General features: G+C 42.5%; 47 protein-coding genes (2 of these 47 cut by a window edge). 24 read left to right on the forward strand and 23 right to left on the reverse strand.

Annotated elements, in window-relative coordinates:
- The 3 genes in view from HQM11_04660 to queC are tightly spaced (each overlapping or abutting the next) and all read right to left on the reverse strand, a layout consistent with a single transcriptional unit that may run on beyond the window.
- Positions 1-970, reverse strand: the 5' portion of a protein-coding gene (locus tag HQM11_04660) for a 6-carboxytetrahydropterin synthase (protein ID MBF0350296.1). It extends 41 nt beyond the left edge of the window; only the first 970 of its 1,011 coding nucleotides appear in the window; it begins with the start codon at positions 968-970; the stop codon falls past the left edge of the window.
- Positions 967-1,209, reverse strand: a complete 243-nt coding sequence (locus HQM11_04665; GenBank protein MBF0350297.1) for a hypothetical protein — start codon at positions 1,207-1,209, stop codon at positions 967-969. The genes HQM11_04660 and HQM11_04665 overlap by 4 nt, the downstream gene beginning before the upstream one ends.
- Positions 1,210-1,893: a 7-cyano-7-deazaguanine synthase QueC gene (gene queC, locus HQM11_04670; GenBank protein ID MBF0350298.1), complete on the reverse strand. Its 684-nt coding sequence runs from the start codon at positions 1,891-1,893 to the stop codon at positions 1,210-1,212.
- Positions 1,894-2,100: 207 nt separating this feature from the next.
- Between queC and HQM11_04675 the strand changes: the two genes are divergently transcribed.
- The gene (locus HQM11_04675; protein MBF0350299.1) at positions 2,101-2,451 is read left to right on the forward strand and encodes a hypothetical protein; all 351 of its coding nucleotides are present in this window, start codon (positions 2,101-2,103) and stop codon (positions 2,449-2,451) included.
- A gap of 55 nt (positions 2,452-2,506) precedes the next feature.
- Here HQM11_04675 and HQM11_04680 read toward each other — a convergent pair whose 3' ends face one another.
- A complete protein-coding gene (locus HQM11_04680) occupies positions 2,507-4,042 on the reverse strand; it encodes a hypothetical protein (protein MBF0350300.1) in 1,536 nt (511 codons plus the stop codon).
- 338 nt (positions 4,043-4,380) lie between these two features.
- Here HQM11_04680 and HQM11_04685 point away from each other — a divergent pair, with 338 nt between their 5' ends.
- The 11 genes from HQM11_04685 (at position 4,381) to HQM11_04735 (ending at position 20,558) form a co-directional block, all read left to right on the forward strand.
- Positions 4,381-7,260 (forward strand): Hpt domain-containing protein, encoded by a 2,880-nt coding sequence (locus tag HQM11_04685; protein MBF0350301.1) that lies wholly within the window; start codon positions 4,381-4,383, stop codon positions 7,258-7,260.
- Complete coding sequence (locus HQM11_04690; GenBank protein MBF0350302.1) at positions 7,257-8,573, forward strand: HAMP domain-containing histidine kinase; 1,317 nt, start codon at positions 7,257-7,259, stop codon at positions 8,571-8,573. The genes HQM11_04685 and HQM11_04690 overlap by 4 nt, the downstream gene beginning before the upstream one ends.
- A 190-nt stretch (positions 8,574-8,763) precedes the next feature.
- Entirely contained in the window at positions 8,764-9,915 is a 1,152-nt protein-coding gene (locus HQM11_04695) for a PAS domain S-box protein (GenBank protein MBF0350303.1), read from the forward strand.
- Between the two features lie 169 nt (positions 9,916-10,084).
- On the forward strand, positions 10,085-11,191 hold the full coding sequence (locus HQM11_04700; protein MBF0350304.1) for a hypothetical protein: 1,107 nt from the start codon (positions 10,085-10,087) through the stop codon (positions 11,189-11,191).
- Between the two features lie 22 nt (positions 11,192-11,213).
- The gene (locus HQM11_04705) at positions 11,214-12,977 is read left to right on the forward strand and encodes a hypothetical protein (GenBank protein ID MBF0350305.1); all 1,764 of its coding nucleotides are present in this window, start codon (positions 11,214-11,216) and stop codon (positions 12,975-12,977) included.
- 25 nt (positions 12,978-13,002) lie between these two features.
- Positions 13,003-14,340, forward strand: coding sequence for a hypothetical protein (locus tag HQM11_04710; protein ID MBF0350306.1), 1,338 nt, complete (start codon positions 13,003-13,005; stop codon positions 14,338-14,340).
- A gap of 9 nt (positions 14,341-14,349) precedes the next feature.
- Positions 14,350-15,645 carry a hypothetical protein gene (locus HQM11_04715; protein MBF0350307.1) on the forward strand — a complete coding sequence of 432 codons (1,296 nt, stop codon included), beginning with the start codon at positions 14,350-14,352 and terminating at the stop codon, positions 15,643-15,645.
- Between the two features lie 60 nt (positions 15,646-15,705).
- The gene (locus tag HQM11_04720; GenBank protein MBF0350308.1) at positions 15,706-17,451 is read left to right on the forward strand and encodes an acyl-CoA dehydrogenase family protein; all 1,746 of its coding nucleotides are present in this window, start codon (positions 15,706-15,708) and stop codon (positions 17,449-17,451) included.
- Positions 17,452-17,745: 294 nt separating this feature from the next.
- Complete coding sequence (locus tag HQM11_04725) at positions 17,746-18,660, forward strand: hypothetical protein (GenBank protein MBF0350309.1); 915 nt, start codon at positions 17,746-17,748, stop codon at positions 18,658-18,660.
- Between the two features lie 49 nt (positions 18,661-18,709).
- Positions 18,710-19,618 carry a patatin-like phospholipase family protein gene (locus HQM11_04730; protein ID MBF0350310.1) on the forward strand — a complete coding sequence of 303 codons (909 nt, stop codon included), beginning with the start codon at positions 18,710-18,712 and terminating at the stop codon, positions 19,616-19,618.
- A gap of 16 nt (positions 19,619-19,634) precedes the next feature.
- Entirely contained in the window at positions 19,635-20,558 is a 924-nt protein-coding gene (locus HQM11_04735) for a tyrosine-type recombinase/integrase (GenBank protein MBF0350311.1), read from the forward strand.
- A gap of 74 nt (positions 20,559-20,632) precedes the next feature.
- Here HQM11_04735 and HQM11_04740 read toward each other — a convergent pair whose 3' ends face one another.
- From HQM11_04740 to HQM11_04760, 5 genes are all read right to left on the reverse strand, one after another.
- Complete coding sequence (locus HQM11_04740) at positions 20,633-21,106, reverse strand: helix-turn-helix domain-containing protein (GenBank protein ID MBF0350312.1); 474 nt, start codon at positions 21,104-21,106, stop codon at positions 20,633-20,635.
- 142 nt (positions 21,107-21,248) lie between these two features.
- Entirely contained in the window at positions 21,249-21,872 is a 624-nt protein-coding gene (locus HQM11_04745) for a YggT family protein (protein MBF0350313.1), read from the reverse strand.
- Positions 21,856-22,242, reverse strand: a complete 387-nt coding sequence (locus HQM11_04750) for an iron-sulfur cluster assembly accessory protein (GenBank protein MBF0350314.1) — start codon at positions 22,240-22,242, stop codon at positions 21,856-21,858. Before HQM11_04750 ends, HQM11_04745 begins: the two co-directional genes overlap by 17 nt.
- Before the next feature lie 41 nt (positions 22,243-22,283).
- Entirely contained in the window at positions 22,284-22,943 is a 660-nt protein-coding gene (gene grxD, locus HQM11_04755; protein MBF0350315.1) for a Grx4 family monothiol glutaredoxin, read from the reverse strand.
- A gap of 84 nt (positions 22,944-23,027) precedes the next feature.
- Positions 23,028-23,264, reverse strand: a complete 237-nt coding sequence (locus HQM11_04760; protein ID MBF0350316.1) for a ferredoxin — start codon at positions 23,262-23,264, stop codon at positions 23,028-23,030.
- 279 nt (positions 23,265-23,543) lie between these two features.
- Here HQM11_04760 and HQM11_04765 point away from each other — a divergent pair, with 279 nt between their 5' ends.
- From HQM11_04765 to HQM11_04775, 3 genes are all read left to right on the forward strand, one after another.
- Positions 23,544-24,620, forward strand: a complete 1,077-nt coding sequence (locus HQM11_04765; protein MBF0350317.1) for a MaoC family dehydratase — start codon at positions 23,544-23,546, stop codon at positions 24,618-24,620.
- 71 nt (positions 24,621-24,691) lie between these two features.
- Positions 24,692-25,799 (forward strand): peptide chain release factor 2 gene (gene prfB / locus HQM11_04770; GenBank protein MBF0350318.1). Its coding sequence is split into 2 segments (ribosomal slippage): positions 24,692-24,751 and positions 24,753-25,799, totalling 1,107 coding nucleotides; the frame shifts between segments, so codons are not numbered across the junction.
- A gap of 22 nt (positions 25,800-25,821) precedes the next feature.
- On the forward strand, positions 25,822-26,313 hold the full coding sequence (locus HQM11_04775) for a YajQ family cyclic di-GMP-binding protein (GenBank protein MBF0350319.1): 492 nt from the start codon (positions 25,822-25,824) through the stop codon (positions 26,311-26,313).
- A 2-nt stretch (positions 26,314-26,315) separates the two neighbouring features.
- Here HQM11_04775 and HQM11_04780 read toward each other — a convergent pair whose 3' ends face one another.
- Positions 26,316-28,121 (reverse strand): response regulator, encoded by a 1,806-nt coding sequence (locus tag HQM11_04780; GenBank protein MBF0350320.1) that lies wholly within the window; start codon positions 28,119-28,121, stop codon positions 26,316-26,318.
- A 248-nt stretch (positions 28,122-28,369) separates the two neighbouring features.
- Here HQM11_04780 and HQM11_04785 point away from each other — a divergent pair, with 248 nt between their 5' ends.
- Positions 28,370-28,807: a hypothetical protein gene (locus HQM11_04785; protein MBF0350321.1), complete on the forward strand. Its 438-nt coding sequence runs from the start codon at positions 28,370-28,372 to the stop codon at positions 28,805-28,807.
- On the opposite strand, the gene HQM11_04790 is transcribed toward HQM11_04785, so the two are convergent.
- Positions 28,793-29,788 carry an ATP-binding cassette domain-containing protein gene (locus HQM11_04790; GenBank protein MBF0350322.1) on the reverse strand — a complete coding sequence of 332 codons (996 nt, stop codon included), beginning with the start codon at positions 29,786-29,788 and terminating at the stop codon, positions 28,793-28,795. The two genes, HQM11_04785 and HQM11_04790, sit on opposite strands and share 15 nt — an antisense overlap.
- Before the next feature lie 134 nt (positions 29,789-29,922).
- On the opposite strand from HQM11_04790, the gene HQM11_04795 reads away from it, so the two are divergent.
- A complete protein-coding gene (locus tag HQM11_04795) occupies positions 29,923-30,333 on the forward strand; it encodes a DUF1499 domain-containing protein (protein ID MBF0350323.1) in 411 nt (136 codons plus the stop codon).
- Here HQM11_04795 and HQM11_04800 read toward each other — a convergent pair.
- The 7 genes from HQM11_04800 to kdsB form a co-directional block, all read right to left on the reverse strand.
- Positions 30,327-32,681, reverse strand: coding sequence for a hypothetical protein (locus HQM11_04800; protein ID MBF0350324.1), 2,355 nt, complete (start codon positions 32,679-32,681; stop codon positions 30,327-30,329). The genes HQM11_04795 and HQM11_04800 overlap by 7 nt on opposite strands.
- Before the next feature lie 118 nt (positions 32,682-32,799).
- Positions 32,800-33,807: an anthranilate phosphoribosyltransferase gene (gene trpD / locus HQM11_04805; protein ID MBF0350325.1), complete on the reverse strand. Its 1,008-nt coding sequence runs from the start codon at positions 33,805-33,807 to the stop codon at positions 32,800-32,802.
- A 38-nt stretch (positions 33,808-33,845) separates the two neighbouring features.
- Positions 33,846-35,120 carry a PilZ domain-containing protein gene (locus tag HQM11_04810; GenBank protein MBF0350326.1) on the reverse strand — a complete coding sequence of 425 codons (1,275 nt, stop codon included), beginning with the start codon at positions 35,118-35,120 and terminating at the stop codon, positions 33,846-33,848.
- 21 nt (positions 35,121-35,141) lie between these two features.
- Entirely contained in the window at positions 35,142-35,702 is a 561-nt protein-coding gene (locus HQM11_04815; GenBank protein ID MBF0350327.1) for a hypothetical protein, read from the reverse strand.
- Positions 35,703-35,757: 55 nt separating this feature from the next.
- Positions 35,758-36,120 carry a hypothetical protein gene (locus tag HQM11_04820; protein MBF0350328.1) on the reverse strand — a complete coding sequence of 121 codons (363 nt, stop codon included), beginning with the start codon at positions 36,118-36,120 and terminating at the stop codon, positions 35,758-35,760.
- Positions 36,121-36,214: 94 nt separating this feature from the next.
- Positions 36,215-36,562 carry a hypothetical protein gene (locus HQM11_04825; protein MBF0350329.1) on the reverse strand — a complete coding sequence of 116 codons (348 nt, stop codon included), beginning with the start codon at positions 36,560-36,562 and terminating at the stop codon, positions 36,215-36,217.
- Positions 36,559-37,314: a 3-deoxy-manno-octulosonate cytidylyltransferase gene (gene kdsB / locus HQM11_04830; GenBank protein MBF0350330.1), complete on the reverse strand. Its 756-nt coding sequence runs from the start codon at positions 37,312-37,314 to the stop codon at positions 36,559-36,561. The genes HQM11_04825 and kdsB overlap by 4 nt, the downstream gene beginning before the upstream one ends.
- A 491-nt stretch (positions 37,315-37,805) precedes the next feature.
- Between kdsB and HQM11_04835 the strand changes: the two genes are divergently transcribed.
- Positions 37,806-38,837: a hypothetical protein gene (locus HQM11_04835; GenBank protein MBF0350331.1), complete on the forward strand. Its 1,032-nt coding sequence runs from the start codon at positions 37,806-37,808 to the stop codon at positions 38,835-38,837.
- 147 nt (positions 38,838-38,984) lie between these two features.
- On the opposite strand, the gene HQM11_04840 is transcribed toward HQM11_04835, so the two are convergent.
- Both HQM11_04840 and HQM11_04845 read right to left on the reverse strand, forming a co-directional pair.
- Complete coding sequence (locus tag HQM11_04840; GenBank protein ID MBF0350332.1) at positions 38,985-40,259, reverse strand: aminotransferase class I/II-fold pyridoxal phosphate-dependent enzyme; 1,275 nt, start codon at positions 40,257-40,259, stop codon at positions 38,985-38,987.
- 33 nt (positions 40,260-40,292) lie between these two features.
- A complete protein-coding gene (locus HQM11_04845; GenBank protein ID MBF0350333.1) occupies positions 40,293-41,351 on the reverse strand; it encodes a homoserine O-succinyltransferase in 1,059 nt (352 codons plus the stop codon).
- A 456-nt stretch (positions 41,352-41,807) separates the two neighbouring features.
- Between HQM11_04845 and HQM11_04850 the strand changes: the two genes are divergently transcribed.
- The 6 genes from HQM11_04850 to HQM11_04875 all read left to right on the forward strand — a co-directional run bounded on the left by HQM11_04850 (position 41,808) and on the right by HQM11_04875 (position 52,585).
- Entirely contained in the window at positions 41,808-42,635 is an 828-nt protein-coding gene (locus HQM11_04850; protein ID MBF0350334.1) for a universal stress protein, read from the forward strand.
- A gap of 40 nt (positions 42,636-42,675) precedes the next feature.
- On the forward strand, positions 42,676-44,769 hold the full coding sequence (locus HQM11_04855) for a glycogen debranching enzyme (protein ID MBF0350335.1): 2,094 nt from the start codon (positions 42,676-42,678) through the stop codon (positions 44,767-44,769).
- A gap of 59 nt (positions 44,770-44,828) precedes the next feature.
- A complete protein-coding gene (gene glgC / locus HQM11_04860) occupies positions 44,829-46,052 on the forward strand; it encodes a glucose-1-phosphate adenylyltransferase (protein MBF0350336.1) in 1,224 nt (407 codons plus the stop codon).
- Positions 46,045-47,523 carry a glycogen synthase gene (locus tag HQM11_04865; protein ID MBF0350337.1) on the forward strand — a complete coding sequence of 493 codons (1,479 nt, stop codon included), beginning with the start codon at positions 46,045-46,047 and terminating at the stop codon, positions 47,521-47,523. Before glgC ends, HQM11_04865 begins: the two co-directional genes overlap by 8 nt.
- 187 nt (positions 47,524-47,710) lie before the next feature.
- Entirely contained in the window at positions 47,711-49,927 is a 2,217-nt protein-coding gene (gene glgB / locus HQM11_04870) for a 1,4-alpha-glucan branching protein GlgB (GenBank protein MBF0350338.1), read from the forward strand.
- A gap of 153 nt (positions 49,928-50,080) precedes the next feature.
- Positions 50,081-52,585: a glycogen/starch/alpha-glucan phosphorylase gene (locus tag HQM11_04875; GenBank protein MBF0350339.1), complete on the forward strand. Its 2,505-nt coding sequence runs from the start codon at positions 50,081-50,083 to the stop codon at positions 52,583-52,585.
- A gap of 118 nt (positions 52,586-52,703) precedes the next feature.
- Here HQM11_04875 and HQM11_04880 read toward each other — a convergent pair whose 3' ends face one another.
- The 3 genes in view from HQM11_04880 to HQM11_04890 are tightly spaced (at most 20 nt apart) and all read right to left on the reverse strand, a layout consistent with a single transcriptional unit that may run on beyond the window.
- On the reverse strand, positions 52,704-53,570 hold the full coding sequence (locus tag HQM11_04880) for a phosphoesterase (protein MBF0350340.1): 867 nt from the start codon (positions 53,568-53,570) through the stop codon (positions 52,704-52,706).
- Positions 53,571-53,590: 20 nt separating this feature from the next.
- Entirely contained in the window at positions 53,591-56,185 is a 2,595-nt protein-coding gene (locus HQM11_04885) for a hypothetical protein (GenBank protein ID MBF0350341.1), read from the reverse strand.
- Positions 56,185-57,671, reverse strand: the 3' portion of a protein-coding gene (locus HQM11_04890; GenBank protein ID MBF0350342.1) for a tetratricopeptide repeat protein. 238 nt of this gene lie beyond the right edge of the window; the window shows 1,487 of its 1,725 coding nt (coding positions 239-1,725); its start codon lies beyond the right edge, outside the window — the gene reads right to left on this strand; its stop codon occupies positions 56,185-56,187. The genes HQM11_04885 and HQM11_04890 overlap by 1 nt, the downstream gene beginning before the upstream one ends.

Here is a 57,671-nt window from a genome sequence, read left to right on the forward strand (position 1 = left end):
CGGTGGATTCCGTATTCCAGAGATCCACGCCACTGATTTCCGGTAAATCATGTCTCAGTTTTTCAACCAGCCAGGTCCCGATATCCGCAAGATCTGACGACACCAGTCCATCAACACCATCAAGGGCACGATGGTCCAACAGAAAAAACACAGGGGCGAACACATCCTTGATTTCACCAAAGTCGCGAATCCACCCCAAGGCAGGGTTCAGTGTGCCACTAACCCTCAGTGTGATTTCATAGGTAAATCCCTGATAACTACTATTCCAGGGAACCGCACTGTCCATGCTGAAGGACTTGAAACATTCCCAGACACCATTCCCTGAATAAGTACTGCCGGCAGTCTGTGTCTCAAACACTGTCACTTCTTCCAGACACGGGATAAGCGGATGCAAGGTGTTCCAAAGCCAGAAGGACAGATTTTCGGAGGTTGGATTTTCCAGCCCGGGAATCTGATTCAGCAGGGTTTGATTCAATTTTTCCAAGACGGGTTCTGACACGATCTGGATTTCAGCCACGGAAGTGTTTCCATGCCATTGAAGTTTCACACCAAAATTATGTCCATGCAGTCTTCCGCATTTATGTCCCGGCGGTACATTCGGTAAAAAATGGGATGAATGCAGGATGGTTTCAACACATCCATGCATGCCCTGCGCATCCAGAATATATTCAGTTTTGGGAGTGCCAATCAACCTGACCTGGGTGCAGGGAGTCGCCAGATTGTCACGGATCCAGTGGACCAACGATGAATCGGTGGGATTGTCCAATCCGGTGGATTCATTCAGCAGAGAGTAGTCCAGAATCGATTGCAACGGATGTAATGTTTCACCGAGTGCTTTCCAGTGTAACGTTTCAGAGGCTTCTGTTTTCTGTTGAGCCAGTGTCATCCGGAACGAATGACCATGGGTGTGTGAAAACTGTTTCAACTTACGAGCCGCTTCAAATCCCAGACGGTAATAATACTGAATCATACAGACCTTTTGTTTCGAAAATATCCCCAAATGCTGGCAAGCATCCACAACAATTCCATAGGCACCAGAGCCCATTCCTCTTTAATAATCACATACAACAGTAAACAACCGGCTCCAAACGCATTGAACACACAATACATCAGACTGGCTGTACTCCAACGATTGAGCTGATTCATCACAAACGCGAGCACCAGCACCACCATTCCACCATAAGATAGCAGATTGAGCGTCCAGTTCATTCAGGTTCTCGACAATAACGGATCCGGTATTCCGGCAGTCTCAAAGCCTTTTGCCCGGAGTTGACAGGCAGGACACTCGCCGCATGGGGGAAACTGTCCGTTATAACAGGTATGACTCCATGCCAGTGCGGGTAACGCGCCCAGATCACGCGCCAGATAGACCGTTTCAGCCTTGGTGAGCCACATCAGGGGAGTATGGATCGTCATTTGGGTGTCCATGCCCAGATTGATTGCCAGTTGCATCGCGGTGATAGTGTTTTGTCGACAATCCGGATAACCGCTGTAATCCGTCTGACAGACACCTGTCACCAGATCCGCAATGCCATTCTGCCAGGCATAGGCGGCGGCGAAGGTGAGGAAAATCAGATTTCTGCCTGGAACAAAGGTATTGGGAAGGCTATTGGCCGGCACATTTTTTTCTACAGGTTCAGCCGATGTCAGAGCGTTACCGCCAAGACGCTGAAACGTATTGATTGGTAAAACCTCATTGGGTACATCCGCGAGTTTTGCTATCTTGCGTGCGCAATCAATTTCAATTCGATGCCGCTGACCATAATCGAAGGTAACCGTTTTTATGGAATCAAACCTGGATTTTGCCCAATACAAACAAACGGTTGAATCCTGACCACCTGACAGCACTACCAAAGCTTCACGCATAAGTATTCCTGATTTTTTGTTCCTCATGAATCCATTATTCCACCACAAATTTAACAGACCTAATATAGAACTGATTCGTGAAAGGCAAGGGTTATTGATGACTGAATTTTATCAGGAAAGGACTTCCTTGTCCTGGAATTCCGTGGTATTAGCACTAAGAAATAGTGAACCCATTTAATGGAAATGAGTTCTGTGAAACTGGAGCATAATTTAAACAATTAACAGGAGAGCACTATGATGAAACAGGTTGCACTGATCATTGCCATCGGTTTCTTATTAAATGGCTGTGCGGTAGAAAGCGATGCCAAAGCCATTATTGATGTTTCACCAGGAACAGTTGTTGTTGTTGGAACAATAGTGACGTTTGATGCGGAACAATCAGATTATGAAAAAATAGAATGGTTCAGGGATGGTGTGACTTTGGGCGAATGCAAAAACAAAAGCAAATGCCCTGTTCTGGCAAGAGAAGTTGGGCAATTTATTATCAAGGCTTCCGTTAAGGTTGAAGCTCATCAGATGATGGGGACGAGTGTGGAAAAATCTGAAGATGAAGCGGAAATCACCATCACCGTGCTCAGTGAATAAGGAATGTTAAAAAACAAGAGGCCTCTCACATTTGCCCGCAAAAAATGAAAGGGGCCTAAAAAACATCTTCAAATCCTGAATTCATATCGTCGGTCTGTTGCGATTGTGAACGGGCCGTTTTCTTTTTTTCAACCTTGATCCATCCCTTTTCCTGCCGAAGCCAATCTTCCTGCTTTTCCAGAGTTGTTTGTTCGAGTTCGCGCAGATGATCCTGCGCTTCCCTGATTTTGTCCTGTTGGCTCAATAAATTATTCAACAGGCTTTTTGTCCATTCTTTTTCCTGAAGCAGTTGAGTCCGTTCTTTTTCAAGAGAATCCAGAATTGATTTCTGGGATGCGATCAATTCTTTCTGCTCGGCCATCCACTCATTGGTTGAGGTTTGCTGTTCCTGCAACCGGGTTTGCCGGGAAACGTCATTACAGACATTGAGCTGATTCAGCGTGCTGTCCACAAAATGCTGGAGCGTTGTTTCCAGTTTCATGCATTGCTGAACCTTGTCCTCCAGTTCCTGCTGAATCCGGGATATCTGATGGAAATGTTGTTCTTTTTGATCCAGTTGTTCCTCCTTGAGTTTCAGGAGAGAGGCCGTTTCTTCCAGATGAAGTTTTTCCAAATCCAGGGAGTTCTTCAACAGAGTCAATTCTTGTTCCTGATGTTTAAGCTCAGATTCACGGCGTTCAATCAAAGATCCCCTGGACTCGAGTTCCTGCTGGCGTGTGTTCAGTGTTTGAGTCTGTAAATCCTGTGCTGATTGCAGGGCCTTCAGTTCCTGTTCACGGAGGTGCAGTCGTTGCTCGTTGTTTTGGAGTGACGTTTCCTGTTCAAGAATTGCCTGACTTCTGAATTCAAGTTCGAGTTGTCGGCGAACCATGATTTTCTGATCCCTGTAGGCTTCCTGAAATTGTCGCTCCAATTCTGTTTCACGATGGTTCTGATGCCGTTGCTGTTCCTGCAACCGAGCTTCCAGAGCTGTCAATTCCAACAATTTGCGTGACCATTGCTCTTGCTGAGGCATTGGTTCCAGTCGATTATTCTGTTCTTGAATTTGCCTTGGAATTTCAGCCTCAGTCATAAATTGAGGAAGCGTCGACCTATTTGAGGGCTTCAAATTTTCAGAGGCTGGATGTTCCTCAGCACTATACGGAGTGGGGCCTGATGAATCGAAACCTGGCGGAGATCCAATTCCTTGAACATAGCTTTGAAGTTCATACAATCTGGAGCATATCTGTGTCAGTCCTTCATACTCATCTTCATCCAGACTTCCCAAAACATATTCTCCTTCCCGGATGGGGCGAATCCATTTTTGGTCCAGGGCTTCAAAAACCGAATTGTAATACAGAACCGGGGGTGATTCATAATCTGAATAATCTCTCAAAAATTTAGGAATGTTCCGTTTGATGTTTTCCAGCGTTTTTTCATGTTTTTCAACGGTTTCAAGCCATGACGTTGAATCGTCTCGCAGTTGAACCGATGAATAAAATCGTTCTCTAACTCTGGCAAACTGAATTTCCATTTCCCGAAGTCTGTTTTCCAGAAATGATTTTGCCCGAACAGCATCCACCACCAAGTCATTTTGCACACTGAATTCCATGAAACCCCTCTTGTTTTGTAAGCGTTCAGCTTTCAGTATTCAGCTTTCAGTGTTTATGCGCCTCAGAAGCCTTATGACTCAATAGCAGAAAATATCGTTTGGCTTCCAGGCCTTGAAAATTCCTGAAAACTGATAGCTGACGGCTGAACGCTTACCTTGTTTTTTAGTTATCGGTCAATCTGACACCGTTTTACCTGATACTGGTTATTCATGGCTTATACCAATCAGGTTGCATTGAGCTATTTTTAGAAAATTGCGGGGGATAAATATGACTATTGTTAAAAGCCTCCGTATGTTTTAAGAATGTTTAAACAGATACCTTATCCAGGGGAGGGGAAATGAAATATTTTTATGGCATAGTGTTGGTTGGTTGTCTCCTGTTCTCAGAAATTGTCTGGGGACATTCGACTGAACCGATGCAACCATTCGCTCAAAAAGGCATCCTTGATTTAACCGGGATCGACCTTGAAACGCATGAGGTGCTTCACCTGGGTGGAGAGTGGGGATTTTATTGGAACCAACTGTGGTCTCCTGAAGATTTCAAGCAGGGACTTGTTTCGTCAGCCCCGGATTTTTTTGTAATGCATGATGTCTGGAATCATTACGCCATCCATCAACAAACTTTGGGTGCTGAAGGTTATGCGACCTTTCGACTCAAAGTAAAACTCCGAAAAGGCGGACAGATGCTGGGTTTCAAGTTTTTGTCCATGGGTACCGCTTACCGTTTCTGGATCAATGGCCAAATGGTTTCCAGCATGGGACAAGTGGGAACTTCCGCTGAAATGTCTATCCCTGAATATACACCCCAGGTTCGCTTCATCCAGGTGAACGATCCCGTGTTTGATATTACCCTTCAGGTTTCCAACTTTCATCATCGTCTGGGTGGCCCCTGGTATCCTGTGGAAATGGGCTTGGCGTCTACAATCCATGCTCATCAGGCAAGGCATCAGACCCATGAAATGATGCTTTTTGGTAGCATCATGATCATGGCACTGTATCATTTTGGTCTATTTTATTTACGGCGTAATGATAAATCACCGCTATTTTTCGGGTTGTTGGCGCTTACAATCTCGATAAGAATCATGGTTTCAGGCGAACGATATCTTCATTCCATGTTTTCATTCCCGTGGGAAGTATTCATGAGAATTGAGTATATCGCTTTTTTCTGGATTGCGCCCATATCGATGTTGTTTATCCACACGCTGTTTCCTGAGGAAATGTCACTTAAAATCACAAAAAGTGTGGTTGGAATTTCTGTGCTGTCAACGATGTGTCTGGTTTTACCACCGAGATGGTTCAGTCATATAACGCCCATCTATCAGTATTACCTGATGTTCATCATCGTCTATGTAATATATATCCTTGTTCAAACCGTAAGGCATCACAGAGAATCATCACGATGGATGCTTGGCGGCTTCTCTGTTCTTTGCCTGGCTTCCTTAAATGATATTTTGTATCAGGGGATGATCCTTCAGACAGGAAATTGGCTTCCTGCCGGGTTGCTGGTGTTCATTTTTATTCAGTCTTTTATTCTTTCTATCCGTTTTTCCAGAGCCTTTTTTACTTCTGAAACCTTGCTGGTAGAAAATCGTAGACTTGTGTCAGACCTGAAAAAAATCAATGAAAACCTTGAAACAATTGTTTCAAGCCGAACAGAGCAACTACGGCAAAAAAACAGCGACATGCAAAGTATGCTTCAAAATCTGCCTGAAGGCATTCTGATGATCACCAACAACAATCGGATTCATCATGAATATTCAGCCTGGCTTGAAACAATTCTGGAAACAGCGGATCTGGCTGACAGACACTGGATTCCCCTTATTTTCGAAGACAGCAATCTCACACCAGATGTGGTTTACAGCATTGAAACCGCAGTCATTGCCTGTCTTGAAGAAGATGCCAGTAACTTCATGCTCAATCATCATATTCTGGTCAATGAACTTGAAAAGAATTTCCCCGGCAACAGGAAGAAAAATCTGGAACTCACCTGGGCTCCGATTTGTAATGAAAATGAAGAAATCGAAAAAATCATGCTGAGCATTCGAGATGTCACCAAACTCAAACTGTTGCAGAAAGAAGCCTCTGAACGTAAACGGGATTTGATCATTATCGGGGAAATTCTATCGGTCGTGCCTCATGAGTTTCAAATATTTATGAAGAATAGTCTGAAAACACTGACTAATCTTGAGAAAATTCTGACTCAGAAAACACAGATGGACAAGGAACTGTTGGAATCCCTGTTTCGTGAAATGCATACCCTTAAGGGCAATGCCAGAACGATGGGCTTTTTGTATATCACACAAATGGCTCACGAAGCTGAACAGCACTATGATGAAATTCGGAAGTCCAACAGCTATTCCACTTCTACGTTGGAAACAGTCCTCCCCCAATTGAAGCGACTTCAAGCGCTGCTTCAGGAATACCAAACAATTCATGATGAAAAACTATCCCGTCCATCTGGAATGAACATTGATCCTGAACAGTATTTTCTCATTCAACGGGACCAGATTGAGCTGATGAAATCACGGATTGAACACACTGATTTGCGCCAATTCAATGAGTTGGAATCAGTTCTTGCTGAAATCAGAGATTTTTTTGACCGTCTTGGCACAATCAGCATTCAAGAAATGCTTGCTGGCCAGATTCAGGGACTTGAGGCCATTGCCAGAGATCTGAAGAAAGGCGTGCCGCAAGTAAAGATCCATCCCGCGGATTTGCGTGTTGATCAGAATTTCAGTCATGTTCTGCAAAATGTATTTGTTCATCTTTTTCGAAATTCAATGGACCATGGCCTGGAAACAGAAAACGAAAGAATCCAACATGCCAAATCCGCTATCGGCTTGATTCAGATTGAGTTTGAATGGCTGGAGTCCCTCGTCAGAATACATTATCAGGACGATGGCAGAGGACTGGATCTTGAAAAAATTATGGATAAAGCCCGTGGATCTGGACTGATTGTTCAGGAAAAGGCACCTGTTCCTGAGAAAATTGCGGAGTTGATTTTTGAGTCTGGTCTGTCCACTGCCATGGAAGTTACTGATATTTCAGGCCGAGGCGTCGGTATGGATGCGGTGAAAAAATTCATTGAACAGCAGGGAGGAACAGTTCATATTGAATTTATCCACCCAATCCAGCAAAATCCCAGACCGTTTAAGATTCTGATCACCTTGCCCTCTGTGCATTTCAAAAAATCAAAAAACAAAAACAGGAAGCCATGACCACTCAGCAGGCGGAAGAATTATTATTAAAAGTCAGAGGCATAGTCCGGGAATGGCTGTTTAATGATGGTACCTTCAATGAGCCGCAAATCGAAAAACGTCTCCTTAGTGTGATTATAGGTTTGTTTATTATTTTAACAGGCTGGAATGCTGTTGTTTCGCATATACCCGCCAATGAACGTATGATACTTGGCGGATTTCATCTCACACTCTATGGCCTGCTGGCATTGAGTTTCAGCCGTTTTCAACTGTTTGCCGGACTTTCTACAGTTGCCATTGTTGTCGTGTTACCTATGGCCCAGATCCTTGCGGGATTTCCGGTCAGTACCTTCAAATGGTTGAGTGTTTCAATTCTGGTAGCTGGTCTTTGTTTACCTATAAAGGTTTTGCTCATCACTTATGCGATGAATGTGGTCTTTATTCTTGGTTGTCAGTTCATTTCCACGATTTCCCCCCGGGATGGTGTGGACCAAATTATCTTCTTATCCATGATTTTCAGCGTAACCTTAGCGTCCAGAGTGCTAAGGACACTGGCCTATAACAAGGTACAAAAACAGAAGGAACACCTGGCTCAAACCAATGAAAATTTAAAAAGCAAACAGGCACAATTGGTTCACTCAGCCAAACTCGCGTCGTTGGGTGAAGTGATGTCAGGTATCGCTCATGAACTCAACAATCCTCTGGCAATCATCAATATGAGTGCTGAGTTGGCACTGGACGAAGCACTCAAGGATGAACATGGTCTCTATATCAAATATAACCAACAGATCATGAATCAGGTTGACAGGATGATCAAAATCATCAATCACATGAGAGATGTCAGTCATACGGATTCAACCAGAAAAAGAATTGAGAATGTGGCTCATCTCATTGAGCGATCGTTTATTCTGCTGACTGAACAGTTCAGATTGCATGGAATTGAGGTCATCAGGCAGATTGATCCAGACGTCTCCATCTATTGTAATGCGGGTCAACTGGAACAGGTTTTTGTCAATCTTTTGCTGAATGCCAGAGATGCCCTGGATGACTGGAAGGGTGAGAAAAAATTAACGATCGATGTTTATCAGAAAAACGAGGAAATTTTCGTTAATTTTACAGACACTGGCATGGGGATCCCCCAGGAAATTCAATCAAAAATATTTGATCCATTTTTTTCCACAAAAGATGTTGGCAAGGGTACCGGACTTGGCCTTTCAATTGTGCATTACTTAATTCAGGAAAATGAGGGAACTCTCCTGTTTAGCAGTTCCACAGGACAAGGCACTACGTTCTCCATAAAATTTCATGTAACCGACTCCCAAAAAATATCTTAAAACATGAGATCCGAAGAATTTTAAAAGAGTTACTTGCTATTTGAAATCAAAAATGAAACGAACTTAAAAACCTGTTAAAAAATCCTCATCTTTATTCCATAATTGGTTTATGAAAACATCAGCGCCTTCCGCCACAACAGATAAGACTAAGAGTTCCTTGAAGGCTCAGTGGGATGCATTGGTCAGAAATATGGCCGAACCAGTCATTATTATTGATCCCGAAGGGTTGATTGAATATATGCATGTCCCACAGGGCGCGAATTTTAACCCTGTCAATGCCATTGGTCGGAATATCTATGATTTTATTTTTAAAAAATATCGGGAAACATTCCAACGTTGTGTGCAGTCCGTACTGGATCATCGGGAACTGGAATATTTTGAGACTCAGGTCGCAGGAAGTCAGGGCGAGACACTCTATTATAAATGTTGCCTTGGACCTGTCATTGATCAAGAAAATATCACAGGTCTGATTCTACTCATCAAGGATATTACTGACTACAAACAGGCTGAACAGGAAATCGCACAATACCGAACATCTCTGGAAACCATGATTCATGACAGAACTGTGGAGTTGAGAATTTCCAATAAAGAATTAAAAAACGCTCAAATGCAACTCATTCAGTCAGCAAAACTCTCCTCTCTTGGTGAAATGGCAAACGGAGTAGCCCATGAACTGAACAATCCCTTGGGAATCATCAGCCTTGCCACAGAAGTTTGCCTGGAAATGCTGGAAGAAGGTGATTATCAGGCTGTGAAAATTCAATTGAACAATATTTTGAAACAGGTTCAGCGTGGTGCGCAAATCATCACGCACCTCAGACGGTTCAGTAAAGATTCGATGAAAGTCAACTGGGAGTACATCGATTTGAACAGTATCATTGAAAATTCCTTCACCCTGATCAGTGAACAATTCAAGTTACGCGGGATTAAAGTGGTTAAAGACTTTGCCGAAAATCTGCCAAAGTGTTACTGTAATCCATTGAAACTTGAACAGGTTTTTGTAAACCTCCTTTCAAATGCCAGAGATGCCCTGGAAATGACAGACGCACCGAAAATAGTTGTTAAATCAGGCCTTGAAGAACAATGGCTCGTTATTGAAGTCGCAGACAATGGCTTCGGGATTGGGAAAAAAAATATCGACAAAATCTTTGATCCTTTTTACACGACCAAGGAAGTTGGGAAAGGCACAGGATTGGGTTTGTCCATCAGTTACGGTATTGTGCAGGAACATAAGGGGAAACTTGAGGTTCAAAGTGAAATTGGAACAGGTTCTGTCTTCAAGGTATTTGTGCCTGTGGTAAAACCCTATGTAGGAATATCACAAATGCCCTTGACCAGTTGATGAGGTGTAACACACTATTCCTTCAAATTCCGGGTTATCAACTACGTTGTATGATAATCAGGTGAAGTTTGAAACAGGATTCATTAAGTTGACATTTGGAATAAATCTTCTTAAGTTTTTATTAAACTGAATAATTGATAACATTTGATCGTGAAATAAGATGAGGACAGTGACAAACTCTTTTAATGTATCTGTACTAATCAGTATTTTTCTCTGGTCAGCCATAAGTGCTGTAGCCGGTGAGCCTGAATTCCTTCGGCAGAGTATTCGGGCTAGAGGAATGGGAAACGCCTTCACGGCGGTCGCCAATGACGAAATGCTGTTGTATTATAACCCTGCCGGACTGAGAAGTCTGACGCACAATCTGTATGAGTTATATTCAGCCAATGGGACTTCGAATGAAGACACCATAAACCTTGCGACTGAAGACGACCAGGTTGCAGGTTTGGCGGATATTGCTGGAAGAAAAATTTTTCTTGAGACGACCTTGCTTTCAATGAGCCATCACAATACACGCTGGGGTGTGGCTTTGTTCAGTAATGCCATTATTGATTTATCAATCCATAATCCAATTGTCCCATATCTCTCTGTTCGTGCCTTTGGCCAGGCTGGTGTATTGGGTGGAATGGCATTCAGTTTTATGGATCAACGGTTGGATATTGGCGTGGGATTGAAAGCTGTCAACCGTACCGGAATTATTGACACGCTCCATATTACGGATGAAGCGATTATAGCTTTTGTGGATCGTGATGAAACAGATCTCCTTGAAGACAAATACGCGTCAACAACTCAGGTTGGAACAGATGTGGGAATGATTTATCATGTTGAAGATATGTATAATCTGTTCCCTAAACTCGCTGTTGTGATCAGGAATATTGGCGATATGGATTTTGACCAGGCTGGTCTTGTCCCAATGACAGTTGATCTCGGGCTGGCCACTGAATCAGAAGTGCAGGGCGTTGACATTACTTTTGCCATGGATTATCAGGATTTGCTAAACGCCAACGATCTCGCATCGGGTATTTTTACGATTCAAAATCTGAAAATCGGAGTAGAAGTTGGCTTGGAGAAAATGTATAATGGCCATCACTTCTTTTCATTCAGAGCCGGAAGGAATGGCCCCTATAATACTTTTGGTGCCACGCTTAATCCCGCATGGACACTTTTGTATATTGTTCCTAAAATTGATTTTGCGTTGTGGTCTCAGGAAATTGGTCAATTTGGTGGTGACGTTGAAGATCAACGAACAAGCCTTCAAATATCCTGGATGTTCTAACTTGTTCTCATAAATGTATGACATGAAAAAAATATTGACGCTTTTAATCAGTCTATCTTTGATTTGGATCAGTGGTTGTGCAACGCAGGGATTGGTGACTTATCGTACCTTTGAACAGAGTGACGATTATGAATCCCTTAATAAATCAATGGATGCTCTGAAAACAACGGGGCGAGATGGATCTGGACAGCAGCAGTTCAGTGCATTGAAAAATCTGCGCTATATTTCTAAATATATGCCAGACACAGGCAAACGAGAAATGGCAATACAGGCATTGGCCTTTCTTGCATGGGAAAGTAAGGATGGTGATGTCAGAGCTTCCAGTCGGGATCGAATTGAGAACATTTTGGAAGATGATAGCTGGGAAATAACTTATAAAGTTGCCACCGTTGACGCTCTGGGTAAGCTATTAGCCGGAAAAACCGGATATGTTCTGGAACTGAATGGAACTCCGATGATGATTCCAATGGAAGTTGGCGAACGAGAAGATATCCTGGATTTTCTGCTGGATGAATTTTCTTATCTGCCATTGTACTCGCAATATTTTGCCATTGATACATTCCGCAATATTTTATTGACGCCTGCAACGCTGGATAATTGTCCTTTATCCATTTGTGAGAAAGATGACCGCCAAAATGTTGAGCTATGGGAAACGTCCATGCAATCCAAATGGAGCGAAGAATTACAGGATTTAAAATTCCGTATTTGGGAGAAATTGCCAGATCTCTTTGAAAAAGATTATGAATTCATTATCAAAGCCAAAATAGCTTTGCTGGTCGCTGAAATTGAAAATTATTATCTCTATCCTGAGATGGAAGAAAAATTTGTGACATTGGCTCGAGAATGGAACGAAAACCAGGATATTCCTGAATCTGTTCGGTCGTTAATCATTGCGACCCGTGAACGAAAACAGAATTATGGCGTTCCTGCATCTAAAGAACCAGTGATTGAGCCATCGGCTTATAAGGATCTGCTTACCAATACTTCAGAATTTCTTGAAACGCATCTGGATTCAATTTTGTTCCAACAGATTCTTGTGCAGGAACGTAAAATGGCAGAAAGTAGTTTAGAAACACCTGAATCTGATATCCCTTATACAAAAATTGAAGATGGATCTGTGAGTGGTGGTTCTGACACATCATCCGAAAATAAAACACAAAACAGACGTATTCCAGCATTGGATGTTTCCGCATTATTGTTCAATCCCTTGTTATCAGAAGATCTTCTCAAAAGAGAAATTGTACTGTTAACTATCGCAGGTGCGTTGAGACAGGGATTGATCCTGGAAAACCAGGATCTGGAAGTTATGGCACAACAAAAACTGGAAGAAGATGGAAGTCTTATTTCTATTTATCACACAACAGAGTTTGCTAAAGAATTATTTCCTTCATTGAAGCATAATGAACTGGACCCTATTCCATTGATAGATACCCTCATAGGAAAGTCACAACAGACAGATTCTGTTCTGATCAGGAGAATGTATCTGAATGCTGTGGCAAATGGAGTTTCAGTGTATCCTACTCTGGTACGAGGGAAGATTGATGCATTGCCAATGGAACTCGACGTTGGAACACGATATCAGATCAATGAGATCTTGGCTCGCTTTGACAAAACTCAGTCCGTAGAGATCAATCCAGAGGACTTGATAGATAAACCTGAAAAGATACAGGAAGAAGCACCTGCTGAGGTAATTGAAGTGGTTATCCCAGATGCAAATGAAGAAATTATTCCAGATGAAGGCTCTGTTCCAGTGGAACAAACCTTGCCTGAGACAAACCAGAATTAGAAAATATCCCATGACTATGATGACTATGAAAATTGCACAATTTTTTCTGATATTATTCAGTTTCACGTTTTTGTTAGGCAGTTGTTCTGAAGATGCTGACAAAAATTGTCAAAACCTTCTGGATGAACAGCGTTATTCTGAAGTCGCCAATGCTTCTGCGTGTGATAGCTATGAACGGGCTAGTGCTTATTTGGGCTTAGCTGGCTTTGGATTCGCTTCTTTCCTGACAGAAGATGCTACTGACAATTTGAGTAAAACGTTGGGGCTTGATCAATATACAGAGAAAAAAGGTAATCTGGAGGATTGGAAAGATAATGACAAAGGTGTATTGCAATATTATGAAAAGGCACTTTGCCTGGTAGGACCTGACAGTTTTGTACAGGTGCTGATTGATGAGGGCAAATGTGAAAGCGGAAATCGAAATATTAATGAAAATCGTGCACGACGTGATTTGGAAATCTCATTTTTTGGCATATTGGGAGAATTGATTGTTCGGATGTATGGGGAATTGGACATTGATCGGGATGGTACTATTTCAGAAGATGAACTAAACCAATTCAGTGGAGTTGATTCCAGTGTGACTGTTAGTAACAGCGAAGCATCGAGTCTGACTCCTGATAATGATACCATGCAGTTGGTTATGAAAACTGGCACAGTCTATCTGATGGATATCAATAATGGGAAATGCCTGTTCATGAATAGAAATTTTACTGGTGTTGTTCCGTCAAATTTCAGCACATCAGCCAGCATTTTCAGTTGTCCATTCTCAACGGCTTCCAGCATTGATAGCCTTGTGCCATTAATCAAAGTGGATGGTCTAACAAATATTTTTTCTTCGGGTGTTGATTTTACTGTTCCCTTAACATTTCTAAATGTTTATGTTCAGCGGGCTGTGGCTCTGGATGAAGATTTAAGCGACATTGGATTTGCTGAAGACAGTGAATTTCGTAAAGCAATGAATGAATCTGTAGAAAAATTGGATAACGGTGGAACCTGTGATAATACAGCCTCAAGAATTTTCGGATTGATTGAAAGTATTGCGCGAAATGCGGCGACCAGTTCAACAAATCTTTCACAAAAAAATCTATTAAGTATCAGTGAAATCAGAAAATTAAACTCAACGGTGGCGATCCCAAGTGTTAATTGTGGAACATTCATTCCCGGTTGTAAAGCTCAAGTCACTGATGGGCGCTTGATCTATAAGAAATCTGCTGGAGTATATACCGATAATTATCTCGATTCAGATAAAGCAACCATTGAAAGCGCCCTCAGTACAATTTTGGAGTTAACAACAGAATCCAATGTAACTTCAGGTACTCGCGAAATCACATTTCAAGAACTTTTGTGTTTGAGTGAAGAGTAAGAACGAAAGATGTTACTGCAAAAAGGCTTGATCGGGCATATTTTGCTTTTGTTGCTGACAGTTACATGTCCAGGCAATATATACGCTGAGTCAGATCCTTTTTACATTATTGCCGCTGGTGATTTAAGAGGTGAAATACAACCCTGCGGATGTAGCGAAGATGGCGATCTGGGTGGATTATTGAGAAGAGATTCTTATTTGGCTCAGTCCAGATCCCAAACACCTGGTCTCATCTACCTCGATCTTGGAAATAATTTTCCGCCCCCCTCTGAGCAAGGCTCTCTTAAAGTTGATCTGATTCAAAAATCCTTCAAATCGCTCAAACCACAAGTAATTCTGGTTGGTCCCAATGAATGGCTGTATGGACTAAAAACCATGGATACTTCCTTGCCATACCTTCTTAGCAACACATCAAAATCTGAATTTTTTCATGACGTTTTTATCTTGAATAAAGGAAAGGCCGGAGTTTGGGGGTTTGTTTCACCTTCTCAGCTTTATCAGAATAAAAATGATGAAAATACGATATATCCAGCATCCAGGGATTTAGTTGAACAATGGAACAAAAATAAAGCTGAGGTAAAAAAGAAAATTCTATTATTCCGGGGTAACTCCGAAGAATTGGCAATCTTTGAAAAAACTGGATGGTTTGATCTGATCATTACAGGAAACAACTTTGATGATGAATTGAACCAGATTCTGGAAATGAAAACGGCTTCAAATAGATACCCCTCGGTACCAACCAAGGGACAAGGTGTTGTTGTACTCTCACTCAAAGGCACTCATTGGAAAAACCAGGTAGAATGGTTGAATAATAAAATTCCAGATTCGTCAAATCTGATCAAACACTTCGAAGAGTACAATGAACAAGTGAAAGAGTTATTTTTTAAAAACCTTGAAAATATCGATACACACAAATTGGAAACCCCCTACACAGGCAACGAGGTCTGTAAAGCCTGCCATTTGGTCGAGTTTCAGATCTGGAGTCAATCCAGACACGCGCATGCGTTTGATACCCTGAAAAAAGTAAACAAACATTATGACCCGGAATGCGTCCAGTGCCATGTGGTTGGTTTGAACAAAAAAGGATTTGCCAGCATTGAACTAACCCCGGAATTAGCCAACGTCCAATGCGAAAATTGTCACGGTCCAGGAAAACTGCATACTCAAATGCCACAAAATAATCCTACGGCGCAACCTGCCGCCGCGGTTTGCACATCCTGCCACCATGGTGGTCATTCACCTCATTTTTCGTTTGAGATTTACTGGCCTAAAATTCAGCATCAAAAACAACCAGCCATAAAGTAGATTTGTTAACCGATATTTCGGAAAAATCGGAAAAATTATTTTTTAATGAAAGGTATGATCATGAAACAATTCCAGGTAACTCAACAACTATTTTCTACCCGTCAAAACCAGCAAAAAGGCAGAAACCATATGAAAGAATGGCAGACTGCATTGAAGAAAAATATTTATTCCAGAAATACGGAATTTAAACATAGCATTGAATTCTATTTTGGTGAAAATGCTAAAATCATACAGCAGAGAATGGAAGCGTTTGGAAAAATTGTGGTCGATGAACTGGAACCACTGGTCGATGAAAATGACTTCAGATTAAATCTGCCCAGATTGGAAGCGTTCAATGGAATAGGTGAATATATCAATCAAGTTATACACCATCCAACCTATGTTGCTGCAGGAGATATTATTTATGGAACAGAAATGATGCGTAAGGCCGCAGATCCTTCTACGTTTATGGAAAGTCTGTGTCTGTTTTTTTTAAGTTCCCATGCAGGCGAAGCCGGTCATAACTGCCCGGTTGCATGTACTGCAGGTATTATTCGGGTTTTAGGGAAATCAGAAAGAAATGCTGAGGCTGAATTTTACTTACAAAAATTGATGGAGCCTTCTTTTAAAAATAATTTTACGGGCGCCCAATTTGTGACTGAAGTACAGGGTGGCTCTGATGTCGCATTGAATGACTGCCGTGCTGTTCAAGACAGCGATGGAACGTGGCGAATTTATGGTGAAAAATGGTTTTGCTCCAACGCAAACGCTGATTTGATATTAATCACCGCCCGTTATGATGAATCAAATGAAGGAACAAAGGGGCTAGGCCTGTTCCTGATTCCAGCCTTGCTGAATGATGGTGAAAAAAATCAATATCGTATCCGTCGACTGAAGGAAAAACTGGGGACCAGAACCATGGCGTCTGGAGAAATAGATTTTGATGGTGCAATTGCGCGCCCTGTTGGTGAGGTCACTCAGGGATTCAAGATGTTGATGCAAAATGTCCTTCATCTTTCAAGAATTTATAACAGTATGGCCGCATTGGGAGCTGCACGGCGAGCTATTCAGATTGCCTATGATTATGCTGAACATCGTCGTGCGTTTGGACATGCCATTCTTAATTATCCTCTTGTACAAGAAAATCTGGTCAAATTACATGTAGAAAATATTGCGGCAATGTCATCAACTTTGGCAACAATTGATTTACAGGCAAAATATGATGCCGGTCAGATTTGTGGGGACTCGGTCTCTTTACTGCTGAGATTGCTGGCAAATTTGAATAAATATATCACAGCATTGTGGGGTGTGGAACACATCCATCATTCAATTGATGTCCTTGCGGGTAATGGTGCTATCGAAAGTTTTTCCAGTCTGCCCAGATTGCTGAGAGACAGTATTGTGATTGAAAATTGGGAAGGAACACACAATACACTGAAAATGCAGATTCTGAGAGATCTTCACAAATATCGGATTGATGAGATTTTTATGCGGCATGTAGAAAATGAATTATCAGAGATTCATTCAGACCCACCTGCTAAAACAGAAATATTGAATCAGTTGAATAAAACGCGTGAAATGATACAGAATATGAAACAATCCACTGAGATTCTGCAAACATTACAGATTCATCAGGTGACAGAACAGATGATTCTTATATTCTGTGCGTTGAGTTTGCTCAAAGAGGGAATGCACCAGCAACAACAGCAAATATCCAGCAAACTCAATGCGCTGGAATATCTGATACTTATTCATTTTGGAAACAGAAAGCCTGACTTGAATCAGGCCTATCTGGATTTGATTCAAAAAATTATCAGAAATTTCTGATAATTTTTAGACATCATAATTATCAACATGATCGTTATAACTCAGTCGTCCCAAGACTAGTCCTGAAACAGCAATGAGTGTTGTGAACAGGCTTTTGTTAGAAAACACAAAGGCGATGAGTACAAATCCACAAAGAATCGTATATCGAACAATTCGATTGGATTTAAATTGATGTAAAAATTCATCCATATCAGTGAACCTTGATAAAGGTTAATAAAACAGAATTCATATCAAACCTAGAAAAATTGGCAGAAATTAGCAATACTTTCTCAAGCAACTTTTGAATTCAGGAATATGTTTTCTTATTTGGTGTGCGTCAAGTTGGATAATAACCATGAAAATCTTGTTGATTTTCTTGAAAAACGCTGGAAAGTCAGAATCATAAGCCAATTGGAGGACTGCCTCAATTTTGAGATGTACCAGAAAGTGATTTTGATTACCGATGCAATTAATCATACCCTGATATCAAAGGTACAGCAGTTTCATTCTTTCCTTGAGTTGATTTTACTGAGTGAGCAAACAATCGATGCGCTACTCCCATGGTTTGAATCAGGAATATGTAAACATTTGGTTGCGTTAAGAAATGATCAGCAAATCATGCGCTGGGAATTAAACACCGTGATTCATAATTTGTTGCATGATCCGCCATTAATCCATCATTTTGATTTGCCGGTTGAAAATCCTGTTAATGCGAATATTTGTTATTCAGATGATCGTTTTCAGATAATTGATGAAATTACAGATATTGTGCCTAAAGAACAAATTCGTTATCCCAAAATGATTCGTGGAATTCGCAGCGCTTTGGAAGAACTGATTTCCAATGCGTTTTATGATGCTCCTGTTGATCAAGAAGGACAACATCTCTATTTTTTGCAGGATAGAGTTCATCCTGTCCGACTATCGTCTGAGAAGCCTGTCAGTATTCAATATGGTTTGAACGAAAATGTTCTATGGGTTAGTGTCAAGGATTGTTACGGCAGTCTTAATCCGGTAAAACTGTTCGAAATCTTGAATTGTTATTACACCAATCGGGGTGTTTCGTTGCGCCAGGGGGATGGCGGTGCTGGATTTGGTTTGTTGATCATTTACCAAAGTGTGTCAGGTCTTACCATTCGTGTGAATCCTGGTAAATATACAGAATTAACGACCTGTTTTATTTTGAATGAAACAACCAGGAACCGGAAATATAAAAGTCTTAGTATTTTTTGAGGTGCAGACGGTTTGACCTGAAATAAACCCTCTTTCTAAAAGGATAGACATGGCAAACACTGAGGAACAAAAAATAACATTAGGACTGGCTCTCAGCGGCGGAGTTGCCCGGGGGATCGCACACATTGGTGTGTTGAAAGCCTTGGAAGAACATGATCTTGTGCCCGATTTTATCAGTGCCAACAGTAGTGGTGCGGTCATTGGCTCATTGTATGCGTTTGGAATGAAACCCGAACAGATCAGGGACCTCGCAACCACCATTCGCTGGTTTGATATCTCAGGTCTCGCCATTTCGAAAATGGGGTTGCTGTCCAATGATGATATTCGCAAATTCATGGAAAAACATATTGGAGATTCAAAAATTGAAGATTCACCCATTCCTTTGGCCATCATGACCACCGACATCAGTACCGGGGAAAAAGTGGTTTTGAGAGAAGGGCAGGTTTCTCAGGCCATTATGGCAACAACCTGCATTCCCGGGATTTTCATTCCTAAACCTATCAATGGTCGATTGCTGGTAGATGGCGCTATTGTGGAAAATATTCCGGTCTCTCCTCTTCTGGAAATGGGTGCCGATGTGATAGTCGGAGTGAACCTCAATTTTCCAAGGAAGTTTCAACAACCTGATGGTTTGGTCGATACGTTCCTGAACGCTATGAGCATCTCTGTGGATATGGTTTCTACTTTTCAGACCAAGCATGTTGTGGATGTGATGATCGGACTCGATCTTGCGCACTATCCCAGAACTGGTGTAGGGAACGCCTGGGAACTATATGCTGAGGGATATCGAGGTGGAATGCTTGCCGTAAAAAAAATCAAAGCTGTTATCAAAAAAAAGCAACCCTCGTCACTTAAAAAATTAACCCAAAAACTAAAAGATCGCCGAACCAGAGAAACACCTGATCAAACGCAGGATGATTCTGATGAATCCTCCACCAAAATGCTGCCATCTCCATAATTTTTCAGGTTGAACCATGAATCAAAAAATACTGGAAGGAATATTGGAGCAGTACCAAACATATCTACTGGTTGAAAAACGAAACGCTGAAAACACAATCGCCCACTATATGTCACGGGTTCATTATTTCATAAATTTCTGTTTTCTAAATCAACACCAGTTATTTTTTACGGAGGAATGGGATCTGTCAGCCATTGATAAAAGAGTGGTGGAGATTTTCAACAGGGAACATGTCACCAAAAAATCATGGAAAGAATCCTCTGTGCAAGTATATGAGCGAAGTATAAAACTTTTTTTGCGGTTTCTGGTAAAAAAAGACTATATTTCCTATAATCCCTTAAAAACTTATATCATCAAACCATCCATTGTTTCATCATCTGAAGAAATCGAATTTCCCTCCTCAAAAATTCATTCTTTTTTCAATATCCCGTTAAAAAGTTTTTATCAGATCAGAAATAGGCTATTGTTTGAGTTTGTTTATTCTATGGGGATGATGCCATCAAAAATGGCTAGAATGACGGAATTAAAGATTATTGGAAACAATCGGATTCATGTCTGCTTCAAGGGGAAGAGAGATCTGGAAATGCCAGCAGGCGAGGATACAATCAAACTGATTGAAAGTTATATGTCGCTAAAAAATGAGGAAATCCCGAAAAGTTCTGATGAGTGTTTTTGGGTGAAAAAAGATGGAAAAGGGCTCACCCCCGGAAATATTTCAAATATTTTAGGCAAGGAAATATCAAAATTGGATGAACATCTGAAACCCAAAGATCTTAGAAAGATGGGTGCGCTTCATTTCGCTGAAAACGGGGCGGATGTTCGTTCAATCCAGACTTTTCAAGGAAGTAAACGACTGAGTCCTGTCCAGGAAATGAACGTACCTGAATTCAATGACATACAAGAGATTTTCAAAAGAACTCATCTTCGAAATAAAGTATAGTCTGAGTTTAACCTCTGCTTTATGCCAGCAAAGCAGAGGTTATTGATTCCATTAAATTTCTAGATCGGGAAAACTCATTGAACCTGCTGACGTTTTTTAGAAGCCCTTACAGGTGGTTTGTTCTTTTTAATTTTGAATTTGAGCATATACCTTACAATTTTGTGGACAGTTTTATATTTGACATCCAGTTGTTTTTCATCCTTAAGCCACAGCCAAATAGACTTATAACTTTCAAAACTTCCCGGTTTTTCAAGTTTTTGTTTTAATTCTTCCAGAACATCTGCCGGAATCGATAATTTCCGATTGGGTTTAGTTTTGATTTGCAGTAATTCAGGAACTCCTCCCTGCTCATAAGCGGCCAGCCAACGTCCAATCGTATTCCTGTCAACTGCCAGAATAGCTCCTGCTTCTTTCATCGTTTTGACCTGTCCCGATTTTAGCATATATAACATATTGATTCTTTGCTTTTTTCGGGAATTTTTTTCATTTTTGAGAATATTTTTAAGCTCTTCTGCTGATTCTTGTATACCTGGGATTTTTCGTTTCATAGTAATTCCTTTCTAATTAATTAAATTTTGGTAAAAGGAAAATAGTCCATTACCAACTTCCCCTTTTCTAATCCAACAAGTTTATTGAGAAAAAGCAAGTGTGATTTCGGAAAATTCGGAAAATTCGGAAAAAAAAGAAATTTCAAATGACACATAGTCGTATTGGAAACGATAGCATGAAGCCATAACGGAACAATGGCGTAATTACCAGCATGTCTACAAGCAGGAAAAAAGATATGCCAAGCCATGGCGATAAATCAATTTTTGTTCTGGGTAAGTATTGTTGTAACGGCGTAATGAGTGGATCTGCCAGAACAAAAATGACTCTGACGAGAGGATTATTCATGGAGGGCGAAATCATCGTCAAAAAAATCCATGCAGCCAGGATAAAGATTAAAAACATAATCAGGGATTGAACAGTAAGGGCAATTCCCTGAATCAAGTGCCCTCCAAATTGGAGTAACATCGTGTTGATCTCTTCATGGGTCGTGAACGCGGCAATCGAACGCAGAGAGGCCGGGATTAAGACCTGAAGAAAAATTAAAAACAATAGTGAGGCATACACATCAAAATGCGACATGCGATGTGGCATCCAGCGCCGGCACCAATTCCAGTATGGACGAGTGATTCGCTGGATACGCAACACCAATGGATTGTATGGATCAGCGCCAACCCAGGTAATCATAATTGCGATAATTATGATCCATTTATAGATAAACAATCCCCAGCATGAAATCTGGGCGATTGTATCAAGCAGGGATGCCATTCAAATCCTTAACAGCGACAAAAGATTCACCACAACCACACTGATGTCCATAATTCAACTGTTTGAAGATAAAACCCTGCTCCATCAAATTTTTGTCCGCATAATCAATTTCGACAGAGCCCAGAATTTGTTCCAGATAATATCGATCCACGATGATACGGACGCCATTGGAAAAAAATTCCAGATCAGTTGCTGTTATTTCCGAAACAGGACTCCAGTCCAGTTCATATTTATATCCTGAGCATCCTCCGGGGCGTGCGCTAACACGCAGAAGGGATTGCTCCAGAGCATGATTTTCAGCAGCACAGGCATCTTTGAAAACTTGTGCGGCTTTTTCTGTGAGAATAATTTGTGGATTTTCCTGATCCATAAGTCTCATTCCATATTATTGAATTAATATTCAGTTTATGTTTAATACCGTGGCAGGGTCGGATCTACTGAAACAGCCCAGGCATCAATGCCCCCAGTGACATGATATACCTGCTGAAATCCTTCTGTAGTAAAAAAATGAGCGGCCTGTGCACTGCGTTGTGTTCCGATGTGACATAACACAATAAGGGGAGTGTTTCGATCCCAGGATGAAAGAATTTCTCCAACCTTGGATTGATCGAGAAATATTGAATTATCCAGATGAACCATCTCCCATTCTTCATAAGTTCTGACATCAAGAATTTGTGACTCCGGATAATCTTTAAGTATCTGAACCGCTTCTTCAGGTTGAACGTGTTTGACCTGTGCGGGTGGTGGTGGTGGTGTGATTTTCAGATCAGGATACGCCGCATTGAAGAGTTCAATCAATTCACCTGACTCTGACATTTCCTCAACAATATCACATCCCCCGACAAATTCCTGATTGATGTAGAGTTGTGGAATGGTGGGCCAATTGGCGTAATCCTTGATTCCCTGGCGAATATTTTCATCAGAAAATACATTGAAGGCTTTATAAGGTACATTCCAGGAATCCAGAACTTTACACACTCTTGCGGAAAAACCGCATTGGGGCATTTCCGGAGTGCCTTTCATGAACAAAAAAACAGGACTGCTACTAACAAGTTCCTTGATCTGCGCCATGGTATCCCCGACGGGAGAAGGAGATACAGACTGATTTCCTGAGACAACATTAAATTTCATAATACTCCTGCTTAAGGCTGATTTTTATTTTTCCCCATCATTGCCAATCGCATCTACCGGACAAGATTCCATGGCCTCCTGGCAATTAGATTCCTCCTCAGAGGTGATGGGTTGTTTATAAACATAGTCATGTCCATCTTCCAGATTAACAGTAAAATTATCCGGTGCTAATTCGGAACACAAATTACAGTCGATGCATTCTTCATCAACATAGTATTTGCCAGAGACATTGATTTCAAACTTACGAGTTTTGTCTGCCATTATTTTAAAGTATCCTTCCTGAATGAATGCAAAATCAAGCCTTAAATAGTACCAATAGTATGCTATATCATGGTAGCAATCGATAAAGAATGGCAAACCATAATTCAAGAATTTGGAGATGTCAACAGGATGTTCTGAAGATATGAATTAAAAAACAACAACTTGTGAGGTTTCCTATAGAAAGCCTTCCAAGATTTCAACTTGTACTTTTATTTTTAGAAATATAGTTTGCCACGAATTTTATTGTCAGCAATGATTTAAACTCAATGGAGGAAGACTATGGCTCAGACAAAAACAAACTCTGGTAATTTTTTTGAAGATTTTGAAACTGGAATGGTTATCAGGCATGCGCTTCCCCGGACACTGACGGAAGGCGACAATGCTCTTTATGTTGCTTTGACAGGAGAACGTTATCCTTTATACTGTTCTGCTGAATTTGCCCGGCAATTGGGGTTCAAACGGGAATTGATCAATGATCTGCTGGTGTTTCACACTGTTTTTGGAAAATCTGTTCCTGACATCAGTCTGAATGCTGTTGCAAACCTGGGTTATGCCGATGTTCGCTTTTTAATGCCGGTTTATCCTGGAGATACGCTTCGTGCGGAATCAACCGTGGTTGGGCGAAAAGAAAATTCTAACGGGAAAAATGGAAATGTGTATGTTCATACCAAAGGCTATAACCAGAGAAATGAATTGGTCATGCAGTTTTATCGCTGGGTAATGGTTCATAAACGAAATCCTGATGTTCCCTGTGACAGCCAGGATAAACCCGATCTTCCGCATGAATTGTCTGTAGCTCAGATCAAATTCCATGAAAACTTTAATCGGGGTGGCCTGGATACCATCGCGACAGGTGGGAAGTGGTTTTTTGAAGATTATGAAACTGGTGAACGCATTTATCATGTAGATGGTAGAACCATTGAAGAATCTGATCACATGCTGGCAACCAGTTCCTATCAAAACACAGCAAAGGTTCATTTCAATTCCCACCAAATGTCAAATTCCAGGTTTGGCAAGAGATTGATGTATGGCGGACATGTGATTTCAATAGCAAGGGCCCTGTCTTTCAATGGTCTGGAAAATGCTCTGGGAATTTTAGGTTGGAATGGTGGAAGTCATGTCGCACCAACTTTTGCGGGTGATACCATTTATTCCTGGTCTGATGTGCTGGACAAAAAAGATCTGAATTCCGATTTTGGCGCCTTGCGCACACGACTGGTTGGTATCAAAAATGTTGACCCTCAACAAAAAGGCGTTGAGCTTAAATTTACAGATTCTGAAACAGGCAAGGAAACTTATCATCCCAATGTGGTTCTGGATCTGGATTATTATATCCTGATGCCCAAACATAAATAATCATGGGTTGCTCTCAGCAACTCTCTTCAATTTCAAAATTTATAAATCATTTAATGTAGAAATGGAATTTCATGTTGAGCGAAGAATATCGGATGCAAATCAACGATATGTTCGAACGTGTGGGGAACCTAGAAGGGTATCTTTGACGTTGCGGACAAACAAAAATCTCTTGAACTACTTCAGAAGCAATCGTCTGAAGACACCTTCTGGCAACAACCCCAGGAGCAACGTACCGATGTCCTGAAGCAAATTTCACATCTGTCGGATCTTATCGATGAATGGAAGAAACTTGTTGATCTGAAGGACAACCTTGAAACGGCGCTGGAGTTGTATGATGAAACCCAGGAGGATGAATTTTTGGGTGAATTGAACCAGTATCGAACCAAATTGGAGGAGGAACTCAACAAACTTGAAATCATCAATCTGTTCACCGGGGCCAATGATGAAAAAAACGCGATTGTGACAATTCATCCCGGCGCTGGCGGTACAGAATCCACCGATTGGGCCTCCATGCTGTATAACATGTATCTGCGTTGGACCAATCATAATGGTTATGATGTGGATATTATGGATTTTCTGCCTGGTGATGAAGCTGGAATCAAATCAGTGACTTTTGAGGTTTCCGGCAAATATGCTTATGGCAATCTAAAGACCGAGACAGGGGTTCACCGGTTGGTGCGAATTTCTCCCTTTGACGCTAACAAACGCAGACACACTTCCTTTGCGTCAGTGTTTGTTTATGCGGATATTGACGAGGAAATCGCGATCGAAATCAATACTGAAGATCTAAAAATTGACACGTTCCGTGCGAGTGGTGCCGGTGGCCAGCATGTCAACACCACAGATTCCGCGATTCGTATCACGCATATGCCTTCAGGAATTGTGGTCCAGTGTCAAACTGAACGATCCCAGCATAAAAACAAATCTTCTGCTATGAAGATTTTAAAGGCCAAACTCTATGAAAAACAACAGGATTCATTGAGGGCGGAACGTGATAAACTGAACAGCACAAAACAGGAAATTGCGTGGGGGAGTCAGATTCGAAGTTATGTGCTTCAGCCATATCAATTGGTCAAAGACCATCGTACTGGATACGAAACGGGCAATTCTGGTGCGGTACTCGATGGAAAAATAGATGAGTTTATCAAAGAAGCCCTTGTTCAGAAAATTTGTGATTAACCTAAAGTGATGAGAAAAATTTATGTCAAGCTGTTCATTTGATATTGTTTGTGAAGTCAACCTTCAGGAACTCGACAATGGGGTCAATCAGGCTAAACGGGAAATTGAAACCCGTTATGATTTTAAAGGCAGTCATTGTGAGATCGAACTTGATAAGGAAAAATCATCGGTGTTGCTGACAGCGGATGATGACATGAAGATGAAAATGGTGATTGATATTTTATTGACCAAACTCATCAAACGATCTGTTCCTGTTAAATCCATTGTTTATGGAAAGACTGAGCCTACTGGACGTTTATTGAAAAAAACATTGACCGTTCAGCAGGGACTATCCAAAGAACAGTGTAAAAAAATCACAACGTGTATCAAGGATTCCAAACTCAAAGTGCAGGCACAGGTAATGGGCGAACAAGTTCGGGTTACCGGGAAAAGTAAGGATGATCTTCAGCAAATCATGGGATTGTTGAAAGGAATGGAACTGGATTTTGATCTTCAGTTTACAAATTACAGATAATTTCAGTTCATTGGCGTCTGAGTGATCTGTTTCACCGCATGGATCAGATCACTTTCCTGTGTGGCTGAGAGCATTAAAAATTCCAATCCGATGGTCCATTTATTGATGTAATCTTTTTTAACGCTGTTTTTCTGCCATATGACTTTGCAAATAATTTGTATGGGATCCAGTTCAATAGCATGACCATCTTTTTCTGGCAAAAATACAATTTCAGCAATTGTGGTTTCCCCCACTGTTAACGGTTCTTCCAACTCCATACGCATTCCAAACCTCGAAATATCCAGAGCGATCCCGGAAATCATGTTTTGCTTCATAAACAAGCGGGCCGGCGTATAGACATCAAACCTTGGCGTGCGTCGTCGTCGTTGTTGGTTGAGATAGTAACTGGTTTCTTCCACAACACCATCCCAGAAATAATCCTCAGGCGGATAACGCAAAAAATACCGGCAGCGTTGCAAATATTCACGCGTTATCACATCATCCGGATAAATCGCTTCACATTTTTCAAATAACTTTATGGCGTCTTCAAAGTGCTGACTTTTGTAGCGAATGATCCCTTCAAATAAAAATGCTTTGGTCTGCTGCTTTTTATCATAAATTTCAGGAGGATCATGATCAAAAACCTCAAAAATTGTAACAGGTACTCCTTTTCCCCGTATTTTAACCGTATCAATTTCACGAATGGCATAATCATCATCATTGATTTCCGCATGACTGTATCCCGTGATCAGAATACCGGCTTTGTATTGTTTGGTCAGTTGTTCCAGACGGGCAGAGATATTCACATGATCGCCCACCACGGTTGAATCCATCCTGTTTATGGTACCCAATGCGCCGACGACGACAGCACCTGTATTGATTCCCACTCCAAAATGTATAGGTGGAAATTCTTTGGAACGATGTGCATTGTGATGTTGAATGGCTCTGTGCATTTCTATAGCAGACTGAATAGCTCTGTTGACCGAATTTTCTCTATCAAACAGTGCCATGATCCCATCGCCTATAAACTTGTCAATGAAGCCCCCATGATCAGTGATCAACGGTTCCATCATGGTGAGGTATTCATTGAGAAATTCGAAGTTTTTTCGAGGAGTCATTTGTTCTGATATGCGGGTATAGGAGCGAATATCAGAAAATAAAATGGTCAAAACTTCTTGATGACAATAACCCGGTGTCAAAAAATCAACGCCTTCCGCATAGATACGCTGGAGAAATTGTTTGGGAACAAACACCTGAAACATTTTTGTGGTTTTTTCCTGTTCTAGTCGTGAGGCGATCAATTCACTGTTGGTTTCTTCAAGTTTCTGTTTGGCTGTTTTTAATTCTTCAGCCGTCCTGATGGCATTATCCGCAATCATGTATTGGATAGAAAGAGCCTCATTCAGTTCCGCTGTTTTAAGAGCGAGATCTCTTCTTTGTTCATATAAACTGACAAAAATACGGACTTTGCTTTCCAGAATATAAGGATCAAAGGGTTTAGACAGAAAATCAACGGCGCCATGTTCATAACCTTTGAAGATATAATGATCTTCACGGAAAATGGCGGTGATGAAAATGATGGGAACATTGCGGGACAGGTCATGCTCCCTGATTCTTGCCGCAATCTCAAAACCATCAAGATCCGGCATTTGGATATCCAGTAAAACCAATGCCAGATCTTGCTCATGCGCAATCTCTATCGCACGTTTTCCTGAGGATGCGGTATAAATTTGAATGTTGAGAGACTTCAGGATGGCTTGTGTCAGAAACAGGTTTTCCTCACGATCATCTACAATCAGGATTTGAGGTGCAGGATAATTTTTAGCCATTGTGAATCTACAATAAAGTTCAAATTTTTAAACTATTCAATGATTTTTCCATAACAAACGAGATCGGAGATGTCGAATTAATTGTTGCGATCACAATGAGAATTGAGGCCAACATTCCGAATAACAGCACAAAGTGAACGCCTATGAAAATAGTTGGATCTGGTTGATGATTTGCATTAAAGTCATGATGTACTTGCCAATTCAAAAATAGTGCGAAATCATTCAGATTGATTCCCCAAACAGGTTATATGGCTATGATTCAAGATTCCATGCTGGCCCTGATTATCAGGTTTGTGGCAGGAAATAAAAAAATAAATTTTTGTGACAATGAGTTCATTCAACAACAATTGGATGAAATCCAGGCCTTTATTGAGCAGTTTCCTGAAGCAGAGCAGGAATATCAGGCAATGGTCTGGATCCAGACTTATGCCAGAAAATACCGTGAGACCTGGGAAAAAGAAATCATTACTCAGGAAATGGCTCATCAACGCTGTGCGGACTGCCCCTTGAGGAGCGGTGCAAGTTATTGCGAAATTCACAAACAATGGCTGAATCTTCTGGAACAATACATCCATCAGGATATTGGCTCACAGCAATATGTGGAATCGTCTCTTCAGTTGCTGGAAGATCATAAAAACTCTCTAAAAATCAAGGGGCGACCACAGGTTGTGTCAATAGGATGCTGACAGCAGTTGCGGATTTTCCATGAGTGTTTTCATCACACGTTCTACAGGCAGATTTTCTGTGCTGAAATCAAGCACAGGATAACGATGAAGAATTTCAGCACTGATTTCTCTCAATTGCTTCATCGGCAGACGGATATGGACATGGGTTCTTTCCTCATTCCATCTGGTATCCAGAGATGTCCAGAACATATCATCCCTGGATATTGGCGCCGCAAATAAAAAAGAAACATCTTTTTCTTCACCCAACAACTTCTCAAACTCCTGTATGGGACCATCAAAACGTTTCCCACCCTGAAAAATGAGCACCAGCCTTGAGCAAAGCGCCGTGACATCAGCCATATAGTGCGATGTCAGAATGATCGTGCTTCCGGTTTCCTGATGATAGGATTTAATAAATTCCCTGATTTTTTGTTGTGCGATCAGATCCAATCCAATAGTTGGTTCATCCAGAAAAATAATCTCTGGTTGATGGAGTAGTGACGCCATCAATTCAACTTTCATCCGTTCACCCAGGGATAATTTTCGAACATGGACATGAAGGATATGTTCAACCTGTAACAGGGAGGAAAGCAACGCAACCCTTTGTTTGAAGGTATTCCGCTCTATTTCATAGTATCGTCCCAGCAGTTCAAACGAATCCATAGCTGGTAAATCCCACCACAGTTGCGATTTTTGTCCCATAACCAGCGCGATTTTTTTTCGAAACAGGCGCTCTCGTTTTTCAGGGACATGGCCCATCACAGAGAGAGAGCCCCCTGAGGGGACAATGATCCCGGTAAACATCTTCATTAAGGTTGTTTTTCCTGCGCCATTGGGACCAAGTAAACCAATGATTTCGCCATGCTTCACACTCAGATCAAAGGGTTTGACTGCCTCATTCATTTCATGGTTGCGATAAACAAGAGATTTCAGTGCTCCTTTCAATCCGGGAGACTTTCGATAGATGCGAAATGCTTTATAAAGTCCTTGTGCTTCAATCATTGCCGTTCTCTGGAATAATGCTTGCAAACCGTAAAAACAGTTAAATTTATGAAAGATGTTATGAAATCAATCTCAAGGCGGGGTTAATGTTTCCTTCCCGAATAAGATTTAAAATATTTATTCTGGTATGTGTTATGGGGTTATTCAGTTGCGCAGGTAAACGTCCGGAAAATCTTGGAGTCAAAGATCAACACTTGGCTCCTTGTCCCAACAAACCCAATTGTGTTTCCAGTCAAAGTCAGGATGACTCGCATTTCATCAAGCCGTTGACATATCTTGGCACTGTTGAGGAATCCAGGCAATGGTTGAAAGAAATTATTACATCCAAGCCCAATACAACGCTGATCAAGGAAGAATCAGATTATTTCTGGTTTGAGTTTAAATCGGCCTTGATGGGATTTGTGGATGATGTGGAATTTTATTTTCCGCAATCGGAACAGATCATTCATGTACGTTCAGCTTCTCGTCTGGGATATTCGGATATGGGTGCCAATCGTAAAAGGATTGAACTCCTTCGTCAGACCTTCTCGCCGTCAGCTCAATAAAGATTTCCACAAAGCCATACTCCGTATCGGGTACATTCTTGCTGATCCGTCGCGGGGTACAGCATCAATTGATGAGCCGATGAGGCTTCTTTGGATCGTTCGTCAGCCTGGACTCTGGCTGCATAGAGTGCACCCATGTGTAGTTTGACAATATTTTCAATGTACCCCTGCCTGAAACTCAGTGAAATAGACCCATCCATTCGTTCCTTTTCCTCTTTATCCAATAGTTGATGGATCCTATTCAAGGACTCTATCCGTCTATTCTCATTTGTCTGAAACGAAAGGCGTGCTTTCTGGAGTTCTCCTGAAGTCTGAATTTTTTTGCCTGTTCTGGTCCTGGCAAGGTCAGGATTATCCTGAAGCACAGAATATTTTCGCATGGCAACAGTGTATTCTTTATTGCGGTTTGCCTGACGTGCTTCTTCCATCAAAACAAGGGCCGTTTCTTCAGGGGGGGTTAATTGTGATTCAGTGTTCAGACGAACGCGTTCAAGATCCGACAAATTCTGATCAATCGTGTCATATTCATCCGCATAGGGAAACGCTCTTTGAAACTCTACCATCATTGAATATCCACCTCTCATGGCTCTTGCCATAGCAATCTGGTGAATCTGTTTTACCGCATCAAGTGCCTCAGGAACATTGGGATATTTTTGCAAAAAATTCAGATATCCCGCAATGATGTTTGCGTTCCTTACTTTCGCATAGATATCACTGATCGCTTTGCGGGCATGTGAACTGGCAGGATAAAGGGCCACAAATTTCTCAAATTTTTCAACATCCTTTTCTTTTTCATACAAACTGAGCAGAAGCCCTGTTGCCAGCGCGGCTTGCGGAGTATACGGGAATTTTTTAATGAAAGTTTCGTATCCTTCTTCTGTGTTTCCGGAGTGGTAAACTTCGAATTGTCTGTCGATGGCCTGGCTCACATGACGTGATTGGGGATGCCGTTGAATAAACTGATCATAGCCCTCAACGGTGTTCTGAACCTGATACAGTTTTAATATCGATTCAATCGCACCACCTGTATGGGATGACAATGGATAGCGTTCAATAAATTCAAGGTATCCATCAATCGAAGGTGTTTCCTCATATTTTTGAAACAGACGATCCCTTGCGGTTTCCGCTGTGGATGTCCCGTCAAACAGATCAATAAAATTCTGGTAGGATTCAATCGAATTTTTGAGAGTCGCCTGTTCCAGTTGCTGATCAAGAATCATTTGTTGATCCACACCAAGTGATTGAGGACTTTCTTTAATTTGTAAGGCCAGGAGAGGTGCCATTTTTTCCAGGGCCTGTAAAGCAAGCGGCGAGTTTGGATACTGTTGACGGAATAGTTGATAGCCTTTCAGGGTGTTGGTTTGTATTGCCTCCCTCCAGGTTAAGGATTCCTGGAGTAAAATAGCATCATTTATAAAACGACCATAAGGAAACTGAGCCAGATAGGTTTTGACGGCTTGAAGCGTATCAACTCTCAGACTTTCCGCGTATAAAGCTGATTCAAGGTTCAACCGCATCAAGGCAACATATTTGCCTTCAGGAAAATATTTGAGATAATCCAGCGCATTCCGCATTAATTCATTGCTTTGACTTTCTGACAGGTTGGATGGTTTTTGAAATGATAAGGATCTGTCAGGAATCCACCCGGACTGATTGTTTGGTAAGGCAAGACGGGTCCATTCCTGCTGGTGAGCAAGAATATCAAATTCACCTGCGGCATTGATCGTAGAACCTGTCGGTGAATCATAACCTGGAGATTCATGAACTGTCAGTGGAACGATTTGAATAATTGCAATGTGTTTCATGGCGACAGGACCAGGATAAAATAATTCTTCCATTTCCCGCATGGCCTCATTCAAAAATTTCCCTTGAGGAAATTCTTTCAAATACAGGAGATACGGACTCGGTTTTTTCTGTTCCCTGGCAAACTGAATCAGGATGGTTTCCTTGATTTCATTGACTTCCGCAACATATTTTCCCCGGGGATATTGTTCCAGATATTGATCACACACTTCGCGTGTGTGCAGGGTCTGTACCTGTTCAAACAGCCATTGTTCAATCAGGTTCTGAACGTCCTGAACATAGTGTCCCTGAGGAAATTGTTTGAGATAACGCTGGTAGGCATCCTTGGTATGCTGGTGTTTGGCTTGTTCAAACCAGGCTTTATCCAGCAGTTGTGAGGCTTCAGAAGAAAATTCGGAATCGGGATAGTTTCTGATAAAATCTTCATAAGAAGTTATTGTATTTTGTTGTTTGGCTTTTTCAAAGGCTCCAGACGCTCCGCATCCCACCAGAATGGTAAATGTGATGAATATAAGAATGGAGGCCTTTGACACAGAATCTGCCATTTTAAAACCGTTACACACCAGGAACAATTAAATAATTAATATGAACTTTTGAAAGGTGCCCTGAATTTTAATGAAAGTGTTTGATGAAAATTTGCCTAAAAATGGATGTCCTGAAACATTATGATTGAGTAAAATCAATCAACTGTTCCAGCTTTTTCATCGCCATGCCATTTTCCACGAGTTCTTTTGCCTGGGCGATACCCTCTTTCAATGTTGCGGTTTTTTCAGCAACATACAATGCCGCCGCGGCATTTAATATTGCGACATCTTTGGCAGTACCCAGATATTTTCCTGAAAGGATCTGGCGAATCATTTGAGCGCTTTCGTCGGCACTGTTGACACTCAATTCTTTCAGCGATCCTTTTTTCATTCCAAGATCTTCCGGAGTCAAACTATAGGTTTTGACCAGTCCATTTCTGAGTTCTGCGACATAGGTTTTGCTGGTTGTTGTTAATTCGCATAGTCCATCCTCTCCTGTCACCACCATCGCGTTTCGGCTTCCAAGTCGCTGAAGTGCCTGGGCTAGCTTGTGAGTCCACTCCACAGAGGGAACCCCCAAAACCTGGTCCATGGCTCCTGCTGGATTGGTAAGAGGTCCCAGAATGTTGAAAATGGTAGGTATTCCCAGTTCTTTTCGGATAGGTCCCGCAAATTTCATGGCCGGGTGATGTTTTATCGCATAACAGAAACAAATATTGGTTTGGGCAAGGCACTGTTCCACTTTTGGCAAATCAATATTGATATTCACCCCCAGTGCTTCCAGCGCTTCAGCACTGCCACTTTTGCGGGTATTGCTCCGGTTTCCGTGTTTTGCGACAACCGCACCGCCAGCCGCGGCAATAATCGCGGCGCAGGTGGATATGTTGAACGTGCTGATTCCGTTTCCACCAGTACTACAGGTATCTACGGCATTAGCGGGGGCCTGAATGTGTGCGGACTTTTGACGCATCGCTGTTGCCGCTCCGGCAATTTCTTCTACATTTGCGCCTTTAGCTTGCAGGAGCGCTAAAAAGGCCCCCGCCTTGATTGGTGTTGCGTCTTCACTCATGATCCACTGGATCGCTTGATGCGATTCATCAAATGTTAAATCCTGCAATTTCAATAATTTTTGCAACAATTCATTCATTATTTCAGTCCTTTCTCTCTCAGGGTGTGGCTGACTCACTATTCATAAAATTTGAAATTTTTCAGTTTTTTCTTTCGTGAGCGGTCTTTCCGGGCAACGGTTCCCAAACCTTTATATTTGACATAGAGCAACAATCGATCCAACAAATCATGCTCTTTTGTGGATAAATCCATGAACTTCAGACCATAAACCCATTGTTTATTCTGTTTTTTTCTGGTCATGATCCGTCCCCCCAGGGTCAGTGGACTGGATAGTGCTTCAGATTCAATGTTGACCCACGCCCAGGTTTTGGGTTTAATTTTGAAATGGGTCAGCAATCCCACCCCTCCCACAGACATATCCACCAGAATGCCTTCAAAATTATCATTCAGGGTATGTCCGGAAACTGGAATATTGCAGGAATGACGTGGAGCAAATCGTTGTTCCAGGAATAGTTTACGAAAAAATATTGCATGGCTAAGCAACAATCTGGCGGATTCCTGATGAGAAATAGCGTAATTGAAATTGACCAGAAGATGATCGCCCATATGAAGACGTGTGTCCAGTCTCACGGGAAGTCGAACAGGCCCGCTTAAGGAAGGATGGACAAAATCAACAATGGTCATTTGCTTTAGATCAACCCACTTTTCCCAGGAGCCTGTTTTGATACGTGCTTCAAAAGATAAAATACTCACATGCTCAACTGTTCCATCTACAAAAAGAATACTTTCTTCGTCTGACAACCGGCAAGTCAGGCCCGAAATAAAATTATGGATGACCCCCTGAAGATGAACATCCACCAACATGGTGCTTAGCGAATAGCGAGTGTCGGTGTTGATGGTTCCGAGATAAATATGATAACCCAATAATGGAAGATACAACACCGCAAACAGTCCATGCAGGGCAATCAACACGCTTTTAAGTCCCGGCAAATCATGCGGACGTAAAAAATAAAGGGTGATTCCCGTAATGGACATCAGTGTAATCACGACCACTGACAAGAGTAGGAACAGCCATTGTTTCACGATCATTTTATCTGAAACGATACTTTCGCCACCTTTACCAGTGGGATTCTGCAACACAATCAGGCTCAAAATTCCGGAACCGGTCATCCAGAAAATTCCAATGGTGATATGCCACCATCGGGTATCCCGAGCTAAAAAATCTCCCACATGGCGTAGTTCAACGATTTGAGAAATCCCCAGAGTATACAGTAACAGAATCATGGTCGCATTGAACCAGTGCAACCATCGTATACGGGGAGCGAATCGTGAAATGATGACAGTATCCTCAGGTGCTAACAGTTCCAGTCCGATACTTGCGGCATTTGTCATGAAGGTCCTTGGAAAATATGGCTACAGATATTCGCCTGTGGCAACATTGTAATATTTTGAATATTCTTTACCGGTTTTGACATGACAGTCCACACACCGGACATCAGTATTATCCCGTTTCATATCAAAATCGCCCTCATCCATCAATTGGTGTGCGTAACGGACATCAGCCTTGCTGTGATTATGACAACTAATACATTGAACTTTTCGATACGTGGTCCGGTTGGTGATATCTTGGTGGCATTCCTTGCACTTCAACGTGAAATGATATTTTTTTCCTTCGAGCACCAGAACTTTACTGTGATATAAGGCCGCAGTGGATTGTTTCCATCCAAAAAAACTGGGTTGATGGCACAAATTACAGGTTCCCAAATCATTATGGGCTTCCGGACGATTGGTATGGCAACTGTCACAACGGCGCTGAATGCCGTAAATATTCAGTTTCAGGTCGCCCAACAATCCGCGCCCATGCCCAAACAGTCCAACGTCAAAAAATTGCTCATAGGGCGTTTCTCTTACGCGGGGATCAGTGCATGAAATGAGCAAAAAGCAGATTCCAATTATTCCAGTGATACGAAGCATCAGGGGGTTTATATGAAGCAGATTACAAATTGAGAAGGCAATGCCACAGTTTGACTCAGGATTCTTCAACTTCCTGTTCCTCATCAGAATGTACATGATCCAGGACGGTAATCAAAATCAGGGAAAACAGTGCTCCTGATACAAAGCCTTGTCGAACAGGCCACCAATCGTGGACAAGAAACAGGTCCGATAACGCCAGAAACACAGGGACTAATCCAATTGCCACATACACCGCATTAGGGTTGCTTATTCGAACCTTGAACCGGATAAACCGGATCAAAAATGGAATGACAACGCCCCAAACAATGCCATATCCCCAGTCTGTGTTAAATCCTCCGGGAGACGGGATGCTGAAGATTAATAGAATCAGACAGGTCAGGTTGTAAGACGAAATATGAAATTTACCAATGGGAATCATGACACCTCAAACTCAATATTTTGAAAAAAAGAATTCTTACTTTTGCAGGTATGCTGTTTGGACGCACATGTCAATAATTAACAAAGACAAAATTCTATGATTCCTGGATATCGCTCAAATAATAGCGCCACGCCGGAGCATGTTGCTCAATGTGGTGGATCAGTTTTTCAGATATTTCACGTAACAATGCGACCTGATCATCAGGATCCGGCAGATTGTAGGGTTGTATTCGTATCTGGATAGCTCCTCCAGCGGGTGTTTCTTGATTTTGTGTAACTTTAAGGAGTAATTCCTCTGGTTGAACAATATAATAGCAGGGGTGAGAATCGATGCTCTGTCCTGTTTGAACAGGTTTTCCAGATGTGGACAGCACCTCAACCAAAAATTCAAACACTTTCCGGGAAGAATCTGAATTGTCTAAATATAAATCCCTAAACTTCATGCTGGAGTTTCCTTTGTCTTGTGGGAGTTGTTCATTAAAAAACGCTCCACTTTAAGGATGTCGTCTGGATGATCCACACCAATCCCCTCAAATTTTGCGGGAACGCACAAAATCGGGTATCCACGTTCCAATATTCTTAGTTGTTCCAGTGATTCAGTGCTTTCCAGTTGAGTTTGAGGCCATTTACTGAATGCCAGCAGAAAATCTTTCCGGTAAAAATATATACCAAGATGTTTCCACATGGATTGCGGAGGGTGCCGGGGATAAGGAATTGCGGCTCTGGAAAAATACAAGGCATGGTTGTTCTGATTTAAAACAACCTTGACTACATTCGGATTATTAAAGTGTGTCTCCTCTGTGATCGGGAAAATCAAGGTTGATATTGGACACTCACCTGTCCCCATTGTGGTTTCTACCAGGTTATTCAAATCATCTGGAGAAATGACCGGTTCGTCCCCCTGAACATTCAAGATCCATTCGCAGGATAGATGTTGTGCGGCTTCAGCCAGACGATCCGTTCCCGTAGAGTGATCGGGGCTGGTCATGATGACTTCTCCGCCAAAATCTTTTACAACCCGGGCAATTCGCTCATCATCCGTGGCAACCATCACCTTTTCAATTCCTGATTGTGTGACCTGTTGATATACACGCTGGATCATTGGCAGGCCCATGATCTTCACCAGGGGTTTTCCGGGAAATCGTGTAGATGCGTAGCGAGCTGGAATAATGGCGACAACCTTATGAAATGTCATGATCAGTCTCAGAGCCAGGTTGAACAGAATATTGGTGGTATTTGTATAAAATCCCTCATGAAAGCTATTCTTACAGAAATCCTTGAGGAGTGTCTATTCTAAAATTTGAGATTTTATGGCGCACATATTGTCATCCATTGTGCATTTTATGTCATATGTTTCACGTTATTATCATTCGATGTAATTTAATAACATCAAATTAAGCCATAATATTTGTTCTGAGATTCATGTTTTTAATATTTACCAGAGACAACTACGCAAAAATTTGGGCATTAAAAATATTACTAATATAATCAATAATTTGATTGTGTTTGTTTCAAAGAAACAGGGAATATAAAATATTGTTAAAAATAGTTAAAATTTATTTTTTTTAAGTAAAAAATTGTTAGATTGGCATGAATATTGAGTTAGTGAATCCGTCATGTTTAATTCAGGATTGACTCGCAATGAATGTGAGTCATGTATGAATAACCCCAACAAAGGATGGATATATGATAAAAAAAATCGCAATTACCTCAATGGCTGCTTTTTTGAGTCTGTCTGTGGCAAATGCTAAATGTCTGGACCAACAGGAAACCAAATTATGTTTGGGTGGTGAAGTAGCCGGCGCATTACAAATCAGTTCCAGTGATAATGGCACAACATCATCATCTCATATTGCTACTCCTGGAAGAGCTGAGTTGACTGCGAATATTGTGTTACCAGAAAACAATGGCTGGCAAACAGAAGCCTATTATACCATTAGCTCTGACTCTAATGAAAAGCTGGATGACTATCGGATCAAGGTTTCTTCCGGTAATGTGTCAATTCTGGCTGGACGAGATGGCATTGGCTACGTCAAACAAGGACAAAACTATGTGACAGAAATGGGATCAACCACTGTCGGAACCTATGGTGATGGAACGCTGCTCAATGATAACAATCTGGCGCTGGAATATAGAGTCAATGAGAATTTCGCAATGCGTGGTGGCTTGAGTTATGAGGCCTATGAAGCCGTTGCGGCACAGGCCGAAGTCCTCGATAGTACGACGGGTGCCGTGATCACTCCGGCTCAGGATGCTATAAATGCTGATGCCATGGCCTTGGCGCTGGTGGCTGAAGCTAACGTTGCCGGCTTGGGATTTGGACTTGAATTTGAAACCAAATCTTATGGCGAACCTGCGGATGCTCCAACAGGGTTTACCGCACCTGATGGGCAAACCACATTGACTGTTGGTCTGCAATATACAATTGCTGACAAGTACACTCCCTACCTGAACTATGGATCTTTCACACAGAATGCTGATGTGACTGAAACAGGAATTGATTTTGGTGTTGACGCCAATCTGGATGTGGTCGGACTGACCGTTGGTATGGAAAATTATGACAGTGGAATTGATGGTGCTGACACAACAAGCAGCATATACCTGGGCGTGATCGCTGGTGTGTTTGGTGATACACAGGTTGGATTTCAATATCAAACCAGCACTACGGGTGATATTTCATCCAGTGAAACAATGGTTGAGTTATATAGCACATTCTAACCATTCAAGTGGTTCTGCGATAACCCGTAGTCCCCCACGGGTTATCTTAACCACTCAGTTCGGTTGGTTTACCAGTCGACCTGCCACCTTCCTGAAAGTAGCCTGATCAAATTCAATGTTCTGACCCGACCAAACCGTTTCCGTTCACTATTGTGCAGCTTGAGCCAACGCTTGTTCCAGATCTGCGACAATGTCATCAATATGCTCAATACCAATACAAAGCCGTATCATATCAGCGGTGACACCGGCTGACGTCAGTTCGGTTTCTGACAACTGTCTGTGTGTCGTTGATGCCGGATGCGCCGCTAATGACTTGGCATCCCCGATATTGACCAGACGTTTGAATAATTTGAGAGCATCATAAAATTTGACAGCGGATTCATAACCACCCTTGATTCCAAAAGACATCAAGGCTGACGGTCGCCCCTTCGTATATTTTTGCGCGAGTTCATAATACGGCGAATCTGGAAGTGCCGCAAATTTAACCCAGGCAACCCTAGGATGTTGTTTTAAATATTTTGCCGCGGCCAGGGCATTGTCACAATGGCGTTCCATGCGCAATGGAAGGGTCTCGATTCCCTGTAAAATCAGAAACGCGTTCATCGGACTGATGGCAGAACCTGTATTTCTCAAGGGAACAGTACGGGCTCTTGCGATATAGGCGGCTGGTCCCATCGCGGCCGTATAAACCACACCATGATAGGAAGGTTCCGGCTTGTTCAACACAGGAAATCTTTCAGGGTATTTTTCCCAGGGGAATTTTCCGGAATCCACAATGAGTCCTCCCAGTGAATTTCCATGCCCGCCCATATATTTGGTCAGTGAGTAAACTACTATGGAAGCACCATAGTCAATTGGCCTGATGATAGCCGGAGCAACGGTGTTATCCACAATCAATGGTATTCCATGTTTTTGTGCCATTTTCGCAAGGGCTTCAATATCCACAATATTGCCTGCCGGATTGCCGATGCTTTCGCAATAGACAGCAACAGTTTTATCATCTATCAAGGCTTCAAGGCTGGCGGCACTGTCATCCTTTGCAAAACGCACATCAATTCCCTGCTTGGGGAGCATGTGGGCAAACAAAGTATAGGTTCCGCCATAAAGCATGGGAACAGAAACAATATTGTTACCTTGTTCAGCAATCGTCAGAATGGAGTAATTGATTGCGGCACTGCCTGAACTGACCGCAAGTCCGGCAATTCCGCCATCCAGCGCAGCCACTCTTTTTTCCAGAACATCCGCAGTCGGATTCATGATTCTGGTATAAATATTTCCGGGAACCGCCAGGTTGAATAAATCAGCTCCATGCTGGGCGTTGTCAAATTCATAGGCGACTGTCTGATAAATGGGCACGGCCACAGATTTTGTGGTCGGATCTGTTTGATAACCGGCATGAATGGATATTGTTTCTGGTTTCATAGTCTAATGAACTCCTAAGTTTAAGTTGAAAATTCAGACAGTTTTTCCGGAACTGTCCGGTCGGACCAGCGGATGAGGATGATCAAACGCGGTTTTTTGATAGACAAGGCCCAGCCAGTTGTTAAAAATGGCTTTTCCTGTGTCTCTCCAGGTATTATCAAGATAAGGTTCAATCCTTTGCTCAGGAAAGGGAGGAATGGGGGTTCCTTTTTCTTTGGCAATAAACACCATGAGTTTGTATTGTTCCGCAATGCTTTGGGCTTCAGGACTGAAATAATTTTCCGGGGAAGGCGGATAATCAGGTCGTTTTCCATCCAGAAATAACAGAATTTCACGTTTATATTCTTTCAGCAGACTGTTGCTGTCATATTCAGGATGTCCCTGTAGAAAGAAAATTCTGAAATTATCAGGACTGACGGCCATGTTAACCCCTCCATCCAGAGATTCGACCAGAATCTTCAATCCTGCCTTTTCGAGTTGTTCCCTCAAAAGGGTGTTGTATCTGGATTGCGGGACATCAAACCGGGTGTTGATATCTCTCAGGACAGGATGTTCCACCTGGGTGATCCGATGGCTATAAACGCCCCATAGTTTTTGTGGCAGCATGTATCGATCAATATTATACAGATGCTTCACCAGCGCATGCGTCGAAAGGCAGGAACAAAGCACGGAGGCCACATTTTCAGTAGCCCAACTGATGACTTCTTTCAGCGTATGCCAGAATGGTTGTTGCTCCAGCATGGGGCTGGCGACATTTGCGCCAGTGATGATCAGGGCATCAAGCCCCTGTTTTTTGACGCTCTCAAAGGATGTGTAAAAATTATTGATATAATCCTGGGTATCTTTTCCACGGGCAAGACCTGGAATTGAAAAGGGATGAATGTAAAACTGCGCAATCTGGTTACAACTGCCAATCAATCGCATGAATTGACGTTCGGTCGCCTGTAGTGCCGCATCAGGCATCATATTCAGCAGTCCAATATTTAACTCTCTGATATCCTGATGCAGAGCATCTTTTAAAGACAGGACGTCCTGACCTTGTACACGTAATTGATCAAAAGTTGGCAATTGGCTATGTGCGACTAAAGGCATGGTACCTTTTCACATAAAATGTTTTCAAATCAGATGTTCAGCCATGGTGTTGCCGCGAACACTCATTGACTGATACCTCAACGATATAGGGTTGTTTATGGGTATTTTCAGGAGAGATAACGTCCACTCAGACTGAAAACCAAATAATGGAAGACAATGAACCATATCGAAATGATACTGTCGAGAAAAATGGTTGAAAATTAAATGTGTGATTGACATTCTCTTTGGGATAACACAATAACAGATAAAATGACTGTTGATAAACCCTGAAAACATAATTTACGGTTCAATCCCATCAAATTGTCTTAATGTATTCGACGGATTGGATGCCTGTGATACAGGTGTTTTTCAATGAATGATGGATATTGACCGCAATATTAAGTACCCGATCAAAAGTTATTTAACATTTTTGATCGGGGTACTTATACAAATTTAAAAACCAATTGAAGGTTAGTTATGGCTCCGAGGTATCTGGTTCCAATAGATTTTTCACCGGTATCTGTCGATGTTGTACGGTTTGCGGACCAATGGGCTGTTCAGACAAAGGCTGAAATTTGGATCCTGCATGTCAGTCAGGCAACTTATACGTATTATCCTGACCGGAAACAAAATGGTGAACTCCTTCCACAATCTGTGGATGATTTGAAATTGAAGGACTGGGTCGCAGCCCTCGATCTCAAGTCTCCTGTGCAGTGTTTTCATAAAACGGGGCTACCCTATTATGAGATTCTTCAGGCCTCCAGGCAGAAAGATGTGGCCTCCATCATTATGGCTGCCCATTCTCATGCCATGAGGGATCGTCTGTTTCTTGGAAGTAACACGGATCATGTTCTGCATCATGCAACCTGCCCGGTGTTTGTTTACAAGAAAAACGGGCAGGTGTTTTCCGAGAATATTATTGTGCCGGTGGATTATCATGAAATCAACGCGCAAGTGATTCATTTTGCGGATCAATGGTGCCAAATCAATGGTGGAACGCTTAATTTCATTCATGTGATCCGGAATGGAGAAGGCAAGGAGGTCGCAGACATGAATTTCTTTGAGCAGAAGCTGTTTGGATTTCTTGATGGTTTCAAGATCCAGTCTTCCTATGAAGCTGTCATTCGTGTAGGAAAACCCTATTTGGAAATTTTGGCACTTCAGGAACAGATAAATGCCTGCTGGATCATGTTGGCGGCTCATTCCCACACCCAATTAGACCGCCTGTTGATGGGAAGCACTACAGATTATCTGGCTCATAACGCAAAATGCCCCGTTTATATTTTTAAACAGTCAACCAGTTGAGTTCGAGGTTGAAGTGATATGCAATTGAAAGGATCAGATTATGGCTTTATTTACTAAAATCAGCCCCTTGGCTCATGCGCCGTCAGGCATGACGCATGAGGGGCGGCAACTGGTGTTCAGTCTCTATGTGAAAGATGCTGAAAAGATTGAGTATCTGTTTTATCCCAACCCCTATCAAATGAAAATGGGGCAGCAATACTCCCGTCTGGAATGTGTAGAGTTGAACCTGAAAACATTCAGCGTTGGCAATCTTTGGAATTGGAAAGGGGAGTTGACCGCTGACTTTGACGAAAATTATGTGTTTGGCGTTGTCATCCGTATTTGGAAAATCGATCCTCAAACCGGAAAAGCCATTCCACATCTGGTCATTGACCCCTATTCCAGAGAAACCTCGGGTGGAGAACAATGGCGACAATCAGAAGGCTTTGAAATTGATGCTAAAACGCTGAAGATTAAAAGAATTCCAAGAACATCTGTTCACGACCCATATGTGATCAGACGTTTGCCTGTATTACGCTATTATCACTACAATGTGGATCGACCTGCTCACCCACGAATACCGTTATCAGAATCCATTATTTATGAATGCCATGTCAGAGGTTTTACAAACAGTCCAACTTCAAGGGTTTCTGATCCAAAATATCGTGGCACCTATAAAGGTTTGACCGAGTGTATTCCCTATTTTCTGGAATTGGGAGTTACAACCATTGAACTTCTGCCGATCTATGATTTTGATGAAAATGAAAACGTCAATGTTTCGCCCTTCACACGAGAACCGTTGATCAATTATTGGGGCTATTCACCGTTATTGTTTCTGGCGCCCAAACAAAGCTATGCCTATAACATGGAGGATCCCATCTCCGAATTCAAGGAAATGATTGACGCCTTTCATGAGGCTGGCCTGGAAGTGATTCTGGATGTGGTTTACAACCATACCGCAGAACAGGGATCCGATGGTCCTATCGATCATTTTCGCTGGCTGGATGAGGAAACCTACTACATTTATCACAAAACAAATCTGGCTAATTATTCAGGTTGCGGAAATACCCTGAATTGTTCGCATCCTGTGGTGAAACGACTGATTTTGCAAAGCCTTCGTTATTGGGTGAATGAAATCGGGGTTGATGGTTTCAGGTTTGATCTGGCTTCTATCTTGGATAGAAATCATGAAGGTCAGATGAATGCGTTCCCGTATCTCCTGTGGGAAATTAAAAATGACCCGGCACTGTCGGCAGGCATCAAGGTCATTGCCGAACCCTGGGATAGTGGCGGGGGCTATCAACTCGGGCACATTGCCTATCATGCCTGCTGGGCAGAATGGAATGATCGTTTTCGTAATACGGTTCGAAAAGCTGTAAAGGGTGAGGATGGTATGATCTGGGGCATCATGAACAGTCTTGCCGGAAGTCCTGATGTTTATCAGTCGATTCAGAACGGACGTGATTTCAGCATCAATTTTCTCACGGCGCATGATGGTATGACCATGTGGGATCTTGTGTCCTACAACCACAAGCATAATGAGGAAAATGGAGAAGAAAACCGTGATGGTACCAATGATAACTTTTCCTACAATTGCGGAATAGAGGGTCCAACGAAAGATATGGCCATCAATAACCTCCGTTGGAAAAAAATGCGGATGATGCATTTAATGCTACAAATTTCAAATGGAACTCCCATGTTGCTTGGAGGCGATGAACTGGCACGCACGCAGTTGGGAAACAACAATCTCTATTGCATTGATTCCCCCTTGAATTGGGTAGATTGGCGATTGGTGCAGAAAAATGTCCATTTGTTGCGCTTTGTCAAGCAGGCCATTGCCATCAGAAAACAATATCGGGATTTATTGTTTTCCACTGAAAGTCATTATTCCTGGTTTAACTCCGAAGGTGGTGAAGCGGATTATAGTTCTTATATTCGCACACTGGTCTGGCATATTTCACATCCCAGTCATCCTAAAAAAGCCATGTGCGTTTTGCTTAATTTTTTTCATGGTGCCATTGATTTCAAATTTCCGGAGAGTGGACAGTGGTTTTGTGTCATGGATACAAAACAGGATTCAAATGTCATGGGCCGGATTATGAATAATATTGTCAAGGTTGCCGGTTTTTCAATACAGATTTACCGGCGTGTATGAGTTATGAACGGACCTTTGTCCTAACAGGAGTCCATCCTATAACATGAAAGGAAACTGAGATGAATGTACTGAGCATGATACTGGCGGGAGGAGAGGGAACCCGGTTGTATCCACTAACGATTGACAGAGCCAAACCGTCCGTCCCTATTGGCGGAAATTACCGGATTATTGATTTTGTGTTGAATAATTTCATGAATTCCGGAGTTCTGAAAATGTATGTACTGACCCAGTTCAAATCGCACTCACTGATGCGCCATTTACGACTGGGATGGAGAATTTCCGGTTTGACCCGCACATTCATTGACCCCATTCCCGCCCAGATGCAGACCGGAAAGAAATGGTATGAGGGCACGGCAGACGCTATTTATCAGAATATCAACCTGATCAAGGATGAAGACCCTGAACTGGTGTGTATCTTTGGCGGCGATCACATCTACAAGATGGATATACAGCAAATGATCAAATTCCATCAAAAGAAAAACGCTGTGATGACTGTTGCGGCGATCCCGGTGCCAATACGTGATGCCCATCATTTCGGCGTGATTGAGGTTGATGACGATTGGAAAATGATCGGCTTTCAGGAAAAACCCAAAGAAAATCCCAAAACCATTCCGGGTGACCCTGACCATGTGCTGGCTTCCATGGGAAATTATGTGTTCAATACCAAAGAGTTGGTGGAAGAATTGATGGAAGACGCACAAAATGTTGATTCTGACCATGATTTTGGTAAAAATATCATTCCGCACCTATATCCACAGGGCGGCGTTTATGTTTATAACTTTCTGGAAAATGATATTCCGGGCATCAGTGAAAAGGAAAGAGGGTATTGGCGTGATGTAGGAACCATTGATGCTTATTGGGAAGCCAACATGGATTTTATTCAGGTTGACCCCGTTTTTAATCTGTATAATCATAAGTGGCCACTGAATACATACAACCCTCCTTATCCTCCAGCAAAATTTGTGCATTTCAGCGAGATACGAACAGGACATGCTATCAATTCCATGGTGGCAACTGGAACCATCATCAGCGGCGCGATGGTCGAACAGTGCGTCATCAGTTATAATGTCAGAATTCATAGTTTCTGTCATGTCAGTCAGTCGGTGATCATGGATAATGTGCAGATCGGCAGAGGCGCTCAGATTCAACGAGCTATTATTGACAAAGATACAATCATCGCACCTGGTACGAGAATCGGTTACGATCTTGAAGCTGACCGAAAGCGGTTTCATGTCTCGCCCAATGGCATTGTTGTTATTCCCAAAGGAGTTCGCGTTGAGTAAAAAATATAAAATTATCTTCACTATCTCTGAATGTAATGGATTTGCCAAGACTGGAGGTCTTGCGGATGTCGGAATGTCACTGCCACTTGCTCTCAAGGAACACGGGCATGATGTCAGGATTGTTATTCCATTTTACCGTGGTGTCTCCAGAAACTATAACACGATGACTGCTGTTCATTCCCTCGGTGTTCCGATGGGGGACCATGAGGCATGGTGTTCCGTACGTTATCTGATCGAAGAAGGCGTTCCTGTTTATTTTATTGAGCATAATGGATTTTTCGATCGGGATCGTATCTACGATGATGGAAACTATGAATATGGTGATAACGCCCTGCGGTTTGGCTTTCTCTCCCGTGCGGTGTTGCAATTATGCAAAGTTCTCCATTTCATGCCGGATATCATTCACTGCAATGACTGGCAGACAGCAATGACACCCTATTATCTCAAGGAATATGAGCGCGATAATTATTTTTTGAGCAAAACCGCATCGGTTCTGACCATCCACAATGCGGCATTCCAGGGCAAATTCTGGGGTGGCTTTGCAGGGCCACTGGCTATCGCCCACAAAGATATGGTGTCAGACTGCTTTGAAGATTTCGGCATGATTAATTTTCTGAAGGGCGGTATTGCCTATGCCGACAAGATCAACGCAGTGAGTCCAGGTTATGCTGAAGAATTGACGACCTATGTGGGAAGTCATGGATTGCATGACTCATTCATGAGACGGCAACAGGATTTCAGCGGAATCCTCAATGGTTGCGATTATCATATCTGGGATCCTGAAATTGATCATCTGATTCCTGCTCAATTCAGTCTCGATGACTTGAGCGGCAAAAAACTCTGCAAAAAAATGCTTCAGAAAAGTTTTAATCTTCCTCAGCTTTCTCACACACCCGTGATCGGAATTGTCAGCCGATTGACCCAGCAGAAAGGCTTTGATTATACCCTGTCTGCGATGAGGGATATTCTGATTAATAATGATGTTCAGGTAGTGATCCTGGGCGCAGGCGAATCCTGGATTCAGGATGCCCTGCATGGCCTGGCCTGGGAATTTCCTGAAAAGTGTGGCGTGACGATCCGCTACAGTGAGGAAGTGGCCCATTATATCGAAGCCGGCAGCGATATGTTTTTAATGCCTTCTTTATTTGAACCCTGTGGACTGAATCAGATGTACAGTTTGAAATATGGCACCTTGCCCATTGTTCGGGCTGTCGGCGGATTAAAAAACACAGTGGAACATTATAACATCCTCGATGGCAGTGGAACAGGGTTTGTGTTCCAGTTGCCAACGAGCGGCGATGTGGTTCAGTGTGTGAACTTTGCCCTGGAAACCTATCATAAGCGCCCCACTCATTTCCAGAAAATGATACATCAGGCCATGCAACAACACTTTGATTGGCGCAGTTCAACCATTAAATATGAAGAACTCTATGAAAGTGCGATTAAAAAACGTCAATCAGGGTCCCGGTAAAACGGCTTCATTACCCCCTTGCCAGTTTTAACTTGTTATTTTGCTCTGCAAAGCCAATACAAAGCCATTCCTGAGCCTGTCTAGCAGAACAGGCTCTATCCAGCAACAGAATCAGTTCCTTCTTGATTAACGCATAGTTTCTCTTTCCATATTTCACATAAACTCATTTCCTTACAAGGTAGCGGTTATGTCACGTATAAAATTATCGGACGCAGAAAAAGATGCTTTGGTTGCAGCTAATTTCCAAACACCACGATCAGTATTAGGTTTTCATGAAGTAAAAAGAACCACTCAACCACCGGTCTGGGTAATTCGGGTACTGGAACATGACGCTGCTTCGATTCAAGTGTTGTGGGAGGAGCAGGAACCTCTGAGCATGGAAAAAATTCATGATGGGGGATTGTTCGAACTGGTCATGGCACCCCTGAAAGAACTGACCCCCTATAAATTAAAAATTACTTATGTCAATGGCGTTGAAGTGTTACGGAACGATCCCTATTATTTCACACCCCAGTTGACAGAATATGACTGTTATCTGTTCAATCAGGGAAATCACCATCAGATCTACAGAAAACTGGGATCACACCCCACAAACATCGAAGGCGTGGACGGTGTATTATTCGCGGTTTGGGCACCCAATGCCCAGCGGGTGAGTGTTGTGGGCGATTTTAATTTATGGGATGGCCGTAAAAATCCGATGCATCTGGTTGGACATTCAGGAATCTGGGAAGTATTCATCCCTCATGTGAAGCAAGGCGCTTTCTACAAATATGAGATCAAGGACAGACACGGAAGTATCCGTCTGAAAACAGACCCGTATTGTGTGGCAATGGAGCAACGACCCTCCACGGCATCCATGGTCTATGATCTCGAGGGACATCAATGGAATGACCGTGGTTGGCTTGATCACAGAAAAAACAGCAATATTTACAAGGAACCTGTCAGTATTTATGAAGTACATCTGGGTTCATGGAGAAGGGTACCCCATGAAGAAAACCGGTTTCTGACATATCGTGAAGCCGCTGATCAATTGATTCCGTATGTCAAGGATATGGGATACACCCACATTGAACTTCTGCCCGTTGCGGAACATCCGCTGGATGCCTCATGGGGCTATCAGGTTATCGGTTTTTTTGCCGTAACATCAAGGTTTGGAACACCTCATGATTTTATGTATTTCGTGGATCGGTGTCATCAGGAAGGTATCGGTGTGCTCGTTGATTGGGTTCCCGGACATTTCCCCAAGGATGAAACCGGTCTCGTCTATTTTGATGGAACGCATCTGTATGAACATGAGGATACCCGTAAAGGTGAACACCTGGAATGGGGAACTCTGGTTTTTAATTATGGCCGTCATGAAGTATCCAATTTTCTAATCTCAAATGCTTTGTTCTGGTTTGATGTTTACCATATTGATGGAATCCGGGTCGATGCCGTTGCCTCCATGCTTTATCTGGATTATGGCCGGAAAGAAGGGGAATGGCTTCCTAACAAATATGGTGGAAAAGAAAATGTGGACGCGATTGATTTCATGCGGCGTCTGAATGAAGTGCTGTTCAGCTATCATCAGGGTATTTTGACTGTGGCTGAAGAATCAACCTCATGGACTGGAGTGACTCATCCCACTTACACAGGAGGACTCGGGTTCAACTTCAAATGGAATATGGGGTGGATGAATGACACGTTGCGATATATGTCCAAAACCCCGGTCTACCGTAAATATGATCATCATCTGATCACTTTTTCTCTCATGTATGCCTTCTCTGAAAACTTCATTCTGCCGATTTCGCATGATGAAGTGGTTCATGGAAAATCTTCGCTTCTCAGCAAAATGCCAGGTGATGCCTGGCAGCAAAGAGCCAATTTCCGGCTGTATCTGTTTTTCCAGATGGCACATCCCGGAAAACAGTTATTGTTCATGGGGTCCGAGTTTGGTCAATGGCTCGAATGGAGCGAAGCACGAAGTCTTGACTGGCACTTGCTGGAATTCCACGAACATCGACAGTTGCAGGACTTTTGCCGCGAAAACAACTGGTTCTATCGCCGATATCCCACGCTGTACACCAATGATTTCAGTTGGAAAGGTTTTGAATGGATTGATCTGCATGATAATGACAACAGCGTGCTTTCCTTTTTAAGACGAGGCGACGAAAACACTCAGGACCCACCCATCATTTTTGTGATAAACGCAACACCCGTTCCCAGAAACCAGTACATGATCGGTGTCCCTGACAGTGGACTCTACCATAAAATTTTTGACACGGATTCTCCCCGTTTTGGTGGAAGTGGTTACAACAGGCAGGATACCATTCATAGCGGTTCACTGGAGTGGCAGGGTCGCCCATACTCACTTTGTCTCGATCTTCCCCCTCTGGCTGGAGTCGCCTTTAGTTTGAAACAATAAGTGATTGAAGTGAAATAATTGATAATTTGAAAATTATTTCTTTGCTTCCCGAATTTATTTTGCTAAGGGAAATTCAGGACAACTAACACAGATGGATCCATGTGAGGTCCATTGACCTTATTCCCAAGTGTATAAAACAGTTTGAGGAGGACAATGTCAGCACAAGAAACTAACAAATTATGGCAACACATTGCGGGTTACCGCAAGATGGACAAAGACTCTTTCATTGAGTCAATCGCGAATCACCTGGAATTTTCCCTGTGTAAAAACCGTTACACTGTAGATAACTTTGATATTTACTACAGCTTGGCTCTTTCAGTGAGAGACCGGATGGTGGAACTCTGGAATGATACGCAGCAGACCTACCACAATGAAAATGCCAAACGAGTTTATTATTTATCCCTGGAATATCTGATGGGACGCAGTTTGTCCAACAGTCTGATCAATCTGGGGATCTATGATACTTGCAAACAGGCTCTTGCGGAAATTGGCTATGACATCAACGATATTGAAGAACTGGAGCATGATGCCGGACTTGGCAACGGTGGATTAGGCCGCTTGGCCGCCTGTTTCCTGGATTCGATGGCAACCTTGCAGTTGCCGGCCTATGGTTACGGAATTCGCTATGAATACGGAATTTTCAATCAGAAAATCGAAAATTGTGAGCAGGTCGAGCATCCGGACAACTGGTTGAGGGATGGTTACCCGTGGGAAATTCCACGCTGGGACATGGTTTTTCCTGTTCAGTTCTTCGGGCGGGTGCATGAATATGTGGATTCCAACGGAAAAAAACGCTATGAACTGAGGGACACCCAGGACGTTATGGCAATGGCGTATGATGTGCCGATTCCCGGCTTCAAAAACCATACAGTCAATAATTTACGCCTCTGGTCAGCTCGCCCCACCAAGGAATTTGATTTCCACATGTTCAATAAAGGCGATTATTTCAAAGCCGTTGAAGAAGAACAGAAAAGTGAGACTCTTTCTAAAGTACTGTATCCCAACGACAAGGGCTTTGCAGGCAAAGAACTGCGTTTGAAGCAGCAGTTTTTCTTTGTTTCAGCCTCACTTCAGGATCTCATCCGCCGTTATAAAACAGACAATCAGTCTTTTGACAAATTCCCGGATCAGGTGGCCATTCAATTGAATGACACCCATCCATCGATTGCTGTTCCGGAATTGATGCGATTGCTGATTGATATTGAAGGACTGGAATGGGATACCGCATGGGACATCACCAAAAAAGTCTTTGCCTATACCAACCATACTGTTTTACCTGAAGCTCTTGAAAGATGGCCTCTCGACATGCTTGGCAACCTTCTGCCACGACAATTGCAGATCATTTATCTGATCAACCATAATTTCCTTCAGGAAGTTCGGAAGCAGTTTCCAGGCGATGAGTCATTGATTGGCCGGGTTTCTCTGGTGAGTGAGAGTGGTGGTCGTCAAATCATCATGCCTCATCTGGCAATTGTTGGCAGTCACGCTGTAAACGGGGTTTCCGCATTGCACACTGAACTGTTGAAAACCACGGTCCTCAAAGATTTTTACGCCATTTATCCTGAAAAATTTCAGAATAAAACCAATGGCATCACTCCTCGACGCTGGTTGCGTGAATGCAATCAGGAGTTGTCAGCGCTGATCACCAGTAAAATTGGTGAAGGCTGGGTGACCAATCTGGACGAACTGAAAAAATTGATTCCGTTGGCGGATGACAAAAATTTTCAGAAAGCCTGGCAGAATGTCAAACTGACCAAAAAGAAACAGTTTGCCCAATGGCTCAAGGATAATAAAAATATTGAGATCAATCCTAATTCAATGTTTGATGTTCAAATCAAACGGATTCATGAATATAAACGGCAATTGCTCAATATTCTGCACGTTATCACCATGTATTCCCGAATCATCAGTAATCCGAATGGCAAGCATGTCCCTCGGACGGTGATTTTAGGCGGAAAAGCGGCTCCGGGCTATTACATGGCCAAGTTGATGATTCAACTGGCGAATGATGTGGCACGTACCATCAATAACAATCCTGCGGTTGGTGATAAACTGCGAGTCGTCTTTGTGGAAAACTATGGCGTGTCTCTTGCCGAAAAAATCATGCCGGCTACCGAACTCTCCCAGCATATTTCCACGGCGGGAACAGAAGCGTCCGGAACAGGAAACATGAAGTTCTGCCTCAATGGAGCGATCATCATTGGTACTCTGGACGGGGCGAATATTGAAATCATGGAGGAAGTGGGTGAGGAGAATACATTCATCTTTGGATTAAAAACTCCGGAAGTGATGGCACTTCAGGCTCAGGGCTATAATCCAAGAGTGTATTACCAGGCTCATGAAGAACTTCAAAAAGCCCTGGAAATGATCAACACCGGTTATTTCAACCGGAATGATCCTCATTTATACAATGACATCTACAACTCGCTGGTATTTGATGATCAGTATCTGCTGTTGGCGGATTACGCGAGCTATATCGCCTGTCAGGAAAAAGTCTCTGAGACTTACAGTGATCAGGCAAAGTGGACGCGGATGTCGATTCTGAATACAGCCAATATGGGTAAATTTTCCAGTGATCGGACCATTGATGAATATGCAAAGGACATCTGGGATGTGAAACCTGTCAAAATTCGACCTGTTGGTCAGAAAATTCGTTAATCTCTCCTGAGCCATGAAAATTATGTTTCATGGCTCATCTCACCCCCCGATTCCCGTCACCACGCTTTAAGATCCCTCATGGATGAAAATGTGACAACCTTCAAAAGGTTGATACAGCTCAGGAAATGAATTTCAAAAATGGCAGTTCCGGAGTGCTTGTAGAAAATCCTGCCGCGTGTTTGTGACCGCCACCACCAAAAGAAGCCGCGATCAGTGATACATCAGCGCCATCCTTGCTGGAGCGCATCGACCATTCCCGCATGTTTCCCCTATCCTGAAATCCCAAGGCGAAGGGATAACCTTTTCCCAGTTCATGCAACACTTCGCTATTGATGTTTCCGGGACTGTTGACCATGGGCACCTGATAACCCGCAAATTCCACCATCACCGACCGACGACAGAAGCTTTCAATCATCTGGTCAATGTAACGGCAGAGAACAGTTCCTTCCTGAATCAGTTGCGGAATTCCCTGTGGAGAAAAAAACGGAGTCCATGCGTCGAAAGTCATGGGATAACTGCGCAGTGCCGTATTGATTTCACGGGATTTTGGCAGTTCCCAAAGCCATAAATCCTTGTCCTGAATATAGCGCAACAATTCAGGTGGTGAGGATTTCTGGAAAAAATTCCAGGAAAGGACCGCTCCTGATCGATTCATATCGAAGGTGGTACTCAGATTGGCATGTTCCTGTTCAAGGCCTTCCAGATCTTTGAGCGCACTCACATGGTGATCAACCAGAATCACTTGGCTGGATTGCTCACAAAGTTTTTTCAGGATGGGACGTTTGAACGAAAAATCTACAATAATGACAATTGTGTTCCGGTCAACATCTGGAGGCGGGTTTCCATGAAACGCGGGATGAAAGGAGATACGTGGGTGGTCCTGAAAACACTGACGGACAGACCATGCGGCCCCGAAGCCATCAAGGCAATCCCCATGATAAATAACAACAATGGGGTGATCTTTCAAATTTTTCAGGTTCAACATGAATCTCCTTGCGACATGAATCAAAAATCAAAATTGAGAATTTCCTTATAAATTATTTTCCCTTCATGAATCATTGGATTTGAAGGAGAAAATTGAGATGAGACAATTTCTACCAGCATTTCAAGACGTTCTTCATAAAAATCCATTTCCAGAATCTGCTCCAGACTTTCCATCAACTCTGAAGGTGGTTCAATGCCAGATGAGGGAAACCCCTCTCCCTGCCAGGACTGAATATCATTGAACGTTTTGTAAATGGTATGGATTCCCTGAAAATAAAGGGCCGTCAACAACGAGGACGCAAACGCTGTTGTTTCAGCAGGTTTCGTTTCAGGTGTCCCACGATTGAAGCCTTCTTCAATCCTGGCCTTATACTTCTGGCCGATCGCATCCATATGCTTGTTCACTACGGTGGTACAACTGGTGAGTAACTGCCGGATTGAATCTTTGCCAACCGGGTTGCTTTTGAACATCTCCCAGAGTTTTATCAGTGATTTGATTTGCTTGATTCCCTGCTTGATCGCTTCCAGCACCTGCTGTTGACGATCTTCTGCCAGGAGGAAAAGTCCCCATTGAAACAACTGGAGGATGAGTTTACTGTCTCCTGTGAGATCATACACGACTTTGGCAATGGCTCTTGCAATGTTAACCTGTGCTGAAACTGAACTCATAAGAGCTTGTGAATTTGTCCATTTAAATTTTTCAAAGAACCAGGGATTGCTTCGTAAAATATCCTGAAACACAAAAATGGCCAATGCGGAGGCCTGTCCCAGTTTCATTTCATCGAATCGCCGTTTGTTGCTTTCCATCTGTCGAAGTGTGTGGATCAACGAATATTTCTGATCACATTTTTCAATATAAAACAACCGTTCCTGAGGGTTGGCATCGCTGTTCTCAATTTCAGTAATTTCTTCAGGTGTCAGAACAAATGTCTCTCCATAGGTTTTGAGCTTTTCCATGAGCAGGAATGCCTGCGTGTCAGCCTGTGAATAAAATTGAATTTCACGCTCATATTTCTGCAAAAATTTTTCAGCCATCCCTTCCGGCATATTGGCCTTTATCTTCTGTTCCAGAATCTTCAGCTTTTCCAACAGGTTGTTGCCGGTGGACTCGAATACAATTTTGTCCGTTCCCAACTGATCTATCGCGGTCTGCCCTGAAGCACTGCCTGACAGTTCCTGAAACTGAATTTTCATCTGAGCCAATTCCTGCGTCAACTCTCTGATGCGTAAAAGCACGCCGGATTCTGCAACCTTGGGTTCAGTTGGTTTTTGTGGAATGGAAGTTTCCGGTTTGGCTGGTCCTACTGGTGTGGGCGTCACATCAGTTTTTTGCGGTGCCTGGGGTTCATGTGCCTCATGTTTCATGGCAACAATTTTTTCAAACGCCTTTTTTGCGGAATGCTCATCCGCTTCCGGAGATGGTTGAGGTTGAGCCTGTGCTGTGCGTTTGACGTGACGGACCAGTATGTTTAAGAATTGTTCAATTTTAAGTTTTTCAAGCACTTCTTCAATCGAGGTTCCGTTTTTCAGCAGGTCTGTTTCCAAAGCAAATACATCCGGAACATTTTTCAGCAGTGTCACAACTTTATTCATGAGTTCGGTTTCATCGGCCCTGCCCTTGATTTTTTTACGGGTGAATACCTGAATCTCTTTTTTGATTTTATGGATTTTAAGAGTGTTCAACAATCCTTCACACGGCTGATTGATACTATTGAGAATGAATACCTCCACCTGCTTGGCATCAATCCATTTATTCGTATAAAATTCATCCATCAACTGAAACAATTGCTTTCGTTTTTCAAGTTCAGGAATAATGGCTGCGACACCCTGTTTTCTGAGCGAAATATACAATTCTGTTTTGAGCATTCCATAGTCATGCATCAAATCCAGTTGGCTCGTTTTGATGCCATTTCGCAAGGCATGGTCAAAGTCATTTCCCCTCTTCTGAATGATATCCAGATAACACAGATAGCTGAAATACCCCTGAAGCGTCAAATGTATCAGTTCAATTCCGACTTCTCCGCGGCGGGTCATGATATAGATTGTTGGCAGGATACTTTCACGACGGGAAGGCAACCCCCCCTGCTGGTCTGTTTTTTTAATTTCCTCCTGAATCTGTTTGAAATATTCCAGGAATTTGTTCAAGGCGTCATGATAGATTTCATCAAACCGGAGGGCCTGTTCTTCAATCTGTTTTTTAAGGGAGAGACACTCCTCCAGATTAAAATTTTCTACCAGCGCGATCATGTTCGTTTTGCTGGGGTCTTCCTGATAAGCTTTGATGGCATCGTTCTGACTGATGGAATATAATTGGTGGTCTGATTTGAGATTATCCACCAGATCGTCGCCCAGGCCGAATTCCTGATTGCAAAGCGTCTGAAGGCTCGCGTCTTCGATTTTGGGCAATTTTTTCAGAATCCGCTGGACATCAATTCCGATAGGAGTGATTTCAACAGGATGCAGTCTCAGTTCTTTAAGATAAAAGGCCCGGGTAAGATCATGTGTTGCGGTTTCCGCAAACGCTTGTATGGCCTGTTCCATTTCATGATCATTTGCCGGAACCAGACCGCTGTTATGACAAAATCTTTCAAACATTCGCTGCAATGGTTCGTACATCAGTTCCCCCCTTTTAGCTTTTCATCCTCAGTTTCATTGCGTTCCCGTCGTTCCGCATCCAGTTTGTATTGTTCCATCCGTTGTCTATGTTCAACCAGACGGTTGTAACGCTGAGTCACATCCTCAATCATTCCCATTTGTTTGGTGCGTTTGTAAAGCGTGACCAGTTTCATCAGCAGTTCCTTGTCCGGATTCAACCGCAAGGCCTCTTCATAGGAATTGATCGCTTTGTAGGGGAGATGATGCGCTTCGAAATTATGGCCTTCCTTGATTTTCTGATAGTGGCTCTGCAATAATTCTTTTTCCCGTTCCACTTCTTCCAGTTTCTGGAGTTTCCTGCGTAATTCCCGCAGTTTTTCATCATTCTTCAACAACTCATAGGCATGAATACATTCTTCAAGAATGGGAATGGTTGGCATCATTTCAAAGCTTTTTTCATAAACATCCGCTGCCTTGGCATACCGGTTGTTGCTCATGTGGTCAGCGGCTTTTTCGTTCATGAACTCCACCAGTTTCTGCGTCAGTTTTTCCAGATCCTCCGGTTTGGCATTCATGCTTTTGGCCTTGCCGTAAGTTTCCAATGCACCATCAATATCCGACAACGTCAGTTTCATACTGATAATTTTATTCAGCAGGCTGAAGCTTTCCTCTTCGGAGAGAATCACCTCATACATTTCGAGAGCTTTTTTGGTGCTACCTTCCTCATAATATTGATCTGCCTGTTTTCTGAACTGTGTCATGTCATAATAGCCTTTGGATTTTTCCAGCAGGGTTTTGGCATGCAGATAATATTTTCTGGCTAACAGCATGGATCCCTGCAAGGCATATAACCGGCCAAGATTGACAGTGGCGTAGCGATTGTAGGGATTTTTTCCGAGCAGGACCACCAGTTTGTCGATGGCGGTTTCGGTGTGTCCACGCAACCCGGTGGCCAGGGCCAGAAAACATTTGAAATTTTCGTTTTTGGGATTGGTGAAACTCAACCGTGTATAAATTTTCCAGGCGGCATTGTATAAATTATTGTGGAGCGCAAACAGACCGAGGTACCTCAGAATTTCCAGGCCCTCCTCGGTTTTAATGCCGATAGTGTCCCGAACATGTTGCAGAATCTCTTTGGGATCGAGTTTGGTTTCTTTTTCTTTCTTTGAGTTTTTATCTTTTTTCCCACTTGTTGCGGTAGGTTCTTCGGGGTCTTCCTCCGGGACACCTTTGGCGTCATTAATTTCTTTCTGAATCTGGGTCAATATGTTTTTTCCCTCGGTAAAATCAGGAAGTTTGAAAAATTTCATGGATTCAAATTCTGAAATCGCTGAAATGGCGGATTGATCCACATAATCCGCTCGCGACATGGTAGCGGCCAGATTGTATTGGGCATAAGTGAATTTCGGATCAATCTTGATACAGCGTTCATACAATTTTTCTGCCTGATTGTAATTGCCGATCTTGCGATAGGCGTTGCCCAGCAAATTAGCGAGTTCCACATCGT

It is taken from the genome of SAR324 cluster bacterium, from assembly GCA_015232315.1.
In the GTDB taxonomy this organism is placed as follows: Bacteria; SAR324; SAR324; order SAR324; family NAC60-12; genus JADFZZ01.

Bases quoted from the DNA above. Each gene is read 5' to 3' on its own strand.
- HQM11_04790 (MBF0350322.1), bottom strand. From the start codon at position 29,788: ATGATTGAAGCACAAGGACTTTATAAAGCATTTCGCATCTATCGAAAG.
- HQM11_04775 (MBF0350319.1), top strand. From the start codon at position 25,822: ATGTCAAGCTGTTCATTTGATATTGTTTGTGAAGTCAACCTTCAGGAA.
- HQM11_04875 (MBF0350339.1), top strand. From the start codon at position 50,081: ATGTCAGCACAAGAAACTAACAAATTATGGCAACACATTGCGGGTTAC.
- HQM11_04680 (MBF0350300.1), bottom strand. From the start codon at position 4,042: ATGGAATTCAGTGTGCAAAATGACTTGGTGGTGGATGCTGTTCGGGCA.
- HQM11_04845 (MBF0350333.1), bottom strand. From the start codon at position 41,351: ATGCCTTTAGTCGCACATAGCCAATTGCCAACTTTTGATCAATTACGT.
- HQM11_04715 (MBF0350307.1), top strand. From the start codon at position 14,350: ATGTTACTGCAAAAAGGCTTGATCGGGCATATTTTGCTTTTGTTGCTG.
- HQM11_04690 (MBF0350302.1), top strand. From the start codon at position 7,257: ATGACCACTCAGCAGGCGGAAGAATTATTATTAAAAGTCAGAGGCATA.
- HQM11_04780 (MBF0350320.1), bottom strand. From the start codon at position 28,121: ATGGCTAAAAATTATCCTGCACCTCAAATCCTGATTGTAGATGATCGT.
- HQM11_04750 (MBF0350314.1), bottom strand. From the start codon at position 22,242: ATGGATCAGGAAAATCCACAAATTATTCTCACAGAAAAAGCCGCACAA.
- HQM11_04795 (MBF0350323.1), top strand. From the start codon at position 29,923: ATGGGGTTATTCAGTTGCGCAGGTAAACGTCCGGAAAATCTTGGAGTC.
- HQM11_04835 (MBF0350331.1), top strand. From the start codon at position 37,806: ATGATAAAAAAAATCGCAATTACCTCAATGGCTGCTTTTTTGAGTCTG.
- HQM11_04685 (MBF0350301.1), top strand. From the start codon at position 4,381: ATGAAATATTTTTATGGCATAGTGTTGGTTGGTTGTCTCCTGTTCTCA.
- HQM11_04885 (MBF0350341.1), bottom strand. From the start codon at position 56,185: ATGTACGAACCATTGCAGCGAATGTTTGAAAGATTTTGTCATAACAGC.
- HQM11_04850 (MBF0350334.1), top strand. From the start codon at position 41,808: ATGGCTCCGAGGTATCTGGTTCCAATAGATTTTTCACCGGTATCTGTC.
- grxD (MBF0350315.1), bottom strand. From the start codon at position 22,943: ATGGCGCAGATCAAGGAACTTGTTAGTAGCAGTCCTGTTTTTTTGTTC.
- HQM11_04825 (MBF0350329.1), bottom strand. From the start codon at position 36,562: ATGAAGTTTAGGGATTTATATTTAGACAATTCAGATTCTTCCCGGAAA.
- HQM11_04720 (MBF0350308.1), top strand. From the start codon at position 15,706: ATGAAACAATTCCAGGTAACTCAACAACTATTTTCTACCCGTCAAAAC.
- HQM11_04880 (MBF0350340.1), bottom strand. From the start codon at position 53,570: ATGTTGAACCTGAAAAATTTGAAAGATCACCCCATTGTTGTTATTTAT.
- HQM11_04765 (MBF0350317.1), top strand. From the start codon at position 23,544: ATGGCTCAGACAAAAACAAACTCTGGTAATTTTTTTGAAGATTTTGAA.
- HQM11_04665 (MBF0350297.1), bottom strand. From the start codon at position 1,209: ATGAACTGGACGCTCAATCTGCTATCTTATGGTGGAATGGTGGTGCTG.
- HQM11_04785 (MBF0350321.1), top strand. From the start codon at position 28,370: ATGGCTATGATTCAAGATTCCATGCTGGCCCTGATTATCAGGTTTGTG.
- HQM11_04840 (MBF0350332.1), bottom strand. From the start codon at position 40,259: ATGAAACCAGAAACAATATCCATTCATGCCGGTTATCAAACAGATCCG.
- HQM11_04675 (MBF0350299.1), top strand. From the start codon at position 2,101: ATGATGAAACAGGTTGCACTGATCATTGCCATCGGTTTCTTATTAAAT.
- HQM11_04725 (MBF0350309.1), top strand. From the start codon at position 17,746: ATGTTTTCTTATTTGGTGTGCGTCAAGTTGGATAATAACCATGAAAAT.
- HQM11_04735 (MBF0350311.1), top strand. From the start codon at position 19,635: ATGAATCAAAAAATACTGGAAGGAATATTGGAGCAGTACCAAACATAT.
- glgB (MBF0350338.1), top strand. From the start codon at position 47,711: ATGTCACGTATAAAATTATCGGACGCAGAAAAAGATGCTTTGGTTGCA.
- HQM11_04810 (MBF0350326.1), bottom strand. From the start codon at position 35,120: ATGACAAATGCCGCAAGTATCGGACTGGAACTGTTAGCACCTGAGGAT.
- HQM11_04730 (MBF0350310.1), top strand. From the start codon at position 18,710: ATGGCAAACACTGAGGAACAAAAAATAACATTAGGACTGGCTCTCAGC.
- HQM11_04815 (MBF0350327.1), bottom strand. From the start codon at position 35,702: ATGCTTCGTATCACTGGAATAATTGGAATCTGCTTTTTGCTCATTTCA.
- queC (MBF0350298.1), bottom strand. From the start codon at position 1,893: ATGAGGAACAAAAAATCAGGAATACTTATGCGTGAAGCTTTGGTAGTG.
- HQM11_04705 (MBF0350305.1), top strand. From the start codon at position 11,214: ATGAAAAAAATATTGACGCTTTTAATCAGTCTATCTTTGATTTGGATC.
- HQM11_04695 (MBF0350303.1), top strand. From the start codon at position 8,764: ATGGCCGAACCAGTCATTATTATTGATCCCGAAGGGTTGATTGAATAT.
- HQM11_04740 (MBF0350312.1), bottom strand. From the start codon at position 21,106: ATGAAACGAAAAATCCCAGGTATACAAGAATCAGCAGAAGAGCTTAAA.
- kdsB (MBF0350330.1), bottom strand. From the start codon at position 37,314: ATGACATTTCATAAGGTTGTCGCCATTATTCCAGCTCGCTACGCATCT.
- HQM11_04820 (MBF0350328.1), bottom strand. From the start codon at position 36,120: ATGATTCCCATTGGTAAATTTCATATTTCGTCTTACAACCTGACCTGT.
- trpD (MBF0350325.1), bottom strand. From the start codon at position 33,807: ATGAATGAATTGTTGCAAAAATTATTGAAATTGCAGGATTTAACATTT.
- HQM11_04745 (MBF0350313.1), bottom strand. From the start codon at position 21,872: ATGGCATCCCTGCTTGATACAATCGCCCAGATTTCATGCTGGGGATTG.
- HQM11_04800 (MBF0350324.1), bottom strand. From the start codon at position 32,681: ATGGCAGATTCTGTGTCAAAGGCCTCCATTCTTATATTCATCACATTT.
- HQM11_04710 (MBF0350306.1), top strand. From the start codon at position 13,003: ATGAAAATTGCACAATTTTTTCTGATATTATTCAGTTTCACGTTTTTG.
- HQM11_04760 (MBF0350316.1), bottom strand. From the start codon at position 23,264: ATGGCAGACAAAACTCGTAAGTTTGAAATCAATGTCTCTGGCAAATAC.
- HQM11_04855 (MBF0350335.1), top strand. From the start codon at position 42,676: ATGGCTTTATTTACTAAAATCAGCCCCTTGGCTCATGCGCCGTCAGGC.
- glgC (MBF0350336.1), top strand. From the start codon at position 44,829: ATGAATGTACTGAGCATGATACTGGCGGGAGGAGAGGGAACCCGGTTG.